Consider the following 54,364-nt stretch of genomic DNA (forward strand, 5'->3'; position numbering starts at 1 on the left):
TGTGGGCGGGCAGGAGCTCGCCCAGCGGCGACCGCGGGCTGCGCGGCCGGAGGGGGTGCGGCCGAAGATGGTGCGGTTTGAGCCGGCATGACGGTTTCCTAGCTGACCTTCCAGCTCGTCCAGCGCTTGGTGACCATGTCGGTGTTCTTGATCCACCACGGCTTGTCCTGCTCCAGCAGGGTGCCGCGGTCGGGCAGGAAGGCGTTGAACGTCTTCTGCACGTCGCTGTAGCCGATCTTGTTAATGTCGACGTCGGCGCGGGCGGGCGCGGTGCCGGTCAGCTTGGCGTACGCCTCGGCCTGGGCCGGCTCGGTGATGAAGGTCAGCGCTTTTTGCGCCAGCGCCTTGTTGGGCGAGCCCTTGGGGATGACCAGGGCGCCGATGTCGGTGGTGGTGAAGTCCCAGACCGGCTTGAGGTTGGCGCCGCTCTGGGAGGTGACGATGGTGCGGGCCGTGACGGTGAGGACCATCGAGCCCTGGCGGTCCACCATCATCTGCTGGACCGCGCCGTAGCTGGGCGCGAACACCAGGGACGACTTGATGGTGTCGAGCTTGCGCAGCGCCCGCTCCAGGTCGAGGGGGTAGACCTTGTCGGGTGCCACGCCGTCGGCCACGAGGGCGGCCTCCAGCAGGCCGGACTTGGGATAGTCCTGGACGATGCGCTTGCCGGGGAAGCGCTTGACGTCGAAGAAGTCGGCGATCTTGGTGGGCTGGTCGCCCTTGTAGACGTCGGCGTTGTAGCTGAAGACGTTGGCGTAACGGTAGGTCGGCACGAAGCAGTCGTGGGTCGTGCCGGGCGGGAACTTGCTGCGGTCCAGCGCCGGGTCGTCCAGCTTCTCGTACTGCTGCCCGCAGTAGGCGCCGGCGTAGATCCAGCTCATGTTGGCCAGGTCCCACGTGGTCCGCCCGGCCGCGACCATGGCCTTGACCTGGGCGGCGTCGGCGGGGCTGACGTTGGCGAACGTGGTGCCCGTCTTGGCCGTGAACGGCTCCTGAAGGGCCTTCTTCTCGTCCTCCTGGAACTGGCCGCCCGTACTGGCCCAGGTGAGGGTCTTGGACGCGCTGGCCGTGGAGTCGGCGCCGGAGCCGCAGGCCGCCGTGGCGGTCACGAGCGTGGCGGCGGCGAGCAGGGAGCGAAGATATCTGTGCCTCATGTGATTTGCCTTTCTTGAGGGGAGAGCCGTGACGGCTGGGGGATGTCGCGGCTCCCGGTTCCACCCCCGTCATCACCGCCGCCGGGCCAAGGCCGGTCGGGGTGCGGAGAGCGGTCGATCACTCTCCCGCGCGCTCGAACGAGGCGCGTAATGCCTGGTTGATGGCCTGCGCGCCCTCGCGCAGGGTCATCACCACGTCGCTGTCGTCCTCCTCGGGAACGAGCTGGGTCACGCCGAGCACCGCGATGGCGGCCACGACGCGGTCGGCCGCGTCCCTGACGGGGACGGCCACGGCGCGCACGCCTTCTGAGGCGCTGGAGCGGATGGCGACGCCGGTCCTGCGGACCTCCTCCAGCCCGTCGGCCTCCAGCGCGAGGTCCACCGCCTCCTTGCGGAAGTGGTAGAAGGACTGGTCGTGGAAGGCGCGGAACACGCAGTCCTGCGCCGTTCCCCGCCTCAAGGTGCTGCCGGCCCTTATCGAGACGTGGGCCGTGCGGCTGCTGTCCTCGTGGACCTGGGCCACGACCGCCTGGCGGCCGTTCCAGATCGTCAGGACGACGGTGTGCCGGACGCGCAGGCTGATCTGCTCCATGATCGGGCGGGCCACGTTGACGACCCCCAGCCGCGACAGCGCCATCGTGCCGAGCTCGGCCAGCAGCGGCCCGAACTCGTAGCGGTTGCGGTCACGGCGCTGGAGCAGGCCGTGGTTCTCCATCGAGGCCAGGTAACGGTGCGCGGTGGATTTGCCCACTCCGAGCTCCTGCGCGGCCGACACCAGGTCGATGGTCCCCGCCTCGCCCAGCAGCCGCAGCAACTGGACGACGCGAGCGACGACCTGAAGGTCGCCGCTGGGGATCTCGGGGGTGTGGGTGGTCACGTGCGGTCCTCCCGCCTGTAGTCCGGATCTGGCGCGTCCCGCATTGCGGAGCTTGCGTTCACGCATCCGGTACGCCGGACTGTAGAACACGCCCTACCGGGGCCGTCAAGGTTTCAAGGGTATTTCGACTACGAGAAAGGTCCGTGTTCAGAACCGGACTCTTGACGCACAGCACCCGAAAGCCTACCGTCACCTCATCCCGCTTAACAGAACTCACATCCCGAAATAAGGGACAGGAGGATCCATGCGTATGCTCCAACGGCTACGCGACACCGACACGTGCCTCGTCGGCACCTGGGTCAAGATCCCCGCGTTGGAGACCGTCGAGCTCCTGGCCCGGGCCGGCTTCGACTTCGTGGTCGCCGACATGGAGCACAGCCCCATGACCCTGGAGTCGACCTACCGCGCGATCGTCGTCGCCCAGGGACTCGGGATGCACGCCCTCGTCCGCGTTCCCGACGCGGGCGGCAGCCACTTGCAGCGCGTCCTCGACGCGGGAGCCGACGGCATCCTCGTCCCGCACGTGACCGGCCCGGCCGACGCCCAGCGCGCGATGTCCGGCATGCTCTTCCCCCCGCGCGGCGGCCGGGGCCTCGGCACCACCTCCCGCGCCGGCACCTGGGGGCTCGACGCCACCGCCGACTACGTCCGGCGCGGCGACGAGGAGACCCTGCGCATCCCGCAGCTCGAAGACCTCAGCGCGCTGGAGCAGGCCGAGGAGATCCTCGACACCCCAGGACTGAACGCCGCCTTCCTCGGCATGGGCGACCTGACCATGTCCACCGGGCTCACCGCGAACGACCCGCTCCTGCAGCGGCACAGCGAGAACCTGCTCAAGGCCGCCCGCGCCAGGAACATCCCGCTCGGCACCGCCTGCCGCGACGCCGCCGCCGCCCGCCAGGCCGCCGAACGCGGCTTCTCCTACGTCATGATCGGCAACGACGCGGGCATCTTCGGCTCCGCCGCCGCCGAGCTCCGCCGCGCCGCCGGCTCCCTGCCCCGCCTCTGACGGCCGCGGCCCCTCCCCGACGCGTTCCTCCCTGGCGCACGCGCCCCTCTGGCGTACGCGCCCCTCTGGCGTACGCGCCCCTCTTGGCGTACGCACTGCCCCCACGAGAGGACCAGCAATGCCCTACGACCCGACCGACGCCCGCTCGGCACTGCCGACGGCGACCGCGCGGAAGCCGGCCGGCGCGCCCACGCCCGCGAGCCACGTCAAGTGGTACGAACTGCCGCCCGCCACCACCGACGGCGACACCCGCACCTGGTACGGCCGCAGCCAGCACCTGATCATCGGCTACACCGACCTCGTCACCCCGACCGGCTTCACCGTGCCGGCCACGCACGCCGACGAATGCGCCGTCCTCATGCCCGACCCCGGCACCTCAGCCATCATCACCATCGAGGGCGAGGCCACCGAGATCGGCGGGCAGACCCTGACCTTCATCCCGCCGGGCGCCGCCGACGTGCGCCTGACCGGCACCGGCCGGGTCGTCACCATCTTCACCGCCCGCTCCGGCGTCGCCCCCGGCCCGGCCGCCAACGAGGACGCCTACACCGAGCCCCGCCCCGGCGTCGCCCCCCTGGTCAACTGGCCGGACCCGGTCGGCGGATTCCAACTGCGCACCTACGACCTCGACGTGCCGGGCCTGGCCGACCCGCCGTTCCGCATCTTCAGGTGCACCTCGTTCATGGTGAACTTCACCCACCCGCGCACCGGGCCGCGCGACACCACGCGCATGTCGCCGCACACCCACGACGACTTCGAGCAGTGCTCGCTCATCATCGACGGCGAATACACCCACCACCTGCGCTACGCCTGGACCACCGACCTGAGCCAGTGGCTCGACGACGAGCACGAGAAGTGCGCCAGCCCGTCGCTCACCATCATCCCGCCCCCCGCCGAGCACACCAGCCAGGCCATCGCGCAGGGCGTCAACCACCTGATCGACATCTTCTCCCCGCCGCGCGCGGACTTCTCCCGCATGGACGGCTGGGTGCTCAACGCCGCCGACTACCCGATGCCCGAGGACGAGGCCACCGCATGAGCAGGATCGCCCCCATAGGCCCCGACGAGCTCGACGCCCGGCAGTGGCGCATCTACGACGCCCTGGTCAACGGCCGGCGCGCCACCCAGCTCCGGCCGTTCCCCATCGTGGACGAGCAGGGCGCCCTGACCGGGCCGTGCAACGCCTGGCTGCTCAACTCCGCCATCGGCAGCGCGTTCGAGCAGCTCGGCGCCGCCGTACGGTTCGAGATCTCGCTGTCCGCCCGCGACCGCGAGATCATCATCCTCAGCGTCGCCCAGCACCGCGACAGCCCGTACGAGATGTACGCCCACCGGCTCGCCGGCGCCGCCGCGGGACTGTCGGAGCTCGAGGTCGAGGCGCTGGCCACCGGCGCTGACCCCGGCCTCGCCGACGAGCACGAACGCGTCGTGCTCGACACCACCCGCCTCCTGCTGCGCACCGGCGGCCTCGACGACGACGCCTACGCGCGAGCCGTCAAAGCCCTCGGCGCCCCCGGCCTGTTCGAGGTGACGGTGATCGTCGGCTGGTACAACCACCTGGCCACACAGCTGGCCGTGTTCGACGTCCGGCCGCCGGCCGAGACCGCCTGAACGGAAGCGAGGGAACAACGCGTGCCCGGAGGAACGCCCAGCGAGGTCGCGATCATCGGTGGCGGCTTCGGCGGCATCGCCGCGGCCGTCAAGCTCCAGCGGGCCGGGATCACCGACTTCACCATCTTCGAACAGTCGCCCGCCCCCGGCGGCACCTGGTGGGACAACCGCTACCCCGGCTGCGAGGTGGACATCCCCTCACACGCCTACAGCTTCTCCTTCATGCCCTACGACTGGCCGCGCACCCACGCGACCCAGCCGGAGCTGCAGGAGTACGCCGAGGCCGTGGTCGACCGCTTCGGGCTGCGCTCCCGCTTCCGGTTCGGTGTCAAGATCGCCTCGGTAGCCTGGGACGAGGCCGCCGCCCTGTACGTGGTGACCACCGGCGACGGCGAGCGGCACCGCTTCCGCTTCGTGATCAGCGCCGTGGGGCTGCTGAACGTGCCCCGCTACCCGTCCTGGCCCGGCCTGGAGGAGTTCGGCGGCGTCTCGTTCCACACCGCCCGCTGGGACGCAGGAGCCGAGCTGACCGGCAAGCGCGTCGCCATCGTCGGCACCGGCTCCACCGCGGTGCAGATCGTGCCCGCCATCGCCCCCCAGGCCGAACGGCTGGAGGTCTTCCAGCGCGAGCCCGGCTGGGTCGAGCCCAAGGGCGAGCGCGCCTTCACCCCGGCCGAGCGGGCCCGCTTCCGCCGCCTGCCCGCCTGGCGCCGCCTCTACCGGCTCAAGCTCTTCCACACCTCCATGCGCCGCTTCAAGGCCTACGACGCCAACGGCCGCGAACAGCGCAGGATGCGCGAGCTGTGCCTGCGCTACATCGAGACCGCCATCCACGACCCGGCCACCCGCGCCGCCGTCACCCCCTCCTACCCCTGGGGCTGCAAGCGCCCCATCTACGCCAGCGGCTTCTACCCGGCGCTCAACCGGCCCAACGTCGACCTGGTGCCGCACGCCGTCACCAAGGTCACCGAGAAGGGCGTGGTCGACGACCAGGGCGTCGAGCACCCGGTGGACGTGCTCATCCTCAGCACCGGCTTCCAGCCCACCCGCTTCCTGTCCGGCTTCACCGTCACCGGCCGGCGCGGCGTGGAGATCCAGGAGTTCTGGGGCGAGCGCCCCCGCGCCTTCCTCGGCGTGACCGTCCCCGGCTTCCCCAACTTCTTCATCATGTACGGCCCCAACACCAACGGCGGCTTCTCCATCATCGCCCAGCTCGAACGCCAGGCCGAGATCGCCGTCAGCGCCATCCGCCGGGCCCGCCGCAGCGGCGCCGCCCGGATCGACACCCGCGAGCGCACCCTGGAGCGGTATGTGCGCTGGGTCGACCGCCAGCTCGCCGGGCACGCCTCGGCCATGGACGCCGGCTGCAACAACTACTACCACTCGCCCTCGGGCGCGAACGTCACCCAGTGGCCCCGCACCCACTTCGTCTACTACCTGCTGTGCCGCACCCTGCCGACATTCGGCCTGGTCTACCAGGGCCGGCGGACGGCACCCGGAAGGACATCATGACCAGCAGATTCGACGGCGCCGTCGCCGTCGTCACCGGGGCCGCCTCCGGCATCGGCGCGGCCACCGCCGAGCTGCTGTCGCGCGAAGGCGCGTCGGTCGTCGTGGTCGACGTCGAGCTGGAAGGGGCCGAGCGCGTCGCCGACGGCTTGCCAGGACCGGCGCTCGCCGTCAAGGCCGACGTGTCCGACCCCGGCGACACCGACGCCTACCTGTCCGCCGCCGTCGCCCGCTTCGGCCGGATCGACCTGCATCACCTCAACGCCGGCATCGTCGGCACCTTCGACCGGCTGCCCGAGATCCGCGTCGTCGACTTCGACCGGGTCGTGGCGGTCAACCTGCGCGGGGCCTTCCTCGGCGTGCGCGCCGCCTTCCGCCAGTACGCCGAGCAGGGCAGCGGCGGGGCCATCGTGCTGACCGCCTCCATCGCCAGCCTGCGCGGCAGCCACGACCTGCTGCCGTACGAGTCGTCCAAGCACGGCGTGCTCGGCGTCATGCGCGGAGCCGCCATGTACGGCGGCCCGCAGGGCGTGCGGGTCAACGCCGTGGCCCCCGGCCTCGTCCCCACCGGGCTGTTCACCGGCGCGGCCGGCAAACCGGGCGCCGGCGACGACATCAGGCGGCGCGGCACCACCGTCCCGCAGCGGCGCACCGGGACGCCGCAGGAGGTCGCCGCCGCGGTGGCCTTCCTGCTCAGCCCCGAGGCGTCCTACATCAACGGCGAGGTGCTGTCCGTGGACGGCGGCTCGGCCTGGGTCAACACCGTCCGCCCCGGCGGCGGCGCCGGCGCGTGGGACCCGTCCGCCGTGGACGAGGCCGCCCGCGTCATCACCGCGAAGGAGAACGACTCACGATCGGCTTCGTCGGCCTGGGCAACATGGGCGGCCGCATCGCCCGCCGCCTCACCGCCGCCGGCCACCCCGTCCTCGGCGACGACCCGGCCCCCGGCGCCGCCGAGAAGGCCGGCGCGACCCCCGCCGCGAGCGTGGCCGAGGTGGGCCGCGACGCCGAGCTGATCCTGCTGTCGCTGCCCGACAGCAAGGTCGTGGAATCGCAGCCGCTCGGCGATGACGGCCTGCTCGCCTGCGCCAGGAAAGGGCAGGTCATCGTCGACCTGAGCACCGCCGCCCCCGACTCCACCCGCCGCCTGGCCGGCCTGCTGGCCGCCCGAGGAGCCCGCCTCGTCGACGCCGGCGTCTCCGGCGGCGCCGCCGCGGCCGAACGCGGCACCCTCACGATCATGGCCGGCGGCGAGCGGGAGGACGTCGAACGGATCACGCCGGTGCTCCAGACGTTCGCCCAGCGCGTCTTCCACATGGGCGGCCCCGGCACCGGCCACTCCGCCAAACTGCTCAACAACTTCCTCAACGCCGTCAGCCTGGCCGCCACCAGCGAGGTCATGATCGCCGGGCGCAAGGCGGGGCTCGACCCGCGCACCCTGCTCGACGTGCTCAACTCCTCCAGCGGCGCCAACTGGGCCACCGCCAACCGCTTCCCGCGCATCGTCGAGGGCGACTATCTGGAGGGCGGCCTGACCTCCACCCTCATGACCAAGGACATCGTCTTGTACGTCGACCACCTGCGCGCGCTCGGCGTCCCCTCGCTCAACGCGGCCGGGCCGCTGGCCAGCTTCGGCCTGGCCGCCAACCTCGGCTACGCCGACCAGATCAGCAACCGCGTCGTCGACGCCATCGGCGACGTCGCCGGCGGCGTCCGCGTCCACGACGGCCAGGAGGACTGACTTGAAGATCGTCAGAGGCCGGGCCGCGGACGCTGCCACCTCACCGCGCTCCGACACCTTCACCGGCACCGTCTGGGCCGACCCCGTCCTGCCCACGACTGACGGCACCACGATCAACGTCGTCACCTTCGCCCCCGGCGCCAGAACCCACTGGCACCACCACACCGGCGGCCAGATCCTCCAGGTCCTGGCCGGCCAGGGCTGGGTCTGCGCCGAGGGCGGGCCCGCCCGGCGCCTGCTGCCCGGCGACACCGTCTGGGTGCCGCCGGGCGAGCGCCACTGGCACGGCGCGAGCGAGACCACCCTGATGACCCACACCGCCATCTCCATCGGCCCCACCCGATGGCACGACGAGGTCGCCGCGAGCGACTACGCCCGCGCCCACAACGTTGAGGAGTCCGCATGACCGACACCGACGGCAAGGCCCAGGACGGCGACCGCTTCGAGGCCGGCCTCGCCATGCGCAAGGCGGTGCTCGGCGCGGCCCACGTCGAACGCTCCCTCGCCGCGGTGAGCGACTTCAGCCGGCCCGTGCAGGAACTGGTCACCGAGTACTGCTGGGGCGCCGTCTGGACCAGGGAGGGCCTGGACCGGCGTACCCGCAGCCTGCTCAACCTGGCCATGCTCACCGCGCTCAACCGCGGGCACGAACTGTCGGTGCACGTACGCGGCGCGGTCGCCAACGGCGTCACGGAGACGGAGATCCAGGAGGCGCTGCTGCAGACGGCCATCTACGCCGGCGTGCCCGCGGCGCTGGAGGCGTTCCGCATCGCCGAACGCACGCTCGGCGAGCTGCGCGCGGAAGGGGTGACGATCCCCTGAACGGCACCCCGCTGGGGCCCGGCGCCACGATCGGCTTCGTCGGCCTGGGCAACATGGGCCTGCCCATGGTCCGCCGGCTCCTCATGGCCGGCTACCGCATCAGAGCCTACGACCGTGCCCCCATCCCCGCCGACGCCCTCGGAGGTGGCGAGGTCGTCGCCGATGCCGCCGCCACCGCGCAGGGCGCCGACGCCGTCGTCCTCATGCTGCCCGACTCCGACGTCGTGGAGGCCGTCATGCACGGCGACGGCCTGCTCCAGGCGGCCGCGCCCGGTACGGTCGTCATCGACATGGGCTCCTCGCGCCCGCTGAGCACCCGCGCCCTCGCCGAGCAGGCCGCCGCCAGGGGAGTACGCCTGGTGGACGCGCCCGTCTCCGGCGGCGTCAAAGGCGCCGTGGACGGCACCCTCACCGTCATGGCCGGCGGCGACCCCGGCGACTTCGACCGGGTTCGCCCGATCCTGGAGACGATCGGCCGCCGGGTGCTGCACCTCGGCCCGGCCGGCGCCGGCCACGCCCTCAAGGCGCTGAACAACCTCATGTCCGCCACCCACCTGCTGCTCACCAGCGAGGCCATGCTGGCCGGCCAGCGCTTCGGCCTCGACCCGGCGGTCATGCTGGAGGCCGTCAACGGCTCCAGCGGGCGCAGCGGCTCCACCGAACGCAAATGGCCGGACTACGTGCTGCCCGGGACGTTCGACTCCGGGTTCGGCCTGCGGCTCATGCTCAAGGACATGCGCATCGCGGTCGACCTGGCCGAGGCCACCGGCGTCGAGCCCCGGCTGGGCCGCGCGGCGACCGACCTGTGGGCCGACGCGGCCGACCACCTGCCACCCGCCGCCGACCACACCGAGATCGTCACCCGGCTACGGCAACTCATGGAGGACCACCAGGACTGACCACGGAGCGGCCGCCCTCCGACGAGCCGAGGGCGGCCCCCTTCGCCCACTCACGCCAGGACACAACGGGTGCCGGTGAAGATCGTCGGCATGCACTTGTTGCAGTGCACGCACAACGACCGGGTCGCGGGATCGGCTCGCAGCCGGTTGACCAGATCGGGCTCACGCAGCAGCGCCCGGGCCATGGCCACGAACTCGAAGCCCTCCGCCATGGCCAGGTCCATCGTGGCGCGCTGGCTGATCCCGCCGAGCAGGATCAGCGGCAGCTTGAGCGCGGCCCTGAACCGGCGGGCACTGTCGAGCAGATAAGCCTCCTGGTAGGGGTACGCGCGGATGAACCGGCCACCGGTCAGCTCGACGCCCAGCCGCATGGGCTGTCTGAACGTGGCCGCGAACTCGCGCAACGGCGCCTCGCCCCGAAACAGGTACATCGGATTCAGCAGGGAACTGCCGCAGGTGAGCTCCAGGGCGTCCACACTGCCGTCACGTTCGAGCCGGCGCGCCACCTCAAGGCTCTCCTCGATCCCCAGGCCGCCACGCACGCCGTCCTCCATGTTCAGCTTGGCCAGCACGGCGACCCGATCACCCACGGCGTCGCGAACGGCGCGGGCGGCACCGAGCGCCACCTTGGCCCGGTTGGCCAGCGAGCCGCCGTAGGCGTCGCGGCGCCGGTTGAGCCTGGGGCTGAGGAACGAGCTGGCGAAGTAGTTGTGCCCGAGATGGATCTCGACGGCATCGAACCCGGCCCGTACGGCGAGCTCGGCGGCGGTGGCGTGCGCGGCCGTGATCCGCTCGATGTCGGCGACGGTGGCCCGGCGGGTCATGGCCATCGCCTGCGGATTCACCCGAGCGGACGGAGCCAGCGCGGGCAGCCGGGTCGACCTGCTGTTCGCGACGGGCCCGGCATGCCCGAGCTGGGCGGAGACGGCGGCGCCCTCCGCGTGCACGGCGTCGGTGAGGCGCCGCAGCCCCGGCAGGGCTTCCTGCCGCATCCAGAGCTGATGGCGCTGCGTACGGCCCTCCGGGGCGACGGCGCAGTACGCGACGGTGGTCATGGCCGCGCCGCCGGCGGCGTGGGCGCGGTGGAAGGCGATGAGGTCGTCGCCGACGAGGGCGTTCCTGGCCATTCCTTCGAACGTGGCGGCCTTGATGATGCGGTTGCGCAGCGTGAGGGGGCCGAGGCGGGCCTGCTGGAACACATCCATGCTTGGGATCCTGTTCCGACTCCCGCAGGCGGTCAATCGGCGGTCTCCGGGCGGCAGACGTACGGATGGGAGGGCTGACGGCGGCGCGCCTGTGATGGCCGATCTCGCATCATGTGATGAAACGATGACAAGCCGGTCGATGCCACGGTTCCTCTGATTGCTTGATGACCATGCATTCGACGAGCAGGACCTCCAGGCCCGCCCACGGCCACCCCCGAACGACCGGAACCGCCGCGCGGGCCGTCTCATCGCCCCTCCCACCGGCCGTCCGGCGGACCCTCGCACTAATCGCCGCACTGGCCGTCCCGCTGGCCGGCTGCAGCGCGCGGGCGGGCGCGCCGGACGGATCGGCCGGCCGGCCCGCACAGACACAGGAAGACCGGCAGGCGGCGTCCGAGGTCAGGGTGTTGTGGATGGGCGACTCCATCGCGGGCGCCCAGGCCCCGGCACTGGAGGCGGCGCTGGAGGCCGGCGGCGTGACGTTCATGAACGCCACGTCCGACGGCGGCGGCAACGTCGTCGCCGGTGACCATCCGGTGACGAAGATGGGGGCCAAGAGCACCTGGAAGACGCTCCGGGAGCACCTCACGTCGTTCCGGCCGACCGTGGTCGCGTACCAGATCACCACCTACGACTGGGGGAGCGGCAGCCAGCAACTGGCCGCCTACCGCAAGCTCGCCAAGACGGCCGAGGACGGCGGGGCCCGGCTCGTGCTCGTGTCCGCGCCACCGTTCAAGATCGATGACTTCTTCCGCCCGCACGCGGCCGCGATCAAGAGCGCGCCCAGGATGGCCGCCAGGGCCGCCGACACCGAGAACGCCCGCTACCTGGACGCCTCCCAGCTGTGGGGGACCGACTACTCCGCCGACCGGGCACAGCGCTCCAAGGACGGCATCCACTCCTGCCAGCAGGGCTCGGCCGCCTTCGCCACCTGGTTCGCCAAGCGGCTGGGAGAGCTGACCGAATTCACCCCTGCCGCCCCCGCCACCTGGGCCACCGGCTCGTGGACCGGCGACGAACGCTACGTCAAACTCGGCTGCGGCTGATGACATCCCCGTCCCCGGCCTCGTCCCTGACTCCCGCCCCATCCAGGACCCCAACCCCGCCCGCTCGCCGCGTGGCCGCGCGTGCGCACATCGGCGCGCTCGACGGGTTGCGCGGTCTCGCCGTCACGGCCGTCCTGCTCTTCCACGCCGGCCACCTCAGCGGCGGGTTCCTCGGCGTCGACCTGTTCTTCGTCCTGTCAGGCTTCCTGATCACAGGGCTGCTGCTGGCCGAGCTCGACCGGCGCGGCGGCCTCGATCCGGTGGCATTCTGGGGGCGCAGGGCCCGCCGGCTGCTGCCCGCACTGGCCATCGTGATCCCGGCCACGCTGCTGCTGGCCTGGGCGTTCGCCGGGCCCGGCATGCTGCGCTCGGCCCTGGGGGACACGCCGTGGGTGGCCGCGCAACTGGTCAACTGGCACTACATCGCCGAGCAGGTCGGGTACTGGAACGCCGCCGGCACCCGCCTGTTCGCCCACCTGTGGAGCATCGGCGTCGAGTGGCAGTTCTACCTGCTCTGGCCCCTGGCGGTGGCGGTGGTCGGCCGGGGACCCGGCGGGCAGCGGCGGGTGGCCGTGGTCGCGCTCGCCGGCGCGCTCGTCTCGGTGACGCTCATGGCCTGGCTGGGAACGGGGGTGGACACGACCCGCGCGTACGAGGGCACCGACACCCGCGCCTTCTCCCTGCTCCTCGGCGCCGCAGCCGCCACCGCGCCCGTCAAGAACGCCCTGGCGGCCCTCTCGCGCCCGCTCGTGGATCTGCTCTGCGCGCTGCTGCTGTGCGGGCTGTCGGCGTCGTGGCTGCTGGCCGCGGGGGAGAAGGCACCCGGCCTGTTCCAGGGCGGGATGTTCGCCCACTCCCTCGCCGCCGCCGTACTGATCGCCCTGCTCGCCCGCACCCCGGACGGCCTGGCCGGCCGGATGATCGGCAGCACGGTGCCGCGCCGGCTGGGGGAGCTGTCCTACGGCCTCTACCTGTGGCACTGGCCGATCTACCTGCTGCTGCCAAGGCCACTGGCCGGACTCGACGGCTGGGCCTGGACGTCGGTCGCGGCCGGGCTGTCGCTGCTGGCTGCGGTAGTGTCGAAGGCCGCCGTGGAGGATCCGGTACGCCTGCGCGCCCACTGGGCCACCGGCCGGCGCGGATGGGCGGCGCTGGCGATCGCGGCAGCATTCGCGGTGGGAGTGTGGGCAGCGCTGCCCCGGCCGGATCCCGGCGCGGGAACGGTTGACGTGAGCAGGCTCGACCAGCTGTAGCCGGAGAGAGGGCATGCCGAACAGAACAAACGCGATCGCGGGGGCTGCGGCGGCGGCAGGCCGGCATCACCGTCGAGGAGTTGCCCGGCCCAGGAGGGTGATCGCCGCTGGCATCGCGGTCGTGATCGCGGTGGCGGTGTCGGCCGGGTGCGGGATCACCGACACCGAGGCGTTGCCCGCCGGTCAGCCGGTTCGCGGCGGTCTGACCGCCGAGAGCGGCAGCCTGCTGCGGGTGTACTTCGTGACGCCGCAGGGCACGTGGCCGGTGTCCAGGCCGGCGGCGGCGGGGGATCGGCTGCGGCAGGCGATGGACGCCCTGCTGTCCGGCCCCACGGCGGAGGAACGGGCTCGCGGGCTGGACACGCGGCTCCCTGAGGCGGACCGCGGGCTCCGCGCCACCGCGCGCCGGGACGGGGTGGAGCTGCACCTGCCCTGGCTGGTACGGGACCTGCCGCACGTGGCCGTCAGCCAGCTGGTGTGCACCGCCGCAGCCGTCCCCGGCGTGGGTGACGACGCGGTCATCAAGGTGTTCGAACCCGGCATGGGCGACACCCCCTGGCTGGTCGAGTGCGACGGCAACGGATCGGCCAGACCGTCCGACCAGAGGGTCGGGACGGACAAACCGACGGGGCGGGGAAGCGGGTCAGCGGATCCGGCAGGTGGGCTGGCAGGTCCCGCGGGTCGGGCAGCCGAGATGGCGGGTTGGGCAGCCAGGACAGGGGATCCGGCAGTTGGGGCGGTGGGTCCGGCTGGTCGGGCAGGAGAGATGGCTGGTTCGGCTGGTCAGGGAGATGCTTCGTGACTCGTGTGCTCGTCATTGAGGACGATCCGGCCGTGCGCCGGGGCGTGAGCGTGGGGCTGCGGCACAGAGGGCATGAGACCGTGCTCGTGGCGACCGGCGAGGAGGGGCTGGCCGAGCTGGTCGCGAGCGCCCCCGAGGTGGTGCTGCTCGACCTGATGCTGCCCGGCATGAGCGGCCTGGAGACGTGCCGTCGCATCCGCGCGTTCAGCCAGGTGCCCATCGTGATCCTGTCCGCGCGTGACGACGACGTGGACATCGTCGTCGGGCTGGAGGCGGGCGCGGACGACTACGTGGTCAAGCCGGCCAGCGCCGAGGTCATCGAGGCCCGGATGCGCGCGGTGCTGCGCCGCACCGGCCACTCCGGCACCTCGGAGCGCGGCCAGTACGGTGACCTGCTCGTGGACCGGGTCGCCCTGCGTGTGCTCAAGCACGGCGAACAGGTCGCCATGGCCCCGACCGAGCTGAAACTGCTGCTGTTCCTGTCGGCCGCCCCCGAACAGACCTTCAGCCGCCAGCAACTGCTCGAACAGGTCTGGGAGCACAGCTTCCACGGCGACTACCGGCTGGTCGACGCGTGCGTGATGCGGCTGCGGGCCAAGATCGAGGACGATCCGCGCAGCCCCCGCTACGTGCAGACCGTCCGGGGCTTCGGTTACCGGTTCGGGCCGCTGTGACGCGGCTGTTCCGGGGGCTGCGGGCGCAGCTGGTCCTGGTGTTCCTGCTGGTCTCGGTGCTGAGCGCGCTGACCGGCGCCATGTTCACGTTCCGCCAGGGCCGCGACGCGATCGTGGACGGCGTGCAGGCGGACGCCCTGCGGGAGCTGCGCGGTCATCTCGCCTTCAGGGCGCCCGACCTGCCGGCCGACCCCGCCCGGGCCGATCTGCGTACGCTGGCGGTGCGATTGGACCTCGCCGGAGCCGGGCGGGGGTGGCGGACGGCGCTGTCCTACCGCGGCGGCTCTCTCGTCACGGCGGGACCGCAGGCGCCGCCCCTGCCCGCGTCGCTACGCGCCCGCGCCGCCACGGCGACGACCGCGCTCGCGCAGCGGTTCCACCGGGACGGGACGCCGTGGCTGGCCGTGGCGCTCCCGGTCACCGCCGCCGACACCCCCGCCGATGGCAACACCGGCACCGGCACCGGCACCGGCACCGGCACCGGCACCGGCACCGGCGCCAGCACCGGCGCCGTCCGCCCGCACGAGCCGCCGCCGCTGGTCGTCTACGCCTCGTTCTCGCTGGCCTCCCAGCAGCGGGACGTGGAGGCCTTGGCCACCGCCGTTCGCGCGGGAGCCCTGCCCGCCGCTCTGGTCTCCGTCGTCGCGGCACTGCTGGCCGCAGGTCGGCTGTTGCGGCCGGTACGGCGGTTGCGGGCGGCCGCCGAGAAGGTCGCGGGCGGCGCGCTGGACACCCGCGTCACCGTCTCGGGCGACGACGAGCTGGCAGACCTCGGCCGTACGTTCAACGTCATGGCGGCGACGCTCCAGGCCGACGCCGCCACGCTGCGGGCCATGGAGGCGCGGGCGCGCCGGTTTGCCGCCGACGTTTCGCACGAGTTGCGTACGCCGCTCGCGGCCATGGCCGCCGTGACCGGGGTGCTCGACGCCGACGCCGGCTCCGGCCGCCTCGACCCGCTGACCGCCGAGGCGCTGCGACTGGTGGCAGGCGAGACGCGGTCGCTCACCCGGCTGGTCGAGGACCTGATCGAGGTGTCACGCTTCGACGCCGGCGCGGCCGTGCTGAACCTCGACGAGGTCGACCTGCGCGAGCTGGTCGTCAAGACGCTCGCGGTACGGCACTGGCAGGACCGGGTGCGTGCCGAGGTCCCCGCGGGGCTGCGGGCCCGGCTCGACCCGCGCCGGGTCGACGTCATCCTGGCCAACCTCGTCGGGAACGCGTTGCGGCACGGGGGCGCCCATGCGTCGGTGCTCGTCCGCGTCGTGCCCGGAGCCGTGCCCGGAGCCGTGCCCGGAGCCGTGCCCGGAGTCGATGCCGGCGCAGATGCCGACGCCGGCGCTGGCGCCGATACCAATGCCCATGCAGGCGCCAGCGCCGGCGCCGATCGAATCATCGTCATCGTCTCCGACGATGGGCCCGGCATCCCCGCCGGCCTGCTGCCGCACGTCTTCGACCGCTTCACCAAGGGCGACGCCGCCCGCGCCAGGAGCGAGGGCAGCGGCCTCGGCCTGGCCATCGCCGCCGAGAACGCCCGCCTGCACGGCGGCACCCTCACCGCCGCCAACGCGCCCGGGGGTGGAGCCGTCCTCACCCTGGCCCTGCCCAGGAATCCGTGATCACGACCCCCGCCCGGGATCGCGTGGTCACGACTCGTCGAGCACGTGGGCCAGCAGTTCCCTGTTGACGGTGCCCGTCCAGGTGAGCTCGCCCTGCTCCAGTCGTTCGACGAGCCGCCTGACCCAAGCCAGCTCGGTCTCGCTCAGCGCCCGCTGGTAGTCGAGCTCGATCACCAGGACCTCGGGCAGGCCCTCGTCCTCAAGCGCCTTGAGGTGACCGTTCAGGCCGGCCAGTGTGCCTTCGAGCGCCGCCGCCCGGGCGCGCAGCGCCTTCAGCGCGTCGGGCACCGGCAGGACGCCGATGAGGGAGATGGCCGCGGTGAACGTACGGCGTTCCGGCCCGGGGTCCTGCAACAGCGTGCGCAGCCTGGTCGACAGCTCACGGCGGCCTTCGTCGGTGATCTCGTAGACCGTGCGCTCAGGCCGGCGGCCCTCCCTGGTGGTCTCGACGGGCGCGATGAGCTCCTCGCCCGCCAGCTTCTCCACCGCGTGGTACAGGCTCCTCGGCAGCCCCGTCACGTAGTCCTTGTGCGTGTCGACGATGAAGCGGTGCAGCTCGTAGGGGTGGCTGTTCCGTACGGAGAGCATGGCCAGCACCGTCAGGCCCACCAGATCAGGACGCCGCGCCACGTTTCCCCCCGCCTCTTCCTACTGCACCCCGCACTATAGCGATCGCCGTCTCCCTCGTGTTCGCGAGTGCCGTACGCTATAGTGCAATTTGCCATATAGAAGGAGGCACTACATGAAGCTCCTGGTCATCGGCGCGGCCGGCAGAACCGGCAAGCACGTCCTCACCCAGGGCGTCGAGCGCGGGCACGAGATCACCGCCTTCGCCCGCCGCCCCGAACTGCTCGCCGGCCACCCCTGCCTGGCGGACGTGCGCCGGGGAGACGCGCACGACCTCGACGCCGTACGCGCGGCCGTCCAGGGACAGGACGCCGTCATCGCCGCGGTCGGCGGCAGCCGGATCGCCAGCACCCTCATCACCGCCATGCGGGACAGCGGCGTGCGGCGGGTGGTGATGACCAGCAGCCGCTCGGTGCCCGCCACCCGCCCCCGCCTCGCCGTCACCCTGGCCTGGCTCTTCTTCCGGGCCGTGTACGTGGACCTCGCCCGCGCCGAGGGCATGCTCCAGGCCAGCCTGCTCGACTGGAGCATCGCCCGCGGCACCATGCTCAACGACAAGCCGCCCGCCGGGCGCGTGCACATCGACTTCGAGGCCGACGCCACCGGAGGGGCGATGCAGCTTTCGCGCGCCGACTACGCCATGGCCCTGCTCGACACCGTCGAGGACCCTGCCACCATCGGCCGGGCCCTGGGCATCTGCGGCCCGAAATAGCCCGGCCGGGCGGATCACGTCAGCGAGGACCGGACACAGAGCTGTGTCCTCCACGCACGCGCCTACATATGTAGCTTCGAGCCATGAAGCTGACCGAGCCTCTGGCGCGGGTGCTGACGGCCTTCCTGGCGGACCCCACCGAAGACCGTTACGGATACGACCTCATGAAAGCCGCCCGGCTCGCCAGCGGCACGCTCTACCCCATGCTCGCCAGACTCATGCACGAAGGCGTGGTGACGGCCGAGTGGGAGCCGCAGCCCGCCGACACCACGGGGCGCCCGGCTCGTAAGTACTACCGCCTCACCGGTGACGGCGTCCGCATCGCTCGCGAGGCGCTGGCCCAGGCATCCATGGACGCCCCGCGGGACGGCGCCCGGATACCCGGGCCCGCGCCCCGAGAGGCGATGTGATGAATCTCCGGCTCCGGCATCGTCCCGGCGACCGAGCGCCTCATGGTGGCCTACCGCCGCGCCTACCCCCGCCACTACAAAGTCCTGTCCATCGAGGAGGAGGGATGAGCGCGGCGCTGCTGTCGAGTGTTCCGTGGCGGGCTCTGATCATCGGCGGTGCCGTGTGGCTGCCGGCCTACATATGTAGACAGCCGGTCCTGCTCCTCCTCACGTCCAAGGCGCTCGACAAGGCTCACTCCGAGCACATCCCGGCCATCATGGCGGTGCTCCAGCCAGGGCGGACGTCCACCTCGCCGGAGACCGACACCCCGGCCGAACCGCGCTGAGCCTCCCGCCCGGCTCCACGGCCGGGGTGGACAACGCCTCGGTTTCCATGATCACATATTGCGCTGCTCGCTCCCTCCGCCGCGGGAATCCCCCGGCGGGAACCCTCTTCAGGCAGGAAAGGCCGGACGTGATCAGACGACGTTTCACCGGGCTGCTGGCTCCCCTCGCGATCTTCCTCAGCACCGGAATCCCGGGCGTGGCCGCGCACGACGGAGCCGGCGGGCCCACACACCCCGGGCCCGTCTACGCGACGGTGACCGACAAGAGCGCGAAACTGTCCTTACAGACGTTCGGGCGCCCCGACGGCAAGGACATGGTGTTCCGGATCTCCGGCTCGGTGTACGCCAACATCGAGGGCAACGCCCTGGACCCCGCGATGCGCCACGGCCAGAAGCTGTTCAACATCGAGGGATACAACATCCGCCGCCTCTACCGCGTCCCCGACACCAACCAGCTCTACCAGCTCTCCCGGGAGATCGTCTTCTACACCGACCCGGCCGATCCGCGGCGCGTGCTGCGGGAGTGGAAGAACCCGATAGACGGCAGGACGTACCCGGTCGTGCCGATCAACAACGACCTGGTCAACTTCGGGCCGTTCCCGATCACGTCCTCCTTCGCGGGCCCGCCGCTGCAGCAACTGCACGACGAGACGGTGTGGACGAGCGACATCCCCGTGCGCACGGACCTGGGCGCCACGCTCGGCGAGCGGTTCGGCCTGACCGGCGGCGTGTACGCGGCGCAGGAGATGTTCGACTTCTCCGTCGACGACCGCGAGGTCGCGGCCCGCACGGGGCCAGGCGTCCCGGCCGGCGCGATGAAGACGAAGATCAGCTGGGCCCGGACGAGCCCGTGGGCGCCGTTCATGTGCCTGGCCGAGAGCGACGTACGCGGCCAGCTCACCTACCACGCCCGCAGCTGGTCGCTGGGGTCGTACAGCCAGGTCGAGCCGTGGCTGCGGGCCGAGGTCGAGGCGAACCACCCGCTCTACAGGGCAGCCCCCTCCGAGCCCGGGCCGAGCGAGAACTCCTGGACGTCGTTCTACAACAAGCAACTCGGCAAGGGAGCCACCACCTGGACCCAATGGTGCGCCGACCAGGGCCGCGCCTGAGCACACCTGAGCGGCTCGTTGGCCGGCCGGCCAACGAGCGGGGTCGGGCGATCAGGGAACGGGGTGCGGCCGGGCGGCCATCAGCTGGTCGATGAGAGCCAGCAGCACATCGCGCCCCTGCCTCCGCTCGCGGGCGTCGAAGAGCAGCAGCGGCACCTGCGGATCGAGGTCGAGCGCCGCCCGGATCTCCTCCGGCGTCCGGTCCCTGACATCGTGGAAACAGTTGACGCCGACGACGAACGGGATCCCCCGGGCCTCGAAGAAGTCGATGGAGGCGAAGCTGACCTCCAGCCGCCGGGTGTCGACCACCACCACCGCCCCCAGCGCGCCGTTGACGAGATCGTTCCACATGAACCAGAAACGTTCCTGGCCCGGCGTGCCGAACAGATAGAGCACGAGCCCGCGGCCGATGGAGATCCGGCCGAAGTCGAGCGCCACGGTCGTGGTGGACTTGCCGCTCAGGTCCTCCAGGTCGTCCACGCCGACGCTGGCATGGGTCAGGTACTCCTCCGTACGCAGCGGGGCGACCTCGCTCACCGCGCCGACCATGGTCGTCTTCCCGACGCCGAACCCGCCGGCGATTAGGATCTTCACCGCCAGGGGAGCGTCGTCCCCCTGGTCAGAGTTCACGTAGCCCATCCCTTACTGCCTTGAGGATCGCCATGTCGGGCCCGGTGCCCGCCCACGCGTACGCCGGCTGCCTGGCCCATAACTGACCCGAGTCGATCAGGTCACCGATGAGGATCTTGGCCACCGACACCGGGAGGTCCAGCGCGGAGGCGATCTCCGCCACCGCCAGGGGACGCGCGCACAGTGTCAGGATCGTACGATGCTCCGGCTGCAGCTTGCGCCGCCCGCGCCCCGTCTCCGCGGCGGCGTCGGGCACCGCCGACATCACCGTGATCAGCGTCAGGTCGGCCCGCTCTGACGTGGTCCGGCCGCCGGTGATCGTGTAAGGACGGACAAGGGGCTCGTCCGCGTCGTCGTCGGCGAACCCGTCCGTCCAGTGTTTCATCCGTGGCCCCTGGCTTCGCGGCCGTGCCGCGTGCGCGGGTCGGTGCCCAGCTTCTGCCCGACCTGCTGGATCAGGGTGTGCATCGCGACGCTCATGAGCTCGGCGTCCACCTCCTGGGAGGCGAGCACGGCCAGGTGCGAGCCCTGGCCCGCGGCGATGATGAACAGCCACAGATCGGCCATCTCGATGATGACCTGGTGGACCGGTCCGCCGCCGAAGAGCTGCCCGACGCCGTGAGCCAGGCTCTGCTGGCCGGTGGCGATCGCGGCCAGGCGTTCGGCGTTGGCGCGTTCGAGGCCCCGCGACCGGCTGATCACGAGGCCGTCGTCGGACAGCACGATCGCGTGCCGCGTGCCCGCGACCCGATCGACCAGGCCGTCCAGCAGCCAGTCCAGGTCTACGTTGGTGGCGGTGGTGCGCTGCATCATGATCGGTCTTTCGTCGTGGGGGAACTGGGGTCGGGTGATGCGCTCGGCCGGTCCTCGGCGGCGTCGTCACCGGCACGGCGCTTGCGGGACTGCCTCTGGAAGGCGCCGATCGTGGCGCTGGACCGGCCGGATCGATCGGCTGCGGGCTGGTCGCGGCCGGGCTGTTCGCGTACGGCCCGGCCGTTCTGGGCGCCGCCCGCCGGGGCTCTGAGCTCCGCGGCCAGGCTGGCCTGGCGGACCCGCTGGGGGAGCGGCGGGCGCCCCCCCGCCTGGCGGAGCGCGGGCTGCTTTCCCTGGTGAACACCCTGCTGCTGCCGCTCGCGCCGCGCCGCCCCTACTTCCCCGACTTCCTCACGCCGATCGAGGCGCAGATGGGGGAGGAGTCCGGCCTCCAGGCGTTCCTGGACACGCCCAGGCAGCGCCTCCGGGATGAGGTCGAGCTGCTGCGCCGCAGCTCCGGCCTGCACTCCGCCGTCATGGAGGACCTCGCCTGCGGCGACGCGCAGGCCGTCAGGCAGCTCGGGCGGGCCGCGATCGGCTACTGCCGGGCCGTGCTCACCCCTCACTGGGCCGAGGCGGACCGCGCGCTGGCCGAGGAGCGCGCCGTCATGGCACGGCACCTGGTTACGAGCGGCATCGAGCACGTGCTGGCCAACCTGGCTCCCACGGTGCGCTGGCGCCCGCCCGTCCTGGAGATAGACTATCCCGCCGGGCTCAATCGCGTGATCCACCTCCGGGGCCGGGGCCTGACGCTGATCCCGTCGTACTTCTGCCGCGGGGACCCGATCGCCCTGGTCGACCCGCGGCTGCCGCCCGTACTGGCCTATCCCGTCCCTCGCCGCAACGCCCCGGGCGCACCGGGCGGCGACCCGCTGGTGGCGCTGCTGGGCCAGACGCGCGCGGACATCCTGCGCTGCATCGCACTGGCACCGGGGTGCAGCACCAGCGAGTTGGCCCGCGACGCCGGAGTCTCCCTGTCCACCGCCAGCAAGCACGCCCATGTGCTGCGCCAGGCCGCGCTGATCGCCAGCGTCAGGCACGCCAACCTGATGCTGCACCACGCGACCGAGCTCGGCACCAGGCTCGTCAGGAGCAGCCACGCCCTGGGGGAGATCGCGCAGGCCAGGCCCGCGTGAACGCCCACTGGCTGAGTCAGGTGCGGTACACAGGTTGAATTCGTAGAGTCATAGAGCCGTGACGGTTCGCCGTTGCTGGTGTACGACCGATGTATGCGGTACGGGCAACGAGGCGGGGTACACCCCCGCGGAGCAGGAACGACGGGAACGGCTGCGGTTACAGGCGGCCGGACGGTTCGAGGACGGGAATGGCACCAGGCAGATCGCTCGTGAGCTGCGGGTCCACGAGCGGACGGTGGCCAGATGGCGCACGTCCTGGCGGGAGGGCGGCATCGAGGCGCTGCGCTCCAAGGGGCCGGTCTCACGCGAGAAGCTGACACCGGCGCAGTGGGCACGGCTGGAGACCGAGCTGAAGCGGGGCCCGCTGGCGCACGGGTTCGGCGATGACCAGCGCTGGACCCTGGGCCGGGTCAAGACGCTGATCGGCAAGCTGTTCCATATCGGCTACACCATCGAGGGCGTCGGCAAGCTGCTACGACGGCACGGCTGGTCGGTGCAGGTCCCGGCGCGGCGCGCGCTGGAACGCGACGAGCAGTGCGCCTGCTGAAAATTGCATCCGTGCAGGTTGAGCGGCATGTGAGTATTCGTGGAGGACGCCGCCGAGCCGGTCCCTTCTGCGGATGTCTAGGTCGGTGATTCGCTCTGAATCCGCGATCGGGTCCGGGGCGGGACGCAGCGGGGCGGCTTGGTTCAGGGCTTGGTGGGCTCGGTGCTGGTTGTAGAAGTGTTCGTACTCGCGCAGGGCGTGCCGCAGGTGCTGTTCGTTCCGACCGGTCCTCGCAGGCATGATCAGCGAATAACACCACGCTGCTCAACTGCAGGTCAGGGCAAGAGTCCGTCAGGGGATGAGGACCCGGGTGTGGAGCCCGTTCATCCACTCCTCGTCCAGTTCTCTCCCGGTTAGCCGCCCCACGACAACGAGTGCGGAGGTGACACAGGTGGCCATTGGCGGGCTGTAGCCATTGAGGGACAGTTCCAGCGGCTGCCTGAATTCCGATGGCATGCTTTCGTGCGGATCGCCGACCATGTCGTCGTCCGACATGTCGATAAGCGTTTCCGCCCAGTCGGAGTATTCAAGCCAGTTGGGCAGGAGATCGGGATCACTCCGCCAGGAGGAGTCTTCGGCATCGAACTGGAGGCCGCTGGTGTAGCGGTCGAGTGCGTGCGGGTCTGTGCCTTTCCGTACTCCTGGCCGTGTTCCGCTGAGCGCCGTGACATAGCGTCCGTCAACCGCAAGGAGGACATCGTGAACGCCGTTCACCGTCCAGGCGAACTCCAGAGCGCGGCGATTTCCTGCCGACAACGCCGACAGGGATCGAACGGTGTGGCCCCGACGACGATGATTAGTGTCCAGCTGGTGTTGAGCCGTCCCATCCACGCGATACCGGTATTGCCGCCAGGGTTCGGGCCTTCACCGACGTCCGCCCATGTGCACTCGACGCCCGATGCGGGGTCCGCGCCGATCCTTGACGCAACGTCGGCGAGGTTTGCATCTTCCACCCATAAGCCGTGGAATGACATGCCCATACGGTACTTGTGAGCGAGGTGCCAAAGCCTCTCCGACTCCCTCATCGGTCTCCTCCTGATATCTCATGGTGTTGCGGGGCGCCGCTCAAGCGGCGCCCCGCGCAGGTCAGCGAACGGCGACCCAGAACTTGTTGCCGTTCAGGACACGGTATCTACCGAAGAACACGCCAAGATCGCTACCCGCGATCGAGTTGTGCCGCCCCAGCACGGCCTGTACGGAGAAGTTGTTCTTTCCGTACTCAGGGTGGTCGTAAGCGCCACCTTCCTTCGTGGATGCGAACGGATATTCATCGCACTCTTCCCACTCGTCCTCCGGGGCTCCATTGCTCTCCAGGGGGCGGTCACTGAAAAATTCCTTGCACACCTTGTCCTTGGCTGTCCTGTTCTGTGAATAGCGGGACGAGCTTGAGAGGATGCGCGTGAGCGGCTCTCTTCCCGGGGTCCTTTCGCCTGCATTTCGGTTGCCTGGGATGTGCTTCGGGCCATCAGTCTTGAACGGCACGGTGGTGCTGGGCTTGGTGAACGCCGTTTGTATGTGCCTGGCCACCTGCCCGTAGTCGTAGTTCCAGGAGTTCAGGACCAGGACTCGCTTGGCCGCAGAGAAGATGCAGCCGCCCTTGTAATACTCAACGGCCCCCCCATGGGTATGTTGTCGCAGCGGACCCTGGGCGCAGTTTCTCGGAGACGCTCAGGATCCGCGTCCACCCATGCTGGGTGTCCCCATCCTGGAAGTGTTTGCCAGTCGCGACTGCCGGGGTCCTTCGGGTTGTCGTACGTGAGCCGGCCGCGCACGCCGCGATGTGGTCCTCGTGCGCGGCGATGGAGACGGTGAAGCGCTCGGCGGAACGGTGGTCCTCGGTCACGGGACGTTTTTCCCGGGAGACGGGACGGTCAGCTTCGACGGCCGGTGCCGCGCGGGCCTCGCCGTCACGGGCTGCGGTGGGCTGCGGGTCTGATGCCTCCCGGGTGCGGCCGAGGGCCAGGAGCGGTCAGTGGCGCTGGCGGAGTTCTTCGTTGATGCGCAGTGCCTCGGCGAGCTGGTCTTCCAGGATAATGATGCGGCAGGCCGCCTCCAGTTGGGTGCCGGCATCGGCGAGTTCGCGGGCACGGGCGGCCAGGCGCAGTTGGTAGCGGGAGAAGCGGCGATGGCCGCCCTCGCTGCGTAGCGGCTCGATCAGCTTGGCGACCCCGAGGCTGCGCAGGAACGCCGGGGTGACGCCGAGGATCTCGGCGGCCCGGCCCCTGCTGTAGGCGGGATAGTCCTCATCGTCGAGGCGCTGCCCGAGGCTACTGGCCGCCTCGGCTGACTGACCGGCCGGGTGAGCGCTGGTTGGGTGGGGCTGCTCCCGCCTGGAGATGGTGGTCAATGCCTGAGGTGTTCGATCCATGCAGCCTTCCCGAATGCAGACAGGGGCCCCGGCGCCTTGACGCACCGGGGCCCGAATGAGGTTTAACACCATCGACCGGCCTGCTGGCCGGTCCACTTGTTCCGCATCTGGCCGCTCGATGGGGCGGGATGCGAGGATCGCGTAAGCGTGACCGTAGACCACCGTCCTGTTCGTGGAGCTGCGGTACCCGTGCGGCATTCTGCAGCCGGCGACGGGCGATCCTGATGGCGTTCAACACTCCCTTCTGATGTATCCGTACCTCGACACCCCGACCTCTGGTGTCGGCTTCGCGCAACGGCAGCGCGTCCATCACCCGGGCCCTGTTCAACTGCGTTGGCCCCAGCAATCCGACCTTCTGCCTTCACTTCGTTCTGCACTCCTGCGTCCACGTCCGTCCGGGCAGTTCGTCGTGGTGCTCGTCCTGCGCTGCCCTCGTGGATCCGTCTCTTGCGATGTAAGGAACTGTAGCTCCCCAACGCACGAATATCTATAGTTGTGACTACAGATTTTCTTGAGCGTGTCAGGTAGGAAGTTGCTCTCCCACCACACGACCGACGCGAGAAGCGGGCCGGGCCGGGGGCGAGGTGATGGCGATGAGCGAGCACGACCAGGGTCAAGATGGAAGCAAAGATCGAGGGCTCGATCAGGGGAGATGAGCTGGTGATCGTGGTGTGGCATTCGGCGGTGTGCCCGGTGATGGACCTGCGGGGTGAACTGTGTACCACGACGGCCGCCGGCTCCAGCCGGGAGACGGACCACGTCCTGGTCGGCCGGACCGCCGCGGTGGCGGTAGATCTGTCACAGCCGGCGTTCTGCGACGTCGAAGGCGCGGGGGCGCTGATCGGCGCGGAGCGGCGGGCGCGGGAGCTCGGCGGCCGACTGGTGCTGGCCGGGGTGCAGGGTCGGTGCGCGCAGCTGCTGCACCGCGCCGGCCTGGATCGGATCTTCTGGCTGCTTCCCGACCCGCCGGTGCCCAGCGGGACAGGCCCTCCGGGCACCGTGCCGAGAGGCTCTGCGCAGTTGGTCGCCGGGTGATCCCCGGCCAGGCCGGGGATCATGACAGGCGCGGCAGGTGTCATCTTGACTGGCGGCAGGCCCTACCGGTTCCGGCGCGCGGGACGAATCTGAACTCGGCTCGATGAACCCAACGAAACCCTGCCACGGCTCCGCATGGAGCGACCCCGATGATCACCTTCATCATCTTCGGCATCGCGGCCGTCACGGCCCTGGAGATCGCGCTCTGCCTGGTGATGCTCGGCCTGGCCGCCGCCGAGTTCGCCTCGTTCCTGCCTCATCACCCGCGCGGCGCCGGCGGCGGGCTACGCCGGCTGGCCGCCGGCGCGCACATATTGTCCGGCGCCAAGAACGCCGAGCGGGGGGGCGCTAACCCAGCGCCGGGGCTGCTCCGGCTGGAAGGTCCGTCCGTCCTGGCCGGTGCCGCCTGGTAACGCGGGTGCAGGCGCTACGCGCTTAGCTGGTCCTCGACCGGCGAGCGGCCCACTGCCGCCGGGTACCGCGCCGACCTGTTGGTCTGCTCGGCCGTACAGGCAGGCCGCGCCGACCGGAACACCTGCGGGGCCCGGAACCGGAAGCATTTCCAGCCTGAATGGCGCCTCTTTGATGAGCTGCAGGACGGGGGATTGCCTGGCCGATCGGGGTGGCGCGGTGCGGGCAACAGCGCAGTTGCGCCTGGAACGTGCAGGTCAAGGCGGCAATGGCGCGCGGATGATGTCGGCGTTGGCCGGGGGCATGCGCAGCACGACGACACACGTGCTAGATTGGGCTTAGTTGCAGTTGTGGTACCCATAAAGACTTGTGTGCACCTGACGGTATGTAGCCTCGGGTGCATTTTTTGTTCTCCGGTCATTTCCGGGTGTGTGGTCCTATCGCGGCGACGCGGAATCCGTTCGATGCGGATTTCGGCTTTGCACCCAACGAAGGAGATCAACATGGCTTCTGGCACCGTGAAGTGGTTCAACGCGGAAAAGGGCTTCGGCTTCATCGAGCAGGACGGCGGCGGCGCCGACGTCTTCGCGCACTACTCCAACATCGTCGCCAACGGCGGCTACCGTGAGCTGCGCGAGGGCCAGAAGGTGGCCTTCGACATCACGCAGGGCCAGAAGGGCCCGCAGGCCGAGAACATCGTTCCCGCCTGACACCGCGCACCACGTAGCCGGAGCCCGCGCCGCAGGGCGCGGTCTCCGGCGCGTTGTTTTTGTGGCATCCATCGTGCCGTGATGACCTCACAACCCGAGAAGCACAGCGTGTCTGTTCTTCCGCCGCACACCGGATGCACCACCGATGGCTCCGGTTCGGGCACAGGCCCGCTCCAGTTCTAAGGCGCCGCATCACAGCCGCGTTCTTCCCGGCGAAAGCCGACCATTTCGAGGTACGAGCCCAGGCTGTTTCCGCCGGTTCGACTCGTCTTTCTTCGGCTCGTGTCAGCTTCTTGTGCCGCTCCTTGCGCCGAGAATCCTGACACGTGCCGCATCGAGGAAGGTTCTGCATGAACCACGCAACTCGCGCGTACGATCGCAATTCTTCACCCCGTACGGGTAGCTCGGCCCGCAGCAGGGGCGGCCGATTCGGCTCTCCGGCTCAGGGCCGTTCAGGCGCCTCCAGCCGGTCCGGCAACGGGCGGCGTCCCGCCGCGCTCCAAAGAGACTTCGCGCTGCCGGTCACCGTAACCCCGGCCCTGCCGGCAGCCGCGACATTCGCCGAGCTGAGCATGCCGCCCGCACTGCTGGAAGTGCTCACCGGCCTGGGCCTGAACGAACCGTTCCCGATCCAGGCGGCCACGCTGCCGAACTCCCTGGCCGGCCGGGACGTCCTGGGGCGGGGGCGCACCGGGTCGGGCAAGACACTCGCCTTCGGCCTGGCCCTGCTCGTCCGCACCTCCGGAAAGCGGGCGCAATCGCGGCGGCCGCTTGCCCTGATCCTCGTCCCCACCCGGGAACTGGCCCAGCAGGTCACCGATGCGCTCACGCCGTACGCCCAAGCACTGAAGCTGCGGCTGGCCACGGTCGTCGGCGGCATGCCGATCGGCCGCCAAGCCCATGCGCTGCGCAACGGTGCCGAGGTCGTCATCGCGACCCCGGGACGGCTCAGGGATCTCATCGAGCGCGGCGACTGCCGCCTGGACCAGGTCGCCATCACCGTGCTGGATGAGGCCGACCAGATGGCCGACATGGGCTTCATGCCGCAGATCACCCACCTGCTCGACCAGGTGCGCCCGGATGGCCAGCGGATGCTGTTCTCCGCCACTTTGGACCGCAACGTCGATCTGCTGGTCCGCCGCTATCTGAGCGACCCGGTGGTCCATTCGGTCGACCCCTCGGCGGGCGCGGTCACCACGATGGAGCACCACGTGCTGCACATCCAGGGTGCCGACAAGCATGCCACCACTGTGGAGATCGCTGCTCGCGACGGCCGGGTGATCATGTTCCTGGACACCAAGCACGCTGTGGACCGGCTCACCGAACAGTTGCTGAACAGCGGAGTGCACGCCGCCGCGCTGCACGGAGGCAAGTCCCAGCCCCAGCGCACCCGCACCCTCGCCCAGTTCAAGAGCGGCCACGTCACGGCGCTGGTAGCGACCAACGTCGCGGCCCGCGGCATCCACGTCGACGACCTGGACCTCGTCGTCAACGTCGACCCGCCGAACGACCACAAGGACTACCTGCACCGCGGCGGCCGCACCGCCCGCGCCGGCGAGTCCGGCAGCGTCGTCACCCTGGTGCTGCCCAATCAGCGCCGTGACATGACCCGCTTGATGGCCGACGCCGGTATCGTCCCGCAGACCAGCGAGGTCCGTTCGGGCGAGGCCGAGCTGAGTCGCATCACGGGCGCCCAGGCTCCCTCGGGCATCCCCGTGACCATCACCGCACCGGTCGTCAGCCGTCGGCCGGGACGGAACGGCAGACGATCCCGGTAGCAGCGGATGGGAGCTCGCCCAAGGCCAGGTAGTTGATGCTTTTTGGGCTGTTGGCAAGAGTGCTGAAGAGATTGGCCGGGCAGTGTGGATACCCGGCCCGATCTTGCGGATGAATCAGCTGCTGGCCCAGCGAGACAGTTGCCGGTACATGGCGTTGAGGGTGACATCGCGGAGGTGGCGGGCGATGTCCCGGGCTGGTCAAGGGTGGTTGGGGTCTTGACGGAACAGGGCCAGGACCTGCTGTCTGCGGCGCTCGGCCGGGGCGATGGATGACCGGCCGCCCTCGGGTTGCTCCTGGCAGGTGTCGGCGAACAACAGACCTGCAGCGCTGTGGCGCTGTGGGGCGCGGCCACCGGCATCGGCGGGCTGACCATGCAGGCCATCGGCGGGATGATGCTGGAGGAATTCGGCTGGCGGATGCTGCGCCTGCCCATCGGGATGACGGCCTTGGCCGTGCTCCTGCTGCTTTCGCTCCTGCCACAGTCGCGGGCCGAGCATCAGCTGCACTAGTGCCTGATCGGTATGGCGCTCATGGCGTCCGCCGTCGCCGCCATGAGTGCCGACACCGACCAGCGGGATCTTCAGCTCGTTGCCGAGGGAGCGCGGCAGGAACTCGCGGCGCGTATCGCCTCGCCCGGCCAGGACGTTGTGGAGTTCGTCGATCACCAGCATCCGTACGGTGGCCTGCCGCAGCAGCCGCAGGGCGAGTTGCTCCAGCTCGGCACGGAGACGCCGTCCGTCCAGCGCACTGCCAGAGCATAACGCAGGTGCGGCGGACACGGCGAGCAGCGTGGCGGTCAGGCACATGGTCAGGAAATGACGCATCGCGACGCCTCCGATCAGCACGAAAATGGTTGGTTGGACCCCTGGGACGGCGCGGGGGCTGCAAGACAAGGGGCGTGCGAACGGCGTTCGTGTCCTTCCGCCCGGGTACCCTCGCCAAGGGGCTTACCGTCTGCGCGCACGAGTGCCCGGAAGCCCCAACCCGTACATCGCCAGCGGCGAGAACAACTTGTTCGTCATTGTTGGGATCTGGCGCGGTGACGCGGCGGCGGCCGGCCGAGCGGTTACCGGAGTCCGTCGGGCGTCGTCCATCCTGCCCCAGGAGGACGACGCACCGACCGTGGCAGACATTGATACGAAGCAGGAGAGGGTCGGTGCCGTCGGGACGAGACGAGGGAACATGCGCCGTCAGTTCGAGTGGGCAGGTCAGCACGGTGTCACTGTGGATCCGTTACCCACTCAAGTCATGCAGCTCAGAGCTTTCCCGACGTGGCTTGGTCGACACTTGGCCGACGCATCAGTGGGCTGGCCCAAGCGGCTCCGCGCGGGTGAACGGGCCAACTGGCCGATCCACATTGGCCTGGCGACCTACCTACACCCAGTCCTATCCTTCAGGCTGCGGCCGAGTTGGTTGTGCTCGGGCACCACGAGGGTGACCGCGCCCCCGCCGAGCGGAGCTCGCGGGCCAGGGTGACAGCCTTATCGAGTTCGGGCGGTGGAGATCTTCTCGGAGAAGACGTGGGTGACACTGGGAGCCTGGAGCACGTCGAGTTGAGTGTCCAGGGACTGGCGGAGGGTGTAGGCGCGGGCGTGGTCGATGCGGACGTGCCCGGCCCGTTGGGTGCTGGTCGCGATGGGGCGGGCAGGTCGATCCATGCCGTGCCTGGCTCACGGACCGGTGGGGTGGCTACGGTGAGTGCCTTGGTGAGCGCGGGCACGAGCCCGGAAGCGGGCGGCGTGGTACTGGACGGCCACCTTGCCTTTCCGGCCCGGCAGGGCGAGTTGGTCGGGACGGCGCAGGAGACCATTGGACGGGCGCGGGCCTCCCTGCGGAAGGGGTCGTCGAACACCACCGCCAGGTCGTTGCATAGATGCGTTTCAACCGGCTCCCTGTTGCACCGACCTATGAAACGGCGTTCGCCCTGGACGCGTCCGGCTGTTGATCGCGTTTCATGTGTCCTCGCCTATGAAACAGCTCTTCGCGTGCAGAGCCGCCACGTGAAGACGTTCCAGGGGATGCGCGCGGTGCGCGCGCCCAACCCGAGAAGCCATAGCGTCTGTGCTCGCTTGGGACTGCACTCGCCCATTCAGCCGTCGCAATGCGTCGCTTAAGGGTCGAATGGGCGCATGCCGAAAAAATGGATCTCGCGAGGCATTGCGGGGCTCGTCGCTGGTGTTGTGGTCGTGGGGATGATGCGGCGGGCCGCCGTCCCTCCCACTACCTCCGTCTCCCGCAGGCACGTCCGTGGCAGCGCATCCATGCCGACACATGAAGAGGCGAAACCCGTCGCTCGGTCGGCCCACTGGCCGGTGCGGCTGGTCGGCACAGCGGCCGCGCTGGTGTCCGGCGCAGCGGGATGGGCAGCGGCATATGCGCCCATAACTGACTGGGTTCGGTGGGTGCTGATCGGCATCGCTCTGACGGCGCTGACATCGTTACTGCTGGCGTTAATGCTGGGGCCGGTGGCGCGCTGGCTCGCTGGGGAGCGCGGACCGCTTACGGATCGGGACCGCAGCAGTCTGTCGGCCAACGAGCGCCTTGAAGCAGTCAACAACGCCCGTCATACCCTTCTCCAGGCTGTGACCGGTTTGGTGGTGATCGGGGGCGTCGTGTTCACCGGCCAGGGCTTGTGGTACACCGCTCAGACCCTGAATTCCGCACGCCAAAGCCAGGCGACAACTGAACAGGGACAGATCACCGATCGTTATACGAAAGCTGTAGAGCAACTTGGCTCTGGCACGATCGACGTCCGCCTGGGTGGCATCTACGCCTTGGAACGCCTGGCCAAGGACTCCCCTCGTGATCATTCGACGATTTACGACGTGCTGGCCGCGTTCGTTCGTGAGCACGATCCGGCCACGGAAGCAGCGCAGCCGGTACAGCCCGCAAGCGATGTCCAAGCGGCGCTGACCGTACTGAGCCGCCGAGATACGACTCACGACCGGCAGGGCCGAATCAGCCTGGCCGGCGTTCGTGTGAGCGGCGCTGCCCTGGCGGGTGGCAACCTGTCCAGAGTGGATTTGTCCTTCGCCGACCTATCCAACGCTGACCTGACTGGAGCGGATCTGTCCGGGGCGGACCTTAACACGGCCTCCTTGTCGGGAACGCTCCTGACCGAAGCGAACCTGAGCGGGGCTGACTTGGCGGGGACGGACCTGACCTCCGCGGCATTGCAAGGTGCGCAGCTCACACACGCACAGTTGAGCGGTGCCCGGATGACGGAGGCGGACCTTCCCAAGGCACGGCTCACGGGCGCCGGGCTGAGCTGGACTACGCTCACCCGTGCGGATCTCACCAACGCGACGCTGACGCACGCAGACATGAGGTTCGCACAACTGCGCTCGGCAAAGTTGGCCAACGCCAAGTTAGATGGTGCAGATCTGTGTGGAGCGGCGCTGAAGGATGCTGACCTGCGGGGCGCGAACCTGACCGGGGCGAACATGCGGAACATCACCGGTCCTGCCACGGCGGCCATTCAGGCGGTGGCTACTACCGATGGCACCACTCTTTTCGGGTCCTTCGGTTCCGACCGAACCCAGCAGGGGCTCGTGAACTACTGCTACGGCGACCATCACTGATGATAAGGACACCGAGGTGGCCCCGTCTGCCACTCGCCGTCCAGCATAAGAGCGATCATTCTCACCGCACCAGCACACCTACCGCCGCACATCATCGGACGGTCTGCCCGCTGCAGCGTGCAGACCACTTTGCGCATTCGTGCAGACGACTTCGGAAACCGACGCAGACACTAATGATCTTGATCTTTGCTCTCGGCTTTCGGGACCGTTTTAGGGCCACTCAAGTCGTTTGAGCAACCGCTCGGGATCTGCAAGCCCGCCAGTGGTTGCTGGTTGGCGCATGCATCGATGCTTCGAGCCATGCAAGATGGACAGCCGCCACGTCGACCGCGCGTGAACTCGGCCGAAGAGGGCTTGATCACCGCTTGGACGGGTCTGTGGCCAAGCCGGGCGTGTCCCGCCCAGCAACCCGTCCACCGCGCCCTTCGGTTGGGTGTCGCTCGGGTCTGGCTTGATGATCCGGTCTCAGGCGTCCAACGCCCGGCGGCGCGAATCGGCTCATTTCGATTACGCCATCGGGCCCGCCGATGTGCCGAACGCGTGCCGAAGAGCATGTGACGAGCATGAACTCGGCCATCTTCGCCTCGCAAAAGAGGGCTGTTAACCGAGAAAGTGCAGGTCGGACGGGGTATGGAGTGGTAGGGCGCCCGGGGCTCGAACCCGGAACCTACGGATTAAAAGTCCGCAGCTCTGCCAATTGAGCTAACGCCCCTCGCACCAGCAAGGGTACAGAGATTACCGCCCCGTCCGCGACGCCTCCATCACCGGTAGGCCGCCAGCCCCGTCAGCGCCTCCCCGAGCACCAGAGTGTGCACTTCCTGGGTGCCTTCGTACGTCAGCACACTCTCCAGGTTGTTCATGTGCCTGATCACAGGGTACTCCAGGGTGATCCCGTTGCCACCCAAGATCGAGCGTGCCTGGCGGGCGATGTCGAGGGCGGCCCGTACGTTGGCCAGTTTGCCGAAGCTGATCTGCCGCGGCTCCAGCTTCCCGGCGTCCTTGAGTTCGCCGAGGTGCAGGGCGGTGAGGCCGGCCTGGGTCATGCCGACATACATCCAGGCGAGTTTCTCCTGCGTCAGCTGGAACGCCCCGATCGGCTTGTCGAACTGGACGCGCGTCTTCGAGTAGTCGACGGCCGCCTCCAGACAGGCGCGGGCGGCGCCTACGACGCCCCAGATGATGCCGAAACGGGCCTCGGAGAGGCAGGAGAGCGGGCCGCGCAGGCCCACGACGCCGGGGAGGGCGGCGGAGGCGGGCAGGCGTACGTCGTCGAAGTAGAGGGAGGAGGTGACGGAGGCTCTCAGGGACAGCTTCTTGTGGATCTCAGGGGCGGAGAAGCCGGGGGTGGAGGTGGGGACGACGAAGCCGCGTACGCCCTCGTCGGTCTGCGCCCAGACCACGGCGACGTCGGCGATCGAGCCGTTGGTGATCCACATCTTGGAGCCGTTCAGGATCCAGTCGGAGCCGTCCTTCTTCGCGTACGTCCGCATACCGGCCGGGTCGGAGCCGTGGTCGGGCTCGGTGAGGCCGAAGCAGCCGATGGCCTGGCCGGCGGCCATGCGGGGCAGCCACTCGTCCTTCTGCTCGTCGGAGCCGTAACGCCAGATGGGGAACATGGCCAGCGAGCCCTGGACCGACACGAAGGAGCGCAGGCCCGAGTCGCCGGCCTCCAGCTCGCGGCAGGCCACGCCGTACGACACCGCGTCCGTGCCCGCGCAGCCGTACCCTTGGAGGTGCATGCCGAGGAGCCCGAGCGAGCCGAGTTCGGGCGCCAGCTCGCGCGCGGGGAAGACGGCCTCCTCGAACCAGTCCCCGACGTGCGGCAGGACGCGGTCGGTGACGAAGGATCTGACCACGTCGCGGATGAGCCGCTGATCGGGGCCGAGGCGGTCGTCCAGGCGCAGCAGGTCGTCCATGGTGGGTCCCTCTCCCTCGTACTTAGGGGGCTACCAGGGTTGTACCAGGGGCAATCCCGATGTGCGAACACCGGCCCGGCGGGCAGTCTTGAGCCATGAGCGAATACAACGTCAAGAAGCTGCGTCGGACGCACAAGGGCCGGATCATCGCGGGTGTCTGCGCGGGCATCGGCGAGTACGTCGGGATCGATGCCAACCTGGTCCGGATCGCGCTGGCGATCGCGACCCTGTTCGGCGGCGTCGGCGTCGGCGTCTACGCGATCGGCTGGCTCCTCATGCCGGACGAGGAGCACGACACCTCGATCGTCCAGGACCTGATCAACAAGCAGCAGGCCAACCGGGCGGCCACGGACTGGAGCGGCGAGCAGAAGCCCCAGCAGTGATCAGGCCGTGGCCTGGGCACCCACCCGGGCGGTCTTGTCACGAGACTCGGTCCAGATCATGGCGAGCACGGCCGCGCTGATCACCCCGGCGATCCCCGCCAGCGCGACCACCGGCTCGGGGCCGAGTCTCTCCGCCGCGAAACCGCCCACCAGGATGCCGATCCCCTGTACGGCCATCAGTCCCGACTGCACGAGGCCGAACGCCTGCGCGCGACGTTCGGGCGGCACGGACTGAACGAAGGCCGCATTGGCCGCGAGCTGGTACGCCCCACCGATCCCGGACAGAACCCACGCCACCAGCACCACGGCCAGCGGCGGCCGGATCGCGGTGACGATCAGGGGCGCGCAGCTCAGCATGGCCATCCACCCCATGAGCCGCAGCCGTCTCGGCGGCGAGACGAACCTGCTGAACAGGAACGCGCCCACGACCGTCCCGGCCGGCATGGCCGCCATCAGCAGCCCGGTGATCACGGGCACCGGCAGGCCGCCGGTGTGCAGGGCGGCGGCGTAGGGGGCGGCGAGGCCCTCGGGCAGGATGTAGAAGCCGCAGAGCCAGGCGAACAGCACCAGCGTGCGCAGCTTGCGCGACCCGAAGACCAGCCGGGCTCCGCCCTTGGTCATCGTCCACATGGACGGCTTGGCGCCGTCGGGCTGGGCGGCGGGGCGGCGGCGTACGCCCGAGACCAGGATCAGCGCCGATCCGAGGAACGTGGCCGCGTCGAGGGCCAGCGCCCGGTACGGGCCCATTGTGGCGATGAGCGCTCCGCCGGCCGCGAAACCGAGCATCTGCACGGCCTGGTTGGTCATGTTCTGCAGGGCCGAGCCCATGACGTACGCGTCGCCTTCGAGCACCTCCGGCAGCAGCGCCGCCCGCGCGGCCGAGAAGGGGGCGCTGAGCAGCACCACAAGGAAGACGAGCGCGCACAGCGCCCAGAACGGCACGCCAGGCACCGCCATCACGCCCACCAGCACGGCTCTGAGCAGGTCGCAGATCACCATGACGCCCCGGCGCGCGAACCGGTCGGCCAGGCCGGCCAGCAGCGGCCCGCCGACGATGCTGGGCAGGTAGGTCAGCGCGTAGACGGCGGCCGTGGCCAGGGGTGAGCCCGTGCGATCGTAGACGAGCACGGCCAGCGCCACCTGCGCGAGCTGGTCGCCGAGGAGCGAGAGGCCCTGGCCGTACCAGAGCGCCCGGAACTCCCTGACGGCGATGACCTCTCGATATGTGACTTGTCGTTCTTGTCCGGCACGGCGATGCCGTCCCGGCGGCCGTCTCACCCGCATGGCCCCCATTGGACTCCGCTGTACCTGACTCAGGGTGCTCGCTATGTCACCTAAGGTGCCCGAACGGAGGGTCGGCCGCAACCCAAAGCAGCCAACCAAAAGCAAAGGGTTACCAGCCCAATTCGTGAAGCCGCGCGTCGTCGATGCCGAAGTGATGCCCGACCTCATGCACGACCGTGATGCGGACCTCGTCGATCACGTCCGCTTCGGTGGCACAAATTTGACATATCGGATTACGGTAGATCTCGATCCGGTCGGGCAGAACAGCTGAGTACCAGTCGCCGCGTTCGGTGAGGGGGACACCGGTGTACAGGCCGAGCAGGTGGGGCTCCGGCGGGTCATCGACGACGGTGACGACGACATTACTCATGGCGCGCGTGAGCTCCGGAGGAATCGTGTCCAATGCCTCGGCCACGAGTTCCTCGAACTTCTCCCGCGAAACCTCGATCACACTTGCCATTCTGCCCCGCCGGTCAGGTAAGCAAGAATCTGTATGAAGTTCGCGCACAGGGCAAAGACAGTTATTCGATCACGAGGGGCAGCGCGTGGGGCGAGGATCGCCGCCGTGCTCCTCGTGGCCGCCGTGGGTGCCTGGCTCGGCATCTTCCTCAGCGGCACCGTACGCACGCAGGTCGGTCCGGTGGAGACCGGAATGTCGCTCCGGCCGGCCTGGGGCGGCGAGACGGTCGTCGACGCCAGCCCGCTCGGCACCCTCACCTTCCGCACCCATGCCGCGCCGCTGCGGCTGCGCATCACGCTGGAGAACATCGACCAGGAACGTGCCAAATCCCTCCTGGAGGACCCGCGCCTGGCCGACCGCCTGCCCGGCGTGATCGAGAACGACCTCCTCGACGGCGTGCGCGCCCTCGTCATCCGCTCGCTGCTCTGTGCCGGGGCCGGAGCGCTGCTCGCCGTGCTGATGGTCTTCCGGCGTCCGAAAGTGGCTCTGATGGGCCTTCTGGCGGCTTCCGTGGCCCTGGCCGCCACCGGAGCCCTCGCCGCTCTCACGTTCCGCCCGAACTCGCTCGTCGAGCCGCGCTACTCGGGCCTGATCGCCGCCGCGCCCTCGCTCGTGGGCAGCGCGGAGTCGATCGTCAGCAAGTTCGAGTCGTACCGGTCGCAGCTCACCAAACTCGTCACGAACGTCTCCAAGCTCTACGACACCGTCTCGAACCTGCCCCTGTACGACGCCAACCCCAAGACCATCCGCGTCCTGCACGTCTCCGACATCCACATCAACCCCATCGCCTGGAACGTCATCCGTTCGCTCAAGGACCAGTTCGCCGTGGACCTGATCGTCGACACGGGCGACATCTCCGACCATGGCACGAAGGCGGAGAACAAGTTCGTGGACGAGATCGGCACCCTGAAGGTCCCGTACGTGTTCGTCCGTGGCAACCACGACTCGATGACGACCCAGAAGGCCGTCGAGAAGCAGAAGAACGCGATCGTCCTCGACGACCGGTCCAGGAAGGTCGCCGGCCTGACCATCTACGGCCTCGGAGACCCCCGCTTCACCCCCGACAAATCGGTCACCGTCGACTCCGACCCGAAGGCACTGGCCCGCTTCGGCCGCTCCTATGTGCCCAAGGTCGGCAAGGCGGACGTGATCGCCGTGCACGACGGGGAGATCGGCAAGGGCTTCTCGGGCGCGGCCCCCATGATCCTCGCCGGACACGCCCACGAACGCAGGACGAACATGTTCCCGACCGGCACCCGCATGCTCGTCCAGGGCTCGACCGGCGGAGCCGGCCTGCGCGCGCTCGAACACGCCCAGCCGACCCCCGTACAGGCGTCCGTGCTGTACTTCGACAAGGAGACCAGACGGCTGCAGGCATGGGACGACATCACGCTCGGCGGACTCGGGGAGCAGTCGGTCTACATCCAACGTCACGTGGAGCCCGACCCACAACGTATGATTTCCCCAGAGCCAACGACCGCCCCGTCGCCAACGGGATCGATCACTGGCACCCGGTCACCGGCCGCAGGTCCGCCACTTTGGCATCAGGGGCGATCGTCCCCTATGCTTCAGAGGTCTCCGACGGAAGGCGACAGGGAATCCTGAGCCCCCATCGTCTAGCGGCCTAGGACACCGCCCTTTCAAGGCGGCGGCACGGGTTCGAATCCCGTTGGGGGCACTGCGAGCGCCTGGCGCACCCGCAAAACGGTTGGTCTAAGGCCACCGAAGAGCTGGTAAGCTAAGCGAGCGCAAACAGCAAGACAGCAACACCAAGCAAGGTCCTGTAGAGCAGTTTGGAGTGCTCGCCACCCTGTCAAGGTGGAGGTCGCGGGTTCAAGTCCCGTCAGGACCGCTCTGGGTCAGGTAGCTCAGTTGGTACGAGCGTCCGCCTGAAAAGCGGAAGGTCGGCAGTTCGACCCTGCCCCTGACCACCAGCACTGAACAGCCAAGATGCCCCGTAGCGAAGATCGCTCCGGGGCGTTTTTGTTGTTCTGACGACAGTACGCCCGTCCAACGGTGAGCCATCTGTGAGGTCAAGGCGTGGACGAGTACGTGTGGCCGCACATCGGACCAGAGGCGGCTGAGAAGATCCAGGAGGCCTGGCCCGTCACGTGCCAGATGCTCCCGGTAGGTAAGCGCATCACCGCGACGGTCATCGGCCGGCAACCGTTCGGCATCTTCGTCAGGATGCACGGCGTCCCTGATGCTGTGGGGTTGGCGGAGGTGGTCGGGATGCCTCGCGATTTCGAGCTGCCGCAACTTGGTGCGCAGGTGGAAGGTCATGTCGCCGACCATGTCGAGCGCAACCACCAGGTGCGGATAACACTCGACGGATGGGTGCCTCCATGGAACGACAGCAGCGCCTCAAGGCTGTAAGCCTGAGGCGCTGCAGCAGAACCTCTACGTCAGTGCGTCTCCGAGCTTGCCCAGTGCCTTGCGCTTCTCATCGAGCGAGGCGTGAGCGTAGATCGTCATGGTGACCTCAATGTCCGAGTGACCGACGAGCTCCCGCACGACATGAGGCGGTATGCCCATGTCGAGCAGGAGGCTCACACAGGTGTGTCGGAGGTCGTGGAGACGGACCGGTCCGAGTCCGGCCGCCTTCCGGATCTCGCCCCAGCTCCGCCGTAGGTTGTCCGGCTCCATCGGTGTACCACGGCGCGAGGGGAAGACAAGTCCATGGTCCTCCCAATGCAGGTAACGATCGGACCGTTCGATGAACTGGCGCTTGCGGTGTTCCTTCAGAGCGTCGAGGCATACCAAAGGGAGTGGGATCGTCCGAGCCGAGTCCTCCGTCTTGGGCCGGACGAACTGGAGACGACCGTCGACGCGCTGGAGAGTCTGGATCACCTCCAAGGTGCCGGCCTCCAGATCGATGTCCCGCCAGCGAAGCCCGAGCAGCTCGCCGCGCCGTAGGCCGAGACAGACAGCCAAGACGTAGAGCGCGCCAAGGCGATGATCTCGGGAGGCCTTGATGATCGCTTTCGCCTGAGCGACGGTGAGGCCGCGATTGACCTTGTAATTGGGCGGCGAGACCTTGACGAGCTTCGCGACGTTGCGTGTGATGATCTCTTCACGGACGGCGTTCTCCAACGCATTCCGGAGGACGGCGTGGATGAATTGGACCATCCGAGGTTCGATCTTGTACGCGCAGCACTCGCCGTCCTTCTTGGCACAGCACTCGGACGGCTTCCGGAGCTTGTCCCATCCGCGCTGGCAGCACTGGCAACCCGACCGGAGCGACGTCACGAACTGACGGACCTCGGCGGCGTTCAGCTTGTCGAGGCGCTTCTTTCCCAGAGCCGGAATGAGGTAGCGACGGACGACGCCTTCGTACCCCTGCACGGTCTTAGGGCGCCGCTCGACCCTGACCACGTGTTCCAGCCAGTACGTCAGGTAGTCGGCTACCGTCCAGCTTTCGGCTGCGACAGGGATGCCTTGGTCGGCCTGCCGTTTGAGTTCGATGAACTTCGCGTGGCACTCCTCGCGGGTCTTGCCGTAGACGCTGACCCGCTTGATCGTGCCTGCCGTGGTCGGGACGAAGACCTTGGCCTCATAGCGACCGTCCTTGCGGGGGACAATCGTTCCTTCGCCGTTCGAGCGGCGGCGCGGCCTCCGCGGCTTCCGGCCCGTTGGTTCCTCCTCGGGTGTGCCGAGTTTGGTATCGGTCATTTAGGCCACCTCCGCCAGGGTCTTGATGCACTCGGCCAGGGCGTCGGCCTCGATGAGGCGACGGCGGCCGACCTTAAAGGTGCGAAGTTGGTTGGAGCGGATCAGGTTGTAGAGGGTCCACCGGCTGACGCGGAGCCGTTCGGCGGCCTCGTCGACGGTGAGCACAAGGTCATTCATGCGAGGCCTCCGATCGAGCGGGATTGATGAACGGGGTACCGGTGAGGGCGGAGGCGAGCATCTGTTCGCCGAGGGACAGGCCCTGTCCGGCGTACTGCCAGTGGGCGACGACCAGGACGGTGTCCTCCTCGAAGAGCAGCAAGCGACCGGTGGCGATATCGGTTCCCCGCATGTGTTCTTCGCGGGCGGCGCGCAGGGCGCCGAGGGTGGTGGAGTAGCGGCGGCTCTTGGTCGAGAAGTGGCCCCGGAAGCCGAGCATGTGGGCCCACTGGGTGAGCCGGAGGTCGGCCAGGTCGGGATCATCGCCCAGCCGCATGCAGGCGGCGATCAGCCGGCGGGCGTGGTCGCGGATGGGTAGTGCGTCGAGGTTGTCCAAGGGCTGAATACGCCGATCGAGGGTGCCGACGCATTCGGCGGCCTTGGTGGCGTACTTGGCGATGTAGGCGGCGACGGCCTGGTCGGTCAGGTCGCCGTCCAGGGTGATGCGTCGGACGTCGAGCTGCGTACCCCAGCGGAACGTTCGGTTGAGCGCCTTGACCTCCGTGGTGACGACAGCTGCGGCGTGTTGGACGGCGAGTGCCAAGGTGTCGGCGTCCGCCCACGCGGGTGGCGGTGAGGCAGGTCCGTCAGGCCCGTCGAGGCGGATGACGGCGTGGAAGTGGACGACGCCGCGTCGCTGGTATTCGGCGACTTTGGCGAAGGAGACCATGACTTGTTCGTGCAGCGCCTTCACGGTGAGGCCGTGGAGCCTGGCGAAGCGGCGGCGCAGCGCGAGAGTGAAACGCCGCCACAACTCCGAGCTGGTGGCGTTGAACAGGACCGAACCGTCGTAGTCGTAGCAGTCGGGGCACAGCGGTTCGCCGAGCCGGGGGTCGTCGGTGCTGTGCCGGTCGGTGCAGGACATGACGTGTCCGTGCGGACAGGTGTGTGCGTCGCGGCGGGCGTGGCAGGGCAGGACCTTGCCGTTCTTCTCCCGGCGGACGTGCACGGCCCCGAAGGAGGGTGCGGTGAGGGTGACGAACAGGCACGGGTGCGAGCTGACGGTTTCGGGCACGCCCTTGCCGCCGACGAGGCCGGCGCGGACGAGTTGGTAGGTGTCGGCGCGGTAGACCTCGGCGCAGGCGGGGCAGCGGGTGGCGCGGCGGGTCTTGCACGGGACGCGCAGGATGCCGTTGGGTTCGGTGGTGGTGCTGTAGCGGTGCAGGAGTTGCCGGTGGCCTGGTCGTAGTGTTCGACCTTGCCGCGGAGGTGGATGGGCTGGCGGCAGCCGCCGGTGTGTTTGATCTGGCTGGCCCAGCGGTCGTAGTCGGGTTGGTTGAGCCGGTGGATCATTCCGGCTACGGCGTGGCTGTGGGCAAGGTGGGGCAAGATGGGTTCCGTCCTATCCAGATGCTGGTGTGGATGGCCCCCGGCCTGGCGGACGTCTTGGCGGATGTGTGGCCAGGCGGGGGGCGCTACGGCTATGCGCCGTGGTTGTCGATGCCGGTGCCGTGGCAGTCGGCGCAGGTCTGGTCGTCGGTGATGCCGGTTCCGTTGCAGGTGCAGCAGCGGTAGCTGATCGTGGACATAGGCGTTCCTCTCACTGCGTTTGAGCGGGCTGCAGCGTCTGGAGCAGGTCAGCTGCGAGTTGGTCGGACACACCTAGGCGGGTGCGTATGGCCTCTGAGGTGATCGGTTCGCCGTGCTTGGCGTGGTACTCGTTGGCGACGCGGCGGGCGTAGTTGAGCAGTGCCGGATTGGGCGTAGTGGTGTCGTGCCGACGGCTGTCGGTGGGCGGGACGCTGTGGGACTCGGTAGAGACGGCGTGGGACGTCTGCTCAGACGGTGAGGACGTCTGCGGGACGTCCTGTCGTGAGTCGGTTCGGGTGGCGGTGGTGCGGCGTTCGAGCATGGAGACCGCGATGAGGAAGGCGCCGGCCGGGACGGCGGCGGTGATCCAGCCCCACACGGTCGGTGTGGCTTGGGCGAGGTTGGCGGCCAGGGACAGGGCGATGCCTCCGGTGAGGACGAGGACGGGCCAGGAGACGGGGCCGCGTCGGGTGCGGCCGGTCTTCTTGTCGCGTTGGCGTTCGCGGGCGGCCATGACGCAGGTCAGGTCGATGCAGATGGCGATGGCCCAGGACATCCAGCCGGGTTGGCCGTGCTGGCTGGCGGTCTCACGGATGTGGCTGAACGAGCCCGCGCCCGCGATGACCGCCAGGACCAGGACCGGACCGGTGTCGAACAGCCAGCCAGCGAAGCGCCGCATCTCATCTCCTCCTCTCCGTCTGCATCGATCAAGCGGTTTGTGAGTCGGGTGCTTGCTGAGGCTGTTCAGCCATGACCTCGTCCCAGGACGGTGCGAGATCGGCATAGGTCTTGGCCGCGTGTTCGGCGGTCTGTTCGCTGACGTAGAAGGAGCGGGCCCGGTACCACTGGCCGTCCTGGCCGGCGACGATGGCGACGCCGGGGGTCTCGGCTGCGATGGCGCGGGCGGAGTCGAGCGCGGCCGGGTCGAGGTCGCCGAGGGTCATGGTGGCGGTCTCGGGATCGTTGACCCGGTGGCAGATCCGCCCGGAGCACTGGGAGCGGAGCGCGGTGACGCCGGGTCCTAGGTCGGAGCCGATGCGCTGTCCGCAGCAGAACAGGTAGATGCCGAACGCCCGGCCGAGCTGTGCCACCCGCAGTAGCGCGGTCGAGGTGCTGGCGACCTCTTCCTTTTCTGATTTGTCGGCCATCAGGTACAGCTCGGCCAGTTCGTCGACCAGGACGACGACGGGCACGGGTCGCAGGGTGGGTGGGAGTTGCCAGATGTTGCGGGCGCCGGCCATCCGGCACACGCCCATCCGGTCCGTCATGAGTGCCACCAGGTCGTCCAGCAGTCCGCCGCATTCGGCGCGGGTGGTGGCCAGGGCGGACAGTCGTGGCGCGTACGGGGTGAACTCCACCCCGCCTTTGAGGTCGAACCCGACCAGCGCGACCGGCTGCGGCGCGAGGCCGACGATGAGCGCGTTGGCCAGGTTGGACTTGCCGGACTGGGTTGCTCCGGCGTTGATCCAGTGCGGCACCGTCTTGAAGTCGATGTCCCAGGGCTTGCCGGTCTCCAGCCGGCCAACGGTGACCTTGAGCAGCTCCGTCGACGGCGGAAGCTCGTGGACTTTCACCAGGGGGTCGCGCAGGGTGACGGCGATCCGTACCCGGCCCGGTTTGTCGGAGGAGACGCGTACGGCGTGCACGCCCCAGGAGTGCGCCAGTCGTTCGGCGACTTCGGCGTAGTCGGTAGGGATCTGTCCTTCCAGGGTGTGCAGGGTGACCCGCCAGCCGTAGCGGGTGGGCAGGGGCAGCCACATGAACGGTTTGGTGTCCACGGCGATGCGCTGCCATTTGCGCCTGACCCGGACGACGCCGGTCGAGGCGACCAGGCCGGGAACGGTGGTGAACCAGAGCCGGTGCCGTTTCTTGGTCAGCCCGCAGCCGAGGGCGACCTTGCGCCAGGACGCCCACACGCTGATCGCCGTGATCGGGTAACCGACGGCGAGCCAGAAGGAACGGTGGTGCCAGTGGCGCCAGGCCCACAGCCCGGCCGCGAGCGCGGCCAGGGCTGCGAGCATCCACAGGAACTGGTCAGACACTGGCCGCCGCCTCCTGCTGCGGGAGCAGAGCCGTCGCCCGGTAGGAGATGCCCCACCGGCCGGCGATCTCCCACACATAGCCAAGCAGGCCGACCGCGTGGACGGCGTCTCCGGCCTTGATGGGCGGCTCTCCGGTGATACCGATCTTGACGAGTTCGATCCGGCCGAACTCGTCCTCGACAGAGATGGTGACCTCGTAGACGGTGTTGCCGTTCTTGTCGGTCTTGATCTCACCGGTGTCCTTGTTAAGGACCCGCGGACGCGGGGCCTTGACGCAGGTGATGGTGAGCTTGCTGGTGTCCACAGGAATGGGGACGGTACGCATGGCGAATTGACCTCTCGTCGGCCTGTTGATCAGGCGTTTCAGGACGAGGGAGGGCCGTACCGTCAGCCCGGACGCGATAGCATCGAAGCGCCAACTAGGGTGCTAACGCATCCGGCCTGGGCGGCTCTCCGCTCAGGCCACTTTCATGTGTGGCCTCTCTCCGCCTTCCGTGAGCGGACCTCCTTGATCCACCCCTGAAACGCGAAGAGCGTTCGTGCTGGGCTGCAACCATCCGGTTACGGAGAGTTACAGCTACAGCACAAACGCTACCTGATACAGAGAGTAATCGCTAGTACTTAGAGTACGTGTGCGCGTACTTTTTCTACGCGCCCACCCGATCGGCCAGCTCCCGCAGCTCTGCGGGAGCGGGATCCTGCATCGAGAGCAGGTCAGAAACCAGCTGCCTGACGACCCGGTGGTTACGGATCTGCTCGGGCGTGACGGTCTCGGCCTCAAGGAGCTGCGCCACGGCCTCGTCCACCTGGCGGCGCTGAGTATGGGCCCGAGCCAGATCGATGAACAGGCGTGCCCGCCGTTCCGCCGACAGTGACGACGTGTCCACGGCAGCTCCGACGCGCAGTGCGTGACCGGCGTCGCCGACCTCCACCGCCACCGCAACCTCATGCAGGGCGACGTTGGCCGGCCCGAACTCGGTGTTGTAGTCGTTGCGCCCTTCGCCCACCCGCGCCGCCATCTCACGGGCTCGCGACAGGTGCTCGTACGCGACATCGGCCTGATTGAGCCGTGCGGCGGCCACCGCCCGCTGCAAGGTCAGCCCACCCCACAGCGACATCGCTTCGACGTTGCCCTGATCGGTCAGGAACCACAGTGCCTCAGCAGTGGTGCGCGCCGCCTCCTCCACCTGGTCGAAGTACCGCGCCTGCAGGAAGACGAAGCCCAGCCGGAACGCGCCGGCCGCCATCATCAGGGGGTTGCCCGCCCGCTCGGCCGCGCTGATCGCCCGATCGGCAGCGATCCACGCCGCTTCCGGCTCACCCAGCTTGGCCAGCGCTGCCGAGCACGCCTGATAACTCACGGCCAGCAGTTCGAACAGTTCCGCTTGCTGCTCGGTGGGGGCGGATCGGACCGCGTTCTCGAGGGTCGGTACGAGCCCGCGCAGCAACTCGGCCAACTCGACGTAGCGGCTCGCATGCGTCAGCTCCCACGCATGATCGACGCGGGGCCTGAGCTGGTCGGTAGCCGGCACCGGGGTCGTGTGCAACATCGCCTGCAGTGAGTGGGCGCCGGACAGCACCAGGCGCAGCCCTGCCGTACCGGGCGTCTCCTCGTTGGCGGCAGCGACCACCGGTGCTTCGGCGGCCAGCTCCGACAGTGGCACGTCCAGCGTTTCGGCGACCTTCTCCAGCACGGACATGCGGTCGACCTTCCGTACGCCCCGCTCCACCTGGGAGATCCAAGCCACCGACCGGTCCACGAGGCGAGCCAGCTCGGCCTGCGACAGGCCGCGCCGCTTGCGCTCCTGAGCGATGCGGCGTCCGAGCGCCCGCTGATACTCGATGCTCACGACGCCGTGCCCTTCCCGCTCTGAAGGTCCAGCCAGTCGACTTCGACCGAGGTCAGCAGCTCGTCGCGGGCCGCGAGAAAACGCTTGGTGTGCTCGGTCTGCTCGTGGGCGTCGAAGGCGTCCCTGTCGCGGTACAGCTCGTAGAAGATCCGTTGGAGCGGTTGGCCGTCCACCCGGTGTGAGGCGTACACGATCGTCCCCGGTTCGTGCTGGCGGATCGCCTCGATGGTTTCACCAACGAGGGCGTCGAACGCTGCCGCGCTGTCTTCGTCCTTGCAGGTGAATCGAACCATTAGTCCGAACATGTAGGCCCTCCCTGGGGCTGCTGCCGCCGTCGCTGTCTTTACTCGACCAGTACTTATTGTGCGGCGCAAGTACATCAAGTCACTTGTACTTGGAGTATAGCACTAGTACTTTAAGTATTGATAGCGATTGGTAGCGCTCTGACCTGCACGGACGCGAGGAAACGCGATGTCCCCAGCGCTGAACGGCCACACAGAGATCCACAAGTGGTGTCGCAACTTCCCCGGCACACGGGACCAGGTCCGCGAGGCTCGCCAATTCGTCAGCACCTACTTGGGGGAGCGGCCGGAGATCGACGCCGCCCAACTGATCGTCAGCGAACTCGCCTCCAACGCCATCCGCCATACCCGAAGCGGATTCCCCGGCGGCCACTTCGGCGTCACACTCCACGCTGGCAGCACGCTCCTGATCGTCGCCGTCCTCGATGAGGGCGGCCACTTCGTGCCGCGCCTACGTGAGGCCGCGGACGAAGATCTCGGCGGACGAGGCTTGCACCTGGTCGAGATTTTCACAGTTCGCTGGGGCGTATACGGTGACGCGGCCGGCCGAACCGTATGGGCGCTTCTGCCTCTCACTTCGAGCGGTCCGGTCCCATGACCGACTGCCTGGCTCCACATGTTGCCCCGCTGCAGCCAGGCTTCCGAAAGTTGGTGTGGCTTCCTGCGCGAGGGGAGGCGCGTTGCAGGACACTCGCTTGGACCTGCCACTGCGCCGACGTCGTCTATGAGCTCTGCACCGCTGGCGGTCAGACGTTCCTTCGACGCATCGAGTCTGCTACCCATACAGTCTCAGAGACGCACCGCATGAACACGCGCGAAGGCGGGGCTGTCTGGCACGCGCTACTCCACGGCCGAGCAAGGTAGAAGCCGGCGGAGCCCATGCCACGATCAGGTGCCCAGCAAGATCAAAAATGTGACGCCGTTGCGGATGAGAACTTTCTCTACGGTTTCAAGCCGCCGCCGATGGCGGCGGGCGGTCGGGCCGGACCGGGCGGGCGTGCGGCCTCTTCGGGCCGGTCCCGCCCGACCGGCCCACCGCACATCGGACGCAAGCTCAGAGCCGCACGGAACTTGGCCACAGACAGCGCCGAAGTACGGCGAGGCCGCCGTGATCAGCATAGGCACAAGCACATGCCTACGGCCGGGCACGCAGACGTCAGGTGCTCGGTTCCACGCTCTTTCCCATGCCGAGCAAGAGATTCTGCGCCTCGTTACGTACACCGACATCCTCATCGGACGTCAACTCCCGCAACTGTTCAACAAACTGACCTGCACCGCTCTCCGTCATCCAGCGAGGATCACAGGCGATTGCCGCCACCAGATGATCAGCGGATTCGAGATTCTGCGCGCGGGCAAGTGCCGCCAGCACGACGCGCAAACCCTGTACGTCCCCCCGCTGCAGGAGAGCTTCCGCGGTCTCCTGGGTGACCCCTGTGTCATCGGGATCCAGCAGAAGCCGGTGAAGGACCTCGATCACCTCAGGCTCCTGCGCGGCCTCCGCGAGGCGTCGTCCAGCGGCCACTCTCACTGACCACAACGGAGAGTCAGCCTCATATACGGCGCTAGCGAGCCACTCCACACGCGCCCGTTCCTGTTCACGATCTTCATGCACCCGCATCACACTGCCGAATTGTTCTTATGAGGATCAAGCGGCGGCGCGGCGCGCCGCCGTACCCCCGGCCCTCCGCCCGCCGTCCGGGCGTGCGGCCTGGGGGCCGGTCCCGGGCGGCGGCGGGACACCGGGCCGGGCACCGCACGCCGGCCCCGCCGTACCAACCGAACGCCCCGACCGGGGTTGCCGCGCCACCGCACAGATGCAGCCCTACGATCGCCACTGCATGGCTGGACGCCGTACGGGCTTGGGGGCGATCGACGATCCGTGCTTCGTTCCTCAGCACGGCTCACCGAACCACATGGTTGCGCTCTGCTGCCGAACTGAGGCAAGTTCGCGCCCTGGCTGGTTGGGGGACGGTGTTTGCTACGTATAGGACATCACTGCCACTGATCTAGAGTGCCCTATGGCCGAGAACCGATGGTTTCCACTTGACGTTGATGATGAGCTCGATGAGATCCAGGCTGCTTTCATCGATGCGCTGAAAGAAGGCGCAGCCTCGTGGTCGCTGACACCTGACGATGCTGAGGTACTGCTTCCGGACCATGTTGCTTACGGGTATCGCCCCCAGCCGGGGGAGACATCCTTCGGCAAGCTCCTTGTCTATGCGGATCTGTTGGCCCCTGGATTGCACCTCAGCCTTATGACGGTAGGTGCTTACCTTGATGGAGCCAAGATTCACGGTGACAGACTCCACAACCATTTGCTGGCCTTCCCCGCCGAACCCACGCCCCTCGCCTTCACCGGGTCTGGTCCTCCCGCGGAGTTGGCAGCGATCACGGCCGATTGGTTTGACGCCATCTGGAGACGTCCGGTCGTTCGCTACGACTGGCTCCGGTCGGGGCAGGTCTACGCGCATAGATTCCTATTCGCAGACACAGGCCAGGGTCTGATCGAGGGCAAAGTCCGTACCGCCGCCCTCGGGACACCTGATCGCATTGTCCACGTCCGAGGCGAACCATGCATGCCCGAGGGGGGTAAGGCACTAACAGCAGCTGGCCAGGTCACCGTGAAAGCGTTCAGCGTGCCCGTTGCGTGCCCGCGCAGACGGTGACCAGTGGGAAATCACGGAGACTCACGGTCGCTCGACCGGCATTTGCCCAGGTCAGCGTTTCTCCTGCGTTGAGGCCATGAGCATGGAAGGCTTCCCAAGCTACTAATGCAGGTCGCTCTATTCCATGCCAGTTTTCCTGGATCATTCAGGGTTCAGCCAACATTGAAAGGATGAACTCGTTGATTTGAGCACGGTAGGATAACATGGCGGCTCAGGCCAGATCTGCAGAAAGTAATGATCACCTGGGTTGACCCAGTTCTCTTCATCCATTCCTCTGATGTGGTATCGCAAACGATATGCTCCGGGACCGGCGGGCAACGGAGGAAGAGAATGCGTCCTCCCTCCTCCCCACTCCTGCAGCGAAAGCCGGCCCGATGGGGACTCGTAGCTGATCTCGACGATGTCTTCGTAGCCATCGAGGTCGGCACCCGGATCCCGATCGGCGACAGCCACCGTGAACTCCACCGTTCCCGACTGAGGGCCCACGATCAAGATGGCCTTGCCTGTCTCCACTCGGATGATTCCCACAGGGTGGCCCGGCAGGTCGTCGAACTGGCCGGACGTATCACACCCCTCGTCCACGATATAAGCCTGGCTGTAATCCACCTCCACCTCCAGCTGCTTGATCTGCACGACAGGAGTCTCATCTCTGGTCATGGACGCGAAGCATAAACTCCGCCACCGACAAGATCAGCTATCAGCGGCAGCGCAACCAGACTGCCGTCAAGGGATGGACGACGAGCGAGTTTCCCGTGCCAGATGCGTGCCAGAACAGGCGGGGAACCACGGTCATTCACGGGGAATCACGGGGACTCGACCCACCCTGACCTGCACTCCTGTTTTCCCAGCTCAGGGCAGCAAGGTCAGTAGATGATTCCCAAGCCGACAGCGCTGGTTCGATTCCCGTCGCCCGCTCCACGTACGAAAAGCCAGGTCAGGGATGGATTCCCGACCTGGCTTTGATTGGTTTATCGGCCACTTGTCGAACTTCCGTGCCCGTTACGTGCCCAACCCCTCTAGATCTTGGTCCTTCAGGACCCGGCCCGTCCTCCACCGCCGTGGCGAAGATCGCCTTCAGCAGGCGGTACGCCTTGGCCACGGTGACCGCGCCGACGCCCGACCCGCATGGGCCACTCGTCCATGCGAGCCGCGTTGATCTACCAGCACACCGCGATCGAACGTGGCCGGGCCATCGCCGACGCCCTTGGAAAGCTCGCCGAGTGATCAGGCGGTCGGGTTATGCATGCAGCGCAGTTCGAAGGTGAAGCGGTCCCGCAAGCTAGAGGCCGCATCTTGTTCCTGGACGCGGTTAAGGAGCTGACAAATCTTGTCGAAGAGATCGCTTCCCAAGTGCGCCTTACTCTCCTCCCAATGAGTCCATATCAACTCCACCGGTCGTTCCACGTCTGTGCTGAGCCTGTCCCAGAGAGCGGCGAGGTTGTTCCCGTAGTAGGGACCGAAATCCAGAGGCGCCGCGAGTAGTCGATGGAGATCGGCCTCCGAAGATATCTGCCGTCCATCCACGATCAGGCGCATGTACTGCCTCCATTGAGGGCAATAAGGTTCGGCGGCGGCTCAGTCCGTGCATCCCGAGGCCCCGCCCGCTACCGTGCGATCGACCCCGTCGCCGGGCGTAGCTTAGCTACTGCAAGGTGGAATGCGGAAGGGTTTCTCCGTGGGCCTCTTCCAAGCGCTGGGCGATGAAGGGGGAGCCGTCGCCAGTTGCATTTTCCGTTGCAGTTGCATGCTGTGCAGGAGCGTTCAGGGAAGACCGCACACAGCCACTGACCTGCATTGACCGATCTGGAACGGCTCGTACTGGATCTTTTAATCCGCGGGTTCCTGCGTCGATTCGCTTCCCATCGTGCAGCGTGACGGCATCTGGCCCGTTCATGTGGGCTGCAGGGCAGGCGTCGGTTACTTCACGAGCCGGAAGCCAGGCTCTGCGGCCCAAGCTCTGAGGAACTCCGAGGAGCCGTAAGCCGCGTGCCATGAATCAGTCGTGGCGATGAGCCCCGGAAGAGCAGCGGTGATCGGTATTTGATCGGCTCGGAGTTCGGCGTTCACAACGCCGCCGATGACATCCATGATGGTGGCGGTGAGCAGTGCTGTGACAACGTGATCGATCGGACTGTTGCAGAGCGCGATGACGTCGACCGCATGGGTGGGTGTGAAGCCGATGAGTGCTTCCAGGTCGGCTTCGTCGGCATGCTCCGTGTCGAAGATCTCCTCGTCGCCGGTGCCGGGCCCCATGTGGGAGACCAGGAACGGCCGACCTCCGTCGGCTTCGCCGGCACCCGTAATGCCCAGGCTTTCCGCGCGAACGTGAAGATCGTACTCGCCGACGCGTTTCTCTTCTAAGCGTGCCGACGACCGTAGCAGAAGCTCGTGGAGTCGCTGGAGCGCAGTGGGTGAGATCGCTTCCGCCAGCTCGATCACCAATACTGGCCCGCTCATGGTTCGAAGCCTAGTGGGCCCGGGTTCGGAACCGCTGTCGGCTGGCGATGTGGGCCTCAAGTAACCGGACAGCCAGCCCATGACCGTGGTGGAAGGCGAAGAGTTGCGGAACTGTCCCGTCGGGGCCTGGACGCTCGGGATCGGCCCCATAGGCCAAGAGTACGGCGGTGCAGGCAGCGTCGAGCAGCTCTCCGGACTGGGCTGCTCCGTCCGCTTCCACATCGATCGCATGCAAGAGCAGGGTCATGTTGGACCAAACCTCGTTCGGGTCGGCGCCCGCGTCAAGCAGCCGGGTCAGTTCCCTCAGATGGCCGTGCTCCACCGCCAGATGTGCCGGACTCATCGGTGTGCCCGCTGTCGCCTTCTGTTCCATGCCCGTGATCAAAGCAGAAGGTTGCCGTGCTGAGTACACAACCGAGCAGGCACAGACTTCATGCCGCGGCATGTCGCGGGCTGGCTTGCCAGGCCATTAGTAAGCCATTGCGTGCGTAGTTGGGAGCGCATGTGGCGATCGGCTGAAGGATGCGCCGACTGCGGGGCAAGACCGCAGTGTGTCTAGAGGTCCGTCGGCTGAGGAATGATCGAAACCTGTGGATTTGCCGGGAAGGGTGTACCTTCCCGGATCATCCGATGACGGTTTCGAGATAAGGCCGACGTTGCAGCGTCGGTCGGGAAGGCACACCCGTGCCGCTTACCGTAGTGCCCGAGCCGCCTGCTGACGACGGCAACCCGACGTCCGCGTCGTCGTCGCTGATCGATCAGATCGTCCGCGAGGGCGCCCGCAAGATGCTGGCCGCCGCGTTGCAGGCCGAGGTGGACACCTATATCGCCGCCTTCGCCGACGAGCGCGACGAGGCGGGCCGGCGCCTGGTCGTGCGCAACGGCTACCACCAGCCGCGCGAGATGCTCACTGCGGCCGGCGCGATCGAGGTCAAGGCTCCGCGGGTCAACGACAAACGCATCAACGAGGGGACGGGCGAGCGCAAGCGGTTCTCCTCGGCGATCCTGCCCGCCTGGGCGCGCAAGACCCCCTCCATCAACGAGGTGCTGCCGCTGCTCTACCTCCACGGGCTGTCCAGTGGAGACTTCGTGCCGGCGCTGGGACAGTTCCTCGGCTCGACAGCGGGCCTGTCCGCGGCCGTGATCACCAAGCTCACCGAGCAGTGGAAGGCCGAGCAGCGCGCGTTCGCCGGCCGGGACCTGTCCGGCGTCGACTACGTCTACTTGTGGGTCGATGGCATCCACGTCAACATCCGGCTGGAGGAGCACAAGCTGTGCCTGCTGGTGATGATCGGCGTGCGCGCCGACGGCCGTAAAGAGCTCGTCGCCCTGACCGACGGCTATCGCGAGTCCACCGAGTCGTGGGCTGATCTGCTGCGCGATGCCAAGCGGCGTGGTATGCGGGCGCCGGTGCTGGCGATCGGTGATGGCGCGCTTGGGTTCTGGTCGGCGCTGCGGGAGGTGTTTCCGCAGGCCAGGGAGCAGAGGTGCTGGTTTCACAAGATCGCTAACGTGCTGGGGGCGCTGCCGAAGTCGGCCCACCCGGCCGCCAAGAAGCACCTGGCCGAGATGTGGAACGCCGAGGACAAGGAGCACGCTCAGGCCGCGGCCCGGGACTTCCAGGCCGCCTACGGCGCCCAGTACCCCAAGGCAGTCGCCAAAGTCGTCGACGACCTGGACGAACTGCTCGCCTTCTACGACTATCCCCTGGAGCACTGGGTGCATCTGCGCACCACCAACCCGATTGAGTCCACCTTCGCCACGGTCCGGCACCGGACCAAGGTCACCAAGGGGCCAGGGTCACGCGCTGCCGGCCTGGCGATGGCCTTCAAGCTGATCGAGTCGGCCCAGGCTCGCTGGCGTGCGGTCAACGCGCCCCACCTCGTCGCCCTGATCCGTGCCGGAGCCCGCTTTGAGAAGGGGCGCCTGATCGAACGTGAGGAGCGAGCGGGCTGATGACGACCCACGAGCCGCTGACCGATGCGGAACTGGCTGCCATGGAAGAACTGGCCGAGACGGCAGCTCCAGGGCCGTGGTTCATCCGGCATCTCGACGACGCGGATGCGATGAACCTCGTGGCCATCAGTACCGTTCCCGACACCGGCCACGGTGAACGCTGGCCGGGCTTCGATCATCACGAGATCGTGGCCGCAACCCTCATCCAGCAGCCTCGCTACGTCGACGTCGCCGACGCACGCTGGGATGAGAACGCCCAGTTCATCGCGAACGCCCGCCAAGACATCCCCCGGCTGATCGCCGAAATCAAACGACTCCGTCAACTACTCGCCGAAAGGGGCCGCCAAGACCGCGAGGCGTAACAACGCTCACCACCGATCCACAGGTATTGACAATTGCCCGCCGTCTCTCGGCTTGGGGATGGCGATCAGGCCCAGCTCGGCGATCTTGGTGAGGGCGCGGCTGGAGAGATGCCTAATCTCAGCCCATCCCGGATCGGTGGCGAGCCCTTCAGGGGTCCACTTGTCGGCGTTGGCCTGACCACTCATCACCGTTAAGCGTTCGTCGATGCACTGCAGAAGATTGTGGAGCACCGGGGGCAAGAGCCCTGGCGCTCGCTTGTCGACGCTCCGTGGCACCCACCCATAGGCCCAATCGAAGTCGAGCGCCAGTTCGTCCGTGTGCCACTGGTGCCGGTCAAGCCACGCGATCTGTTCGTCGGCGGGGGCGGACAGCATGACAAGCGTCTCCGCCAGTCGCATCAGCGAGGTCGGCACGTCGGGCATGGTGTTCTGAGCCTCAAAACCCATCGGCCTGCCCTTCACTGATCTCGCTACACCGGATCCCTCGAATGGGTGCCGAGCTCCCGCCCAGCTGCGGCTGGCCGGTTCTTGCTCACCGAAGTTTCTGGCTGCACGTTACCTGTGCCGCATCGCGTTCGTTCGGTGGCCGCGCACGTCATCGGGCCTCTCCGCCGAATTTCCATAAGCGAGTGGTGAGCTTGTTGACGACAACGGTGACGACAACATCGGCCACCACGAGCGCACGTCGCCAGTGTCACACGACCCCTGACCTCGGCCTGGAGCGTCGGAGCCAGGGCAGTCGGTCCGCCTGAAAAGCGGAAGGTCGGCAGTTCGACCCTGCCCCTGACCACCAGCTTTGAACAGCCAAGATGCCCCGAACGGATTGTCGTTCGGGGCTTTTTGATTTCGACTGACA

61 protein-coding genes, 5 tRNA genes and 1 pseudogene are annotated in these 54,364 nt (G+C 68.4%); 36 read left to right on the top strand and 31 right to left on the bottom strand.

Translation table 11 applies throughout. The annotated features are described in order from the left end of the window. Positions 1-98: 98 nt before the first annotated feature. Together ABFX54_RS15850 and ABFX54_RS15855 are read right to left on the bottom strand one after the other, a co-directional pair. Entirely contained in the window at positions 99-1,154 is a 1,056-nt protein-coding gene (locus tag ABFX54_RS15850; RefSeq protein WP_346105484.1) for an extracellular solute-binding protein, read from the bottom strand. 118 nt (positions 1,155-1,272) lie between these two features. Next, a complete protein-coding gene (locus ABFX54_RS15855; RefSeq protein WP_346105486.1) occupies positions 1,273-2,031 on the bottom strand; it encodes an IclR family transcriptional regulator in 759 nt (252 codons plus the stop codon). Between the two features lie 244 nt (positions 2,032-2,275). Between ABFX54_RS15855 and ABFX54_RS15860 the strand changes: the two genes are divergently transcribed. From ABFX54_RS15860 to ABFX54_RS15900, 9 genes and pseudogenes are all read left to right on the top strand, one after another. Further along, a complete protein-coding gene (locus ABFX54_RS15860; RefSeq protein WP_346105487.1) occupies positions 2,276-3,040 on the top strand; it encodes an HpcH/HpaI aldolase family protein in 765 nt (254 codons plus the stop codon). Positions 3,041-3,158: 118 nt separating this feature from the next. Next, positions 3,159-4,079: a cupin domain-containing protein gene (locus ABFX54_RS15865; protein ID WP_346105489.1), complete on the top strand. Its 921-nt coding sequence runs from the start codon at positions 3,159-3,161 to the stop codon at positions 4,077-4,079. Continuing rightward, a complete protein-coding gene (locus tag ABFX54_RS15870; protein WP_346105490.1) occupies positions 4,076-4,651 on the top strand; it encodes a carboxymuconolactone decarboxylase family protein in 576 nt (191 codons plus the stop codon). Before ABFX54_RS15865 ends, ABFX54_RS15870 begins: the two co-directional genes overlap by 4 nt. 21 nt (positions 4,652-4,672) lie before the next feature. Continuing rightward, entirely contained in the window at positions 4,673-6,163 is a 1,491-nt protein-coding gene (locus ABFX54_RS15875; RefSeq protein WP_346105492.1) for a flavin-containing monooxygenase, read from the top strand. Next, positions 6,160-6,894, top strand: a pseudogene (locus ABFX54_RS15880) (SDR family NAD(P)-dependent oxidoreductase); the annotation flags it as partial. The gene ABFX54_RS15875 and the pseudogene ABFX54_RS15880, both read left to right, overlap by 4 nt. A 143-nt stretch (positions 6,895-7,037) precedes the next feature. Then, the gene (locus ABFX54_RS15885; RefSeq protein ID WP_346105494.1) at positions 7,038-7,901 is read left to right on the top strand and encodes an NAD(P)-dependent oxidoreductase; all 864 of its coding nucleotides are present in this window, start codon (positions 7,038-7,040) and stop codon (positions 7,899-7,901) included. A 1-nt stretch (position 7,902) separates the two neighbouring features. Next, positions 7,903-8,307 carry a cupin domain-containing protein gene (locus ABFX54_RS15890; RefSeq protein ID WP_346105496.1) on the top strand — a complete coding sequence of 135 codons (405 nt, stop codon included), beginning with the start codon at positions 7,903-7,905 and terminating at the stop codon, positions 8,305-8,307. After that, entirely contained in the window at positions 8,304-8,723 is a 420-nt protein-coding gene (gene pcaC, locus ABFX54_RS15895) for a 4-carboxymuconolactone decarboxylase (protein WP_346105498.1), read from the top strand. The genes ABFX54_RS15890 and pcaC overlap by 4 nt, the downstream gene beginning before the upstream one ends. Before the next feature lie 29 nt (positions 8,724-8,752). Then, entirely contained in the window at positions 8,753-9,622 is an 870-nt protein-coding gene (locus ABFX54_RS15900) for an NAD(P)-dependent oxidoreductase (protein WP_346105685.1), read from the top strand. A gap of 50 nt (positions 9,623-9,672) precedes the next feature. Here the strand turns inward: ABFX54_RS15900 and ABFX54_RS15905 are convergent, their stop codons facing one another. Continuing rightward, the gene (locus tag ABFX54_RS15905; protein ID WP_346105500.1) at positions 9,673-10,827 is read right to left on the bottom strand and encodes an NADH:flavin oxidoreductase; all 1,155 of its coding nucleotides are present in this window, start codon (positions 10,825-10,827) and stop codon (positions 9,673-9,675) included. A 164-nt stretch (positions 10,828-10,991) separates the two neighbouring features. On the opposite strand from ABFX54_RS15905, the gene ABFX54_RS15910 reads away from it, so the two are divergent. From ABFX54_RS15910 to ABFX54_RS15930, 5 genes are all read left to right on the top strand, one after another. Beyond that, positions 10,992-11,873 (top strand): SGNH/GDSL hydrolase family protein, encoded by an 882-nt coding sequence (locus ABFX54_RS15910; protein ID WP_346105502.1) that lies wholly within the window; start codon positions 10,992-10,994, stop codon positions 11,871-11,873. 71 nt (positions 11,874-11,944) lie between these two features. Then, entirely contained in the window at positions 11,945-13,126 is a 1,182-nt protein-coding gene (locus ABFX54_RS15915) for an acyltransferase family protein (RefSeq protein ID WP_346105504.1), read from the top strand. A 97-nt stretch (positions 13,127-13,223) separates the two neighbouring features. After that, positions 13,224-13,928 carry a GerMN domain-containing protein gene (locus ABFX54_RS15920; protein WP_346105506.1) on the top strand — a complete coding sequence of 235 codons (705 nt, stop codon included), beginning with the start codon at positions 13,224-13,226 and terminating at the stop codon, positions 13,926-13,928. Beyond that, complete coding sequence (locus tag ABFX54_RS15925; RefSeq protein WP_346105508.1) at positions 13,925-14,602, top strand: response regulator transcription factor; 678 nt, start codon at positions 13,925-13,927, stop codon at positions 14,600-14,602. Before ABFX54_RS15920 ends, ABFX54_RS15925 begins: the two co-directional genes overlap by 4 nt. Then, positions 14,599-16,218: an ATP-binding protein gene (locus tag ABFX54_RS15930; RefSeq protein ID WP_346105510.1), complete on the top strand. Its 1,620-nt coding sequence runs from the start codon at positions 14,599-14,601 to the stop codon at positions 16,216-16,218. The genes ABFX54_RS15925 and ABFX54_RS15930 overlap by 4 nt, the downstream gene beginning before the upstream one ends. 27 nt (positions 16,219-16,245) lie before the next feature. Here the strand turns inward: ABFX54_RS15930 and ABFX54_RS15935 are convergent, their stop codons facing one another. Then, the gene (locus ABFX54_RS15935) at positions 16,246-16,848 is read right to left on the bottom strand and encodes a PadR family transcriptional regulator (protein ID WP_346105512.1); all 603 of its coding nucleotides are present in this window, start codon (positions 16,846-16,848) and stop codon (positions 16,246-16,248) included. A 112-nt stretch (positions 16,849-16,960) separates the two neighbouring features. Here ABFX54_RS15935 and ABFX54_RS15940 point away from each other — a divergent pair, with 112 nt between their 5' ends. The 4 genes from ABFX54_RS15940 (at position 16,961) to ABFX54_RS15955 (ending at position 19,402) form a co-directional block, all read left to right on the top strand. After that, complete coding sequence (locus tag ABFX54_RS15940; RefSeq protein WP_346105514.1) at positions 16,961-17,557, top strand: NAD(P)-dependent oxidoreductase; 597 nt, start codon at positions 16,961-16,963, stop codon at positions 17,555-17,557. A gap of 83 nt (positions 17,558-17,640) precedes the next feature. Next, positions 17,641-17,967 carry a PadR family transcriptional regulator gene (locus ABFX54_RS15945; RefSeq protein WP_346105516.1) on the top strand — a complete coding sequence of 109 codons (327 nt, stop codon included), beginning with the start codon at positions 17,641-17,643 and terminating at the stop codon, positions 17,965-17,967. A gap of 104 nt (positions 17,968-18,071) precedes the next feature. After that, positions 18,072-18,293 (top strand): hypothetical protein, encoded by a 222-nt coding sequence (locus ABFX54_RS15950; RefSeq protein WP_346105518.1) that lies wholly within the window; start codon positions 18,072-18,074, stop codon positions 18,291-18,293. A 128-nt stretch (positions 18,294-18,421) separates the two neighbouring features. Then, a complete protein-coding gene (locus ABFX54_RS15955; protein ID WP_346105519.1) occupies positions 18,422-19,402 on the top strand; it encodes a DUF1838 family protein in 981 nt (326 codons plus the stop codon). A 51-nt stretch (positions 19,403-19,453) separates the two neighbouring features. Here ABFX54_RS15955 and ABFX54_RS15960 read toward each other — a convergent pair whose 3' ends face one another. The 3 genes from ABFX54_RS15960 to ABFX54_RS15970 are packed head-to-tail and all read right to left on the bottom strand — an operon-like array spanning position 19,454 to position 20,845. Further along, on the bottom strand, positions 19,454-20,041 hold the full coding sequence (locus ABFX54_RS15960; RefSeq protein ID WP_346105521.1) for a GTP-binding protein: 588 nt from the start codon (positions 20,039-20,041) through the stop codon (positions 19,454-19,456). After that, positions 20,022-20,417, bottom strand: coding sequence for a DUF742 domain-containing protein (locus tag ABFX54_RS15965; protein WP_346105522.1), 396 nt, complete (start codon positions 20,415-20,417; stop codon positions 20,022-20,024). The genes ABFX54_RS15960 and ABFX54_RS15965 overlap by 20 nt, the downstream gene beginning before the upstream one ends. Further along, a complete protein-coding gene (locus ABFX54_RS15970; RefSeq protein ID WP_219912268.1) occupies positions 20,414-20,845 on the bottom strand; it encodes a roadblock/LC7 domain-containing protein in 432 nt (143 codons plus the stop codon). The genes ABFX54_RS15965 and ABFX54_RS15970 overlap by 4 nt, the downstream gene beginning before the upstream one ends. 296 nt (positions 20,846-21,141) lie before the next feature. On the opposite strand from ABFX54_RS15970, the gene ABFX54_RS15975 reads away from it, so the two are divergent. Next, complete coding sequence (locus ABFX54_RS15975; protein ID WP_346105524.1) at positions 21,142-21,981, top strand: winged helix-turn-helix domain-containing protein; 840 nt, start codon at positions 21,142-21,144, stop codon at positions 21,979-21,981. Positions 21,982-22,039: 58 nt separating this feature from the next. Continuing rightward, positions 22,040-22,528, top strand: coding sequence for a winged helix-turn-helix domain-containing protein (locus tag ABFX54_RS15980; protein ID WP_346105526.1), 489 nt, complete (start codon positions 22,040-22,042; stop codon positions 22,526-22,528). A 291-nt stretch (positions 22,529-22,819) separates the two neighbouring features. Here ABFX54_RS15980 and ABFX54_RS15985 read toward each other — a convergent pair whose 3' ends face one another. From ABFX54_RS15985 to ABFX54_RS16000, 4 genes are all read right to left on the bottom strand, one after another. Then, the gene (locus ABFX54_RS15985; RefSeq protein ID WP_346105528.1) at positions 22,820-23,242 is read right to left on the bottom strand and encodes a hypothetical protein; all 423 of its coding nucleotides are present in this window, start codon (positions 23,240-23,242) and stop codon (positions 22,820-22,822) included. Continuing rightward, complete coding sequence (locus ABFX54_RS15990) at positions 23,239-23,502, bottom strand: hypothetical protein (protein ID WP_346105530.1); 264 nt, start codon at positions 23,500-23,502, stop codon at positions 23,239-23,241. Before ABFX54_RS15990 ends, ABFX54_RS15985 begins: the two co-directional genes overlap by 4 nt. Before the next feature lie 112 nt (positions 23,503-23,614). Next, positions 23,615-24,055 carry a NucA/NucB deoxyribonuclease domain-containing protein gene (locus ABFX54_RS15995; RefSeq protein ID WP_346105532.1) on the bottom strand — a complete coding sequence of 147 codons (441 nt, stop codon included), beginning with the start codon at positions 24,053-24,055 and terminating at the stop codon, positions 23,615-23,617. A 442-nt stretch (positions 24,056-24,497) separates the two neighbouring features. Beyond that, a complete protein-coding gene (locus tag ABFX54_RS16000) occupies positions 24,498-24,896 on the bottom strand; it encodes a MerR family transcriptional regulator (RefSeq protein WP_346105533.1) in 399 nt (132 codons plus the stop codon). Between the two features lie 618 nt (positions 24,897-25,514). Here ABFX54_RS16000 and ABFX54_RS16005 point away from each other — a divergent pair. From ABFX54_RS16005 to ABFX54_RS16020, 4 genes are all read left to right on the top strand, one after another. Then, a complete protein-coding gene (locus tag ABFX54_RS16005; protein ID WP_346105535.1) occupies positions 25,515-25,931 on the top strand; it encodes an STAS domain-containing protein in 417 nt (138 codons plus the stop codon). Between the two features lie 149 nt (positions 25,932-26,080). Beyond that, on the top strand, positions 26,081-26,344 hold the full coding sequence (locus tag ABFX54_RS16010; RefSeq protein WP_346105537.1) for a hypothetical protein: 264 nt from the start codon (positions 26,081-26,083) through the stop codon (positions 26,342-26,344). A 501-nt stretch (positions 26,345-26,845) separates the two neighbouring features. Next, positions 26,846-27,052, top strand: a complete 207-nt coding sequence (locus ABFX54_RS16015; RefSeq protein ID WP_106241661.1) for a cold-shock protein — start codon at positions 26,846-26,848, stop codon at positions 27,050-27,052. 350 nt (positions 27,053-27,402) lie between these two features. After that, on the top strand, positions 27,403-28,830 hold the full coding sequence (locus ABFX54_RS16020; protein ID WP_346105539.1) for a DEAD/DEAH box helicase: 1,428 nt from the start codon (positions 27,403-27,405) through the stop codon (positions 28,828-28,830). 198 nt (positions 28,831-29,028) lie between these two features. Here the strand turns inward: ABFX54_RS16020 and ABFX54_RS56940 are convergent, their stop codons facing one another. Together ABFX54_RS56940 and ABFX54_RS16030 are read right to left on the bottom strand one after the other, a co-directional pair. Beyond that, entirely contained in the window at positions 29,029-29,676 is a 648-nt protein-coding gene (locus ABFX54_RS56940; protein ID WP_428834528.1) for a TniB family NTP-binding protein, read from the bottom strand. 636 nt (positions 29,677-30,312) lie between these two features. Beyond that, the gene (locus ABFX54_RS16030; RefSeq protein ID WP_346105540.1) at positions 30,313-30,489 is read right to left on the bottom strand and encodes a recombinase family protein; all 177 of its coding nucleotides are present in this window, start codon (positions 30,487-30,489) and stop codon (positions 30,313-30,315) included. A 744-nt stretch (positions 30,490-31,233) separates the two neighbouring features. On the opposite strand from ABFX54_RS16030, the gene ABFX54_RS16035 reads away from it, so the two are divergent. Beyond that, positions 31,234-32,412, top strand: coding sequence for a pentapeptide repeat-containing protein (locus ABFX54_RS16035; protein WP_346105542.1), 1,179 nt, complete (start codon positions 31,234-31,236; stop codon positions 32,410-32,412). 636 nt (positions 32,413-33,048) lie between these two features. On the opposite strand, the gene ABFX54_RS16040 is transcribed toward ABFX54_RS16035, so the two are convergent. Both ABFX54_RS16040 and ABFX54_RS16045 read right to left on the bottom strand, forming a co-directional pair. Continuing rightward, positions 33,049-33,124 (bottom strand) — tRNA-Lys (locus ABFX54_RS16040). A 49-nt stretch (positions 33,125-33,173) separates the two neighbouring features. Beyond that, entirely contained in the window at positions 33,174-34,328 is a 1,155-nt protein-coding gene (locus ABFX54_RS16045; protein ID WP_346105544.1) for an acyl-CoA dehydrogenase family protein, read from the bottom strand. 95 nt (positions 34,329-34,423) lie between these two features. Here ABFX54_RS16045 and ABFX54_RS16050 point away from each other — a divergent pair, with 95 nt between their 5' ends. After that, positions 34,424-34,711: a PspC domain-containing protein gene (locus tag ABFX54_RS16050; protein ID WP_346105546.1), complete on the top strand. Its 288-nt coding sequence runs from the start codon at positions 34,424-34,426 to the stop codon at positions 34,709-34,711. Here ABFX54_RS16050 and ABFX54_RS16055 read toward each other — a convergent pair whose 3' ends face one another. Both ABFX54_RS16055 and ABFX54_RS16060 read right to left on the bottom strand, forming a co-directional pair. Further along, complete coding sequence (locus ABFX54_RS16055) at positions 34,712-35,995, bottom strand: MFS transporter (RefSeq protein WP_346105547.1); 1,284 nt, start codon at positions 35,993-35,995, stop codon at positions 34,712-34,714. Positions 35,996-36,104: 109 nt separating this feature from the next. After that, positions 36,105-36,455 carry a metallopeptidase family protein gene (locus ABFX54_RS16060; RefSeq protein ID WP_428834529.1) on the bottom strand — a complete coding sequence of 117 codons (351 nt, stop codon included), beginning with the start codon at positions 36,453-36,455 and terminating at the stop codon, positions 36,105-36,107. A 105-nt stretch (positions 36,456-36,560) separates the two neighbouring features. On the opposite strand from ABFX54_RS16060, the gene ABFX54_RS16065 reads away from it, so the two are divergent. From ABFX54_RS16065 to ABFX54_RS16085, 5 genes are all read left to right on the top strand, one after another. Continuing rightward, entirely contained in the window at positions 36,561-38,060 is a 1,500-nt protein-coding gene (locus ABFX54_RS16065) for a metallophosphoesterase family protein (protein ID WP_346105551.1), read from the top strand. Then, positions 38,061-38,133: transfer RNA gene (locus ABFX54_RS16070), tRNA-Glu, on the top strand. A 99-nt stretch (positions 38,134-38,232) separates the two neighbouring features. After that, positions 38,233-38,307 (top strand) — tRNA-Asp (locus ABFX54_RS16075). A gap of 5 nt (positions 38,308-38,312) precedes the next feature. Then, a tRNA-Phe gene (locus ABFX54_RS16080) sits at positions 38,313-38,389 on the top strand. Positions 38,390-38,495: 106 nt separating this feature from the next. Next, complete coding sequence (locus ABFX54_RS16085) at positions 38,496-38,831, top strand: hypothetical protein (protein WP_346105553.1); 336 nt, start codon at positions 38,496-38,498, stop codon at positions 38,829-38,831. Between the two features lie 24 nt (positions 38,832-38,855). On the opposite strand, the gene ABFX54_RS16090 is transcribed toward ABFX54_RS16085, so the two are convergent. The 3 genes from ABFX54_RS16090 to ABFX54_RS16100 are packed head-to-tail and all read right to left on the bottom strand — an operon-like array spanning position 38,856 to position 41,601. After that, entirely contained in the window at positions 38,856-40,127 is a 1,272-nt protein-coding gene (locus ABFX54_RS16090) for a tyrosine-type recombinase/integrase (RefSeq protein WP_346105555.1), read from the bottom strand. Further along, a complete protein-coding gene (locus tag ABFX54_RS16095; RefSeq protein WP_346105556.1) occupies positions 40,128-40,304 on the bottom strand; it encodes a helix-turn-helix domain-containing protein in 177 nt (58 codons plus the stop codon). Further along, positions 40,297-41,601 (bottom strand): replication initiator, encoded by a 1,305-nt coding sequence (locus tag ABFX54_RS16100; protein WP_346105687.1) that lies wholly within the window; start codon positions 41,599-41,601, stop codon positions 40,297-40,299. The genes ABFX54_RS16095 and ABFX54_RS16100 overlap by 8 nt, the downstream gene beginning before the upstream one ends. On the opposite strand from ABFX54_RS16100, the gene ABFX54_RS16105 reads away from it, so the two are divergent. Next, entirely contained in the window at positions 41,532-41,858 is a 327-nt protein-coding gene (locus ABFX54_RS16105; protein ID WP_346105558.1) for a hypothetical protein, read from the top strand. The genes ABFX54_RS16100 and ABFX54_RS16105 overlap by 70 nt on opposite strands. Positions 41,859-41,883: 25 nt before the next feature. On the opposite strand, the gene ABFX54_RS16110 is transcribed toward ABFX54_RS16105, so the two are convergent. The 5 genes from ABFX54_RS16110 to ABFX54_RS16130 all read right to left on the bottom strand — a co-directional run bounded on the left by ABFX54_RS16110 (position 41,884) and on the right by ABFX54_RS16130 (position 46,058). Beyond that, a complete protein-coding gene (locus ABFX54_RS16110) occupies positions 41,884-42,552 on the bottom strand; it encodes a DUF2637 domain-containing protein (RefSeq protein WP_346105560.1) in 669 nt (222 codons plus the stop codon). A 28-nt stretch (positions 42,553-42,580) separates the two neighbouring features. Continuing rightward, on the bottom strand, positions 42,581-43,915 hold the full coding sequence (locus tag ABFX54_RS16115) for an FtsK/SpoIIIE domain-containing protein (RefSeq protein ID WP_346105562.1): 1,335 nt from the start codon (positions 43,913-43,915) through the stop codon (positions 42,581-42,583). Beyond that, the gene (locus ABFX54_RS16120) at positions 43,908-44,240 is read right to left on the bottom strand and encodes an SCO3933 family regulatory protein (protein WP_346105563.1); all 333 of its coding nucleotides are present in this window, start codon (positions 44,238-44,240) and stop codon (positions 43,908-43,910) included. The genes ABFX54_RS16115 and ABFX54_RS16120 overlap by 8 nt, the downstream gene beginning before the upstream one ends. Positions 44,241-44,562: 322 nt before the next feature. Then, on the bottom strand, positions 44,563-45,765 hold the full coding sequence (locus ABFX54_RS16125) for a helix-turn-helix domain-containing protein (RefSeq protein WP_346105565.1): 1,203 nt from the start codon (positions 45,763-45,765) through the stop codon (positions 44,563-44,565). After that, positions 45,762-46,058: a putative quinol monooxygenase gene (locus ABFX54_RS16130; protein ID WP_346105566.1), complete on the bottom strand. Its 297-nt coding sequence runs from the start codon at positions 46,056-46,058 to the stop codon at positions 45,762-45,764. Before ABFX54_RS16130 ends, ABFX54_RS16125 begins: the two co-directional genes overlap by 4 nt. Positions 46,059-46,236: 178 nt before the next feature. Between ABFX54_RS16130 and ABFX54_RS16135 the strand changes: the two genes are divergently transcribed. Continuing rightward, on the top strand, positions 46,237-46,665 hold the full coding sequence (locus tag ABFX54_RS16135) for an ATP-binding protein (protein ID WP_346105568.1): 429 nt from the start codon (positions 46,237-46,239) through the stop codon (positions 46,663-46,665). Positions 46,666-47,223: 558 nt separating this feature from the next. Here the strand turns inward: ABFX54_RS16135 and ABFX54_RS16140 are convergent. The 5 genes from ABFX54_RS16140 to ABFX54_RS16160 all read right to left on the bottom strand — a co-directional run bounded on the left by ABFX54_RS16140 (position 47,224) and on the right by ABFX54_RS16160 (position 51,563). Continuing rightward, positions 47,224-47,544 (bottom strand): hypothetical protein, encoded by a 321-nt coding sequence (locus ABFX54_RS16140; protein ID WP_346105569.1) that lies wholly within the window; start codon positions 47,542-47,544, stop codon positions 47,224-47,226. 1,330 nt (positions 47,545-48,874) lie between these two features. Continuing rightward, positions 48,875-49,390 (bottom strand): hypothetical protein, encoded by a 516-nt coding sequence (locus tag ABFX54_RS16145; RefSeq protein WP_346105570.1) that lies wholly within the window; start codon positions 49,388-49,390, stop codon positions 48,875-48,877. A gap of 567 nt (positions 49,391-49,957) precedes the next feature. Next, a complete protein-coding gene (locus ABFX54_RS16150; protein WP_346105571.1) occupies positions 49,958-50,269 on the bottom strand; it encodes a barstar family protein in 312 nt (103 codons plus the stop codon). A gap of 381 nt (positions 50,270-50,650) precedes the next feature. Next, entirely contained in the window at positions 50,651-51,190 is a 540-nt protein-coding gene (locus ABFX54_RS16155; protein WP_346105573.1) for a DUF6368 family protein, read from the bottom strand. 10 nt (positions 51,191-51,200) lie between these two features. After that, positions 51,201-51,563: an ankyrin repeat domain-containing protein gene (locus tag ABFX54_RS16160; protein ID WP_346105574.1), complete on the bottom strand. Its 363-nt coding sequence runs from the start codon at positions 51,561-51,563 to the stop codon at positions 51,201-51,203. A gap of 326 nt (positions 51,564-51,889) precedes the next feature. Between ABFX54_RS16160 and ABFX54_RS16165 the strand changes: the two genes are divergently transcribed. Further along, positions 51,890-53,146, top strand: a complete 1,257-nt coding sequence (locus ABFX54_RS16165; protein ID WP_346105688.1) for an IS256 family transposase — start codon at positions 51,890-51,892, stop codon at positions 53,144-53,146. Next, the gene (locus ABFX54_RS16170; protein WP_346105576.1) at positions 53,146-53,508 is read left to right on the top strand and encodes a hypothetical protein; all 363 of its coding nucleotides are present in this window, start codon (positions 53,146-53,148) and stop codon (positions 53,506-53,508) included. The genes ABFX54_RS16165 and ABFX54_RS16170 overlap by 1 nt, the downstream gene beginning before the upstream one ends. 6 nt (positions 53,509-53,514) lie before the next feature. Here the strand turns inward: ABFX54_RS16170 and ABFX54_RS16175 are convergent, their stop codons facing one another. Beyond that, entirely contained in the window at positions 53,515-53,955 is a 441-nt protein-coding gene (locus ABFX54_RS16175; protein ID WP_346105578.1) for a hypothetical protein, read from the bottom strand. Between the two features lie 274 nt (positions 53,956-54,229). On the opposite strand from ABFX54_RS16175, the gene ABFX54_RS16180 reads away from it, so the two are divergent. Further along, positions 54,230-54,301 (top strand) — tRNA-Phe (locus ABFX54_RS16180). Positions 54,302-54,364 lie beyond the last annotated feature (63 nt).

It is taken from the genome of Nonomuraea maheshkhaliensis, from assembly GCF_039529435.1.
Classification (GTDB): domain Bacteria; phylum Actinomycetota; class Actinomycetes; order Streptosporangiales; family Streptosporangiaceae; genus Nonomuraea; species Nonomuraea maheshkhaliensis.

Bases quoted from the DNA above. Each gene is read 5' to 3' on its own strand.
- ABFX54_RS15850 (WP_346105484.1), bottom strand. From the start codon at position 1,154: ATGAGGCACAGATATCTTCGCTCCCTGCTCGCCGCCGCCACGCTCGTG.
- ABFX54_RS15860 (WP_346105487.1), top strand. From the start codon at position 2,276: ATGCGTATGCTCCAACGGCTACGCGACACCGACACGTGCCTCGTCGGC.
- ABFX54_RS15865 (WP_346105489.1), top strand. From the start codon at position 3,159: ATGCCCTACGACCCGACCGACGCCCGCTCGGCACTGCCGACGGCGACC.
- ABFX54_RS15870 (WP_346105490.1), top strand. From the start codon at position 4,076: ATGAGCAGGATCGCCCCCATAGGCCCCGACGAGCTCGACGCCCGGCAG.
- ABFX54_RS15885 (WP_346105494.1), top strand. From the start codon at position 7,038: ATGGGCGGCCGCATCGCCCGCCGCCTCACCGCCGCCGGCCACCCCGTC.
- pcaC (WP_346105498.1), top strand. From the start codon at position 8,304: ATGACCGACACCGACGGCAAGGCCCAGGACGGCGACCGCTTCGAGGCC.
- ABFX54_RS15905 (WP_346105500.1), bottom strand. From the start codon at position 10,827: ATGGATGTGTTCCAGCAGGCCCGCCTCGGCCCCCTCACGCTGCGCAAC.
- ABFX54_RS15910 (WP_346105502.1), top strand. From the start codon at position 10,992: ATGACCATGCATTCGACGAGCAGGACCTCCAGGCCCGCCCACGGCCAC.
- ABFX54_RS15940 (WP_346105514.1), top strand. From the start codon at position 16,961: ATGAAGCTCCTGGTCATCGGCGCGGCCGGCAGAACCGGCAAGCACGTC.
- ABFX54_RS15945 (WP_346105516.1), top strand. From the start codon at position 17,641: ATGAAGCTGACCGAGCCTCTGGCGCGGGTGCTGACGGCCTTCCTGGCG.
- ABFX54_RS15950 (WP_346105518.1), top strand. From the start codon at position 18,072: ATGAGCGCGGCGCTGCTGTCGAGTGTTCCGTGGCGGGCTCTGATCATC.
- ABFX54_RS15960 (WP_346105521.1), bottom strand. From the start codon at position 20,041: ATGGGCTACGTGAACTCTGACCAGGGGGACGACGCTCCCCTGGCGGTG.
- ABFX54_RS15965 (WP_346105522.1), bottom strand. From the start codon at position 20,417: ATGAAACACTGGACGGACGGGTTCGCCGACGACGACGCGGACGAGCCC.
- ABFX54_RS15970 (WP_219912268.1), bottom strand. From the start codon at position 20,845: ATGATGCAGCGCACCACCGCCACCAACGTAGACCTGGACTGGCTGCTG.
- ABFX54_RS15990 (WP_346105530.1), bottom strand. From the start codon at position 23,502: ATGTCATTCCACGGCTTATGGGTGGAAGATGCAAACCTCGCCGACGTT.
- ABFX54_RS16000 (WP_346105533.1), bottom strand. From the start codon at position 24,896: ATGGATCGAACACCTCAGGCATTGACCACCATCTCCAGGCGGGAGCAG.
- ABFX54_RS16005 (WP_346105535.1), top strand. From the start codon at position 25,515: ATGGAAGCAAAGATCGAGGGCTCGATCAGGGGAGATGAGCTGGTGATC.
- ABFX54_RS16010 (WP_346105537.1), top strand. From the start codon at position 26,081: ATGATCACCTTCATCATCTTCGGCATCGCGGCCGTCACGGCCCTGGAG.
- ABFX54_RS16015 (WP_106241661.1), top strand. From the start codon at position 26,846: ATGGCTTCTGGCACCGTGAAGTGGTTCAACGCGGAAAAGGGCTTCGGC.
- ABFX54_RS16020 (WP_346105539.1), top strand. From the start codon at position 27,403: ATGAACCACGCAACTCGCGCGTACGATCGCAATTCTTCACCCCGTACG.
- ABFX54_RS16030 (WP_346105540.1), bottom strand. From the start codon at position 30,489: ATGGATCGACCTGCCCGCCCCATCGCGACCAGCACCCAACGGGCCGGG.
- ABFX54_RS16045 (WP_346105544.1), bottom strand. From the start codon at position 34,328: ATGGACGACCTGCTGCGCCTGGACGACCGCCTCGGCCCCGATCAGCGG.
- ABFX54_RS16050 (WP_346105546.1), top strand. From the start codon at position 34,424: ATGAGCGAATACAACGTCAAGAAGCTGCGTCGGACGCACAAGGGCCGG.
- ABFX54_RS16055 (WP_346105547.1), bottom strand. From the start codon at position 35,995: ATGCGGGTGAGACGGCCGCCGGGACGGCATCGCCGTGCCGGACAAGAA.
- ABFX54_RS16060 (WP_428834529.1), bottom strand. From the start codon at position 36,455: ATGGCAAGTGTGATCGAGGTTTCGCGGGAGAAGTTCGAGGAACTCGTG.
- ABFX54_RS16090 (WP_346105555.1), bottom strand. From the start codon at position 40,127: ATGACCGATACCAAACTCGGCACACCCGAGGAGGAACCAACGGGCCGG.
- ABFX54_RS16095 (WP_346105556.1), bottom strand. From the start codon at position 40,304: ATGAATGACCTTGTGCTCACCGTCGACGAGGCCGCCGAACGGCTCCGC.
- ABFX54_RS16110 (WP_346105560.1), bottom strand. From the start codon at position 42,552: ATGCGGCGCTTCGCTGGCTGGCTGTTCGACACCGGTCCGGTCCTGGTC.
- ABFX54_RS16120 (WP_346105563.1), bottom strand. From the start codon at position 44,240: ATGCGTACCGTCCCCATTCCTGTGGACACCAGCAAGCTCACCATCACC.
- ABFX54_RS16130 (WP_346105566.1), bottom strand. From the start codon at position 46,058: ATGGTTCGATTCACCTGCAAGGACGAAGACAGCGCGGCAGCGTTCGAC.
- ABFX54_RS16135 (WP_346105568.1), top strand. From the start codon at position 46,237: ATGTCCCCAGCGCTGAACGGCCACACAGAGATCCACAAGTGGTGTCGC.
- ABFX54_RS16145 (WP_346105570.1), bottom strand. From the start codon at position 49,390: ATGACCAGAGATGAGACTCCTGTCGTGCAGATCAAGCAGCTGGAGGTG.
- ABFX54_RS16150 (WP_346105571.1), bottom strand. From the start codon at position 50,269: ATGCGCCTGATCGTGGATGGACGGCAGATATCTTCGGAGGCCGATCTC.
- ABFX54_RS16155 (WP_346105573.1), bottom strand. From the start codon at position 51,190: ATGAGCGGGCCAGTATTGGTGATCGAGCTGGCGGAAGCGATCTCACCC.
- ABFX54_RS16160 (WP_346105574.1), bottom strand. From the start codon at position 51,563: ATGGAACAGAAGGCGACAGCGGGCACACCGATGAGTCCGGCACATCTG.
- ABFX54_RS16170 (WP_346105576.1), top strand. From the start codon at position 53,146: ATGACGACCCACGAGCCGCTGACCGATGCGGAACTGGCTGCCATGGAA.
- ABFX54_RS16175 (WP_346105578.1), bottom strand. From the start codon at position 53,955: ATGGGTTTTGAGGCTCAGAACACCATGCCCGACGTGCCGACCTCGCTG.